The organism is Rhodovulum strictum (genome assembly GCF_009649175.1).
In the GTDB taxonomy this organism is placed as follows: Bacteria; Pseudomonadota; Alphaproteobacteria; order Rhodobacterales; family Rhodobacteraceae; genus Rhodovulum; species Rhodovulum strictum.
Window position 1 is genome coordinate 1 of sequence record NZ_WJPO01000027.1, and the last position, 52,746, is coordinate 52,746.

General features: G+C 67.6%; 46 protein-coding genes, 2 tRNA genes, 2 pseudogenes and 1 riboswitch. Of the genes and pseudogenes, 25 read left to right on the forward strand and 25 right to left on the reverse strand.

Features of this window, described 5'->3' with window-relative positions; all coding sequences use genetic code 11:
* Window positions 1–98: 98 nt before the first annotated feature.
* Window positions 99–185, reverse strand: a tRNA-Leu gene (locus GH815_RS14760).
* A 137-nt stretch (window positions 186–322) separates the two neighbouring features.
* On the opposite strand from GH815_RS14760, the gene GH815_RS14765 reads away from it, so the two are divergent.
* Window positions 323–1,309, forward strand: a complete 987-nt coding sequence (locus tag GH815_RS14765; protein WP_153749534.1) for a complex I NDUFA9 subunit family protein — start codon at window positions 323–325, stop codon at window positions 1,307–1,309.
* Here the strand turns inward: GH815_RS14765 and GH815_RS14770 are convergent.
* Window positions 1,306–2,109: an undecaprenyl-diphosphate phosphatase gene (locus GH815_RS14770; protein WP_153749535.1), complete on the reverse strand. Its 804-nt coding sequence runs from the start codon at window positions 2,107–2,109 to the stop codon at window positions 1,306–1,308. The two genes, GH815_RS14765 and GH815_RS14770, sit on opposite strands and share 4 nt — an antisense overlap.
* 225 nt (window positions 2,110–2,334) lie before the next feature.
* Here GH815_RS14770 and GH815_RS14775 point away from each other — a divergent pair, with 225 nt between their 5' ends.
* The 5 genes from GH815_RS14775 (at window position 2,335) to queG (ending at window position 11,036) form a co-directional block, all read left to right on the forward strand.
* The gene (locus tag GH815_RS14775; RefSeq protein WP_153749536.1) at window positions 2,335–3,768 is read left to right on the forward strand and encodes an NAD(P)-dependent oxidoreductase; all 1,434 of its coding nucleotides are present in this window, start codon (window positions 2,335–2,337) and stop codon (window positions 3,766–3,768) included.
* Between the two features lie 136 nt (window positions 3,769–3,904).
* Window positions 3,905–8,443, forward strand: a complete 4,539-nt coding sequence (gltB, locus tag GH815_RS14780) for a glutamate synthase large subunit (protein ID WP_153749537.1) — start codon at window positions 3,905–3,907, stop codon at window positions 8,441–8,443.
* 98 nt (window positions 8,444–8,541) lie between these two features.
* Complete coding sequence (gene mtgA / locus GH815_RS14785; protein WP_153749538.1) at window positions 8,542–9,276, forward strand: monofunctional biosynthetic peptidoglycan transglycosylase; 735 nt, start codon at window positions 8,542–8,544, stop codon at window positions 9,274–9,276.
* Window positions 9,277–9,330: 54 nt separating this feature from the next.
* The gene (fzlA, locus tag GH815_RS14790) at window positions 9,331–9,996 is read left to right on the forward strand and encodes an FtsZ-binding protein FzlA (protein WP_153749539.1); all 666 of its coding nucleotides are present in this window, start codon (window positions 9,331–9,333) and stop codon (window positions 9,994–9,996) included.
* Window positions 9,993–11,036: a tRNA epoxyqueuosine(34) reductase QueG gene (gene queG, locus GH815_RS14795; protein WP_153749540.1), complete on the forward strand. Its 1,044-nt coding sequence runs from the start codon at window positions 9,993–9,995 to the stop codon at window positions 11,034–11,036. The genes fzlA and queG overlap by 4 nt, the downstream gene beginning before the upstream one ends.
* On the opposite strand, the gene qhpG is transcribed toward queG, so the two are convergent.
* A complete protein-coding gene (gene qhpG / locus GH815_RS14800) occupies window positions 11,030–12,322 on the reverse strand; it encodes a flavin-dependent monooxygenase QhpG (protein WP_246176469.1) in 1,293 nt (430 codons plus the stop codon). The genes queG and qhpG overlap by 7 nt on opposite strands.
* Window positions 12,323–12,543: 221 nt before the next feature.
* Here qhpG and peaA point away from each other — a divergent pair, with 221 nt between their 5' ends.
* The 6 genes from peaA to GH815_RS14830 are packed head-to-tail and all read left to right on the forward strand — an operon-like array spanning window position 12,544 to window position 19,370.
* A complete protein-coding gene (gene peaA, locus GH815_RS14805; protein ID WP_153749541.1) occupies window positions 12,544–14,094 on the forward strand; it encodes a quinohemoprotein amine dehydrogenase subunit alpha in 1,551 nt (516 codons plus the stop codon).
* A 5-nt stretch (window positions 14,095–14,099) separates the two neighbouring features.
* Complete coding sequence (peaB, locus tag GH815_RS14810) at window positions 14,100–15,530, forward strand: quinohemoprotein amine dehydrogenase maturation protein (RefSeq protein WP_153749542.1); 1,431 nt, start codon at window positions 14,100–14,102, stop codon at window positions 15,528–15,530.
* Window positions 15,527–15,874, forward strand: a complete 348-nt coding sequence (gene qhpC / locus GH815_RS14815; protein WP_153749543.1) for a quinohemoprotein amine dehydrogenase subunit gamma — start codon at window positions 15,527–15,529, stop codon at window positions 15,872–15,874. Before peaB ends, qhpC begins: the two co-directional genes overlap by 4 nt.
* Before the next feature lie 5 nt (window positions 15,875–15,879).
* On the forward strand, window positions 15,880–16,956 hold the full coding sequence (peaD, locus tag GH815_RS14820) for a quinohemoprotein amine dehydrogenase subunit beta (RefSeq protein ID WP_153749544.1): 1,077 nt from the start codon (window positions 15,880–15,882) through the stop codon (window positions 16,954–16,956).
* 3 nt (window positions 16,957–16,959) lie between these two features.
* On the forward strand, window positions 16,960–17,628 hold the full coding sequence (gene qhpE / locus GH815_RS14825) for a subtilisin-like serine protease QhpE (protein ID WP_343030898.1): 669 nt from the start codon (window positions 16,960–16,962) through the stop codon (window positions 17,626–17,628).
* Complete coding sequence (locus tag GH815_RS14830; RefSeq protein WP_153749545.1) at window positions 17,625–19,370, forward strand: ABC transporter ATP-binding protein; 1,746 nt, start codon at window positions 17,625–17,627, stop codon at window positions 19,368–19,370. Before qhpE ends, GH815_RS14830 begins: the two co-directional genes overlap by 4 nt.
* On the opposite strand, the gene qhpR is transcribed toward GH815_RS14830, so the two are convergent.
* From qhpR to GH815_RS14855, 5 genes are all read right to left on the reverse strand, one after another.
* The gene (gene qhpR / locus GH815_RS14835) at window positions 19,265–20,230 is read right to left on the reverse strand and encodes an AraC-like transcriptional regulator QhpR (RefSeq protein WP_153749546.1); all 966 of its coding nucleotides are present in this window, start codon (window positions 20,228–20,230) and stop codon (window positions 19,265–19,267) included. The two genes, GH815_RS14830 and qhpR, sit on opposite strands and share 106 nt — an antisense overlap.
* Window positions 20,231–20,380: 150 nt before the next feature.
* Entirely contained in the window at window positions 20,381–21,469 is a 1,089-nt protein-coding gene (gene dctP / locus GH815_RS14840; protein ID WP_153749547.1) for a TRAP transporter substrate-binding protein DctP, read from the reverse strand.
* A gap of 27 nt (window positions 21,470–21,496) precedes the next feature.
* Window positions 21,497–22,819: a TRAP transporter large permease gene (locus GH815_RS14845; protein WP_211365097.1), complete on the reverse strand. Its 1,323-nt coding sequence runs from the start codon at window positions 22,817–22,819 to the stop codon at window positions 21,497–21,499.
* Window positions 22,809–23,309 (reverse strand): TRAP transporter small permease subunit, encoded by a 501-nt coding sequence (locus GH815_RS14850; RefSeq protein ID WP_153749548.1) that lies wholly within the window; start codon window positions 23,307–23,309, stop codon window positions 22,809–22,811. The genes GH815_RS14845 and GH815_RS14850 overlap by 11 nt, the downstream gene beginning before the upstream one ends.
* A gap of 301 nt (window positions 23,310–23,610) precedes the next feature.
* Window positions 23,611–24,477, reverse strand: a complete 867-nt coding sequence (locus GH815_RS14855; RefSeq protein WP_153749549.1) for a branched-chain amino acid aminotransferase — start codon at window positions 24,475–24,477, stop codon at window positions 23,611–23,613.
* A 182-nt stretch (window positions 24,478–24,659) separates the two neighbouring features.
* Here GH815_RS14855 and GH815_RS14860 point away from each other — a divergent pair, with 182 nt between their 5' ends.
* From GH815_RS14860 to dxs, 6 genes and pseudogenes are all read left to right on the forward strand, one after another.
* Window positions 24,660–25,175 (forward strand): MarR family winged helix-turn-helix transcriptional regulator, encoded by a 516-nt coding sequence (locus GH815_RS14860; RefSeq protein WP_153749550.1) that lies wholly within the window; start codon window positions 24,660–24,662, stop codon window positions 25,173–25,175.
* Window positions 25,172–25,879, forward strand: a complete 708-nt coding sequence (locus tag GH815_RS14865; protein WP_153749551.1) for a response regulator — start codon at window positions 25,172–25,174, stop codon at window positions 25,877–25,879. The genes GH815_RS14860 and GH815_RS14865 overlap by 4 nt, the downstream gene beginning before the upstream one ends.
* A 39-nt stretch (window positions 25,880–25,918) precedes the next feature.
* Window positions 25,919–26,854: a histone deacetylase family protein gene (locus GH815_RS14870; protein WP_153749552.1), complete on the forward strand. Its 936-nt coding sequence runs from the start codon at window positions 25,919–25,921 to the stop codon at window positions 26,852–26,854.
* Complete coding sequence (locus GH815_RS14875) at window positions 26,851–27,093, forward strand: exodeoxyribonuclease VII small subunit (RefSeq protein ID WP_153749553.1); 243 nt, start codon at window positions 26,851–26,853, stop codon at window positions 27,091–27,093. Before GH815_RS14870 ends, GH815_RS14875 begins: the two co-directional genes overlap by 4 nt.
* A 1-nt stretch (window position 27,094) precedes the next feature.
* On the forward strand, window positions 27,095–27,964 hold the full coding sequence (locus GH815_RS14880; protein ID WP_153749554.1) for a polyprenyl synthetase family protein: 870 nt from the start codon (window positions 27,095–27,097) through the stop codon (window positions 27,962–27,964).
* A gap of 32 nt (window positions 27,965–27,996) precedes the next feature.
* Window positions 27,997–29,931, forward strand: a pseudogene (dxs, locus tag GH815_RS14885) (1-deoxy-D-xylulose-5-phosphate synthase).
* Here dxs and aroC read toward each other — a convergent pair.
* Window positions 29,928–31,031 carry a chorismate synthase gene (gene aroC, locus GH815_RS14890; protein ID WP_153749555.1) on the reverse strand — a complete coding sequence of 368 codons (1,104 nt, stop codon included), beginning with the start codon at window positions 31,029–31,031 and terminating at the stop codon, window positions 29,928–29,930. The pseudogene dxs and the gene aroC sit on opposite strands and share 4 nt — an antisense overlap.
* A 93-nt stretch (window positions 31,032–31,124) precedes the next feature.
* A riboswitch (TPP riboswitch) is annotated at window positions 31,125–31,232 on the forward strand.
* Window positions 31,233–31,270: 38 nt separating this feature from the next.
* On the opposite strand from aroC, the gene thiB reads away from it, so the two are divergent.
* Genes thiB through GH815_RS14905 form a run of 3 tightly spaced genes read left to right on the forward strand, consistent with a single transcriptional unit; the run spans window position 31,271 to window position 34,486 of the window.
* The gene (gene thiB / locus GH815_RS14895) at window positions 31,271–32,260 is read left to right on the forward strand and encodes a thiamine ABC transporter substrate binding subunit (RefSeq protein ID WP_153749556.1); all 990 of its coding nucleotides are present in this window, start codon (window positions 31,271–31,273) and stop codon (window positions 32,258–32,260) included.
* Complete coding sequence (locus tag GH815_RS14900) at window positions 32,236–33,807, forward strand: ABC transporter permease family protein (protein WP_153749557.1); 1,572 nt, start codon at window positions 32,236–32,238, stop codon at window positions 33,805–33,807. The genes thiB and GH815_RS14900 overlap by 25 nt, the downstream gene beginning before the upstream one ends.
* Window positions 33,794–34,486 (forward strand): thiamine ABC transporter ATP-binding protein, encoded by a 693-nt coding sequence (locus tag GH815_RS14905; RefSeq protein ID WP_153749558.1) that lies wholly within the window; start codon window positions 33,794–33,796, stop codon window positions 34,484–34,486. The genes GH815_RS14900 and GH815_RS14905 overlap by 14 nt, the downstream gene beginning before the upstream one ends.
* Before the next feature lie 127 nt (window positions 34,487–34,613).
* On the opposite strand, the gene GH815_RS14910 is transcribed toward GH815_RS14905, so the two are convergent.
* The 7 genes from GH815_RS14910 to dapF form a co-directional block, all read right to left on the reverse strand.
* Complete coding sequence (locus GH815_RS14910) at window positions 34,614–35,402, reverse strand: cytochrome c1 (protein ID WP_153749559.1); 789 nt, start codon at window positions 35,400–35,402, stop codon at window positions 34,614–34,616.
* A gap of 17 nt (window positions 35,403–35,419) precedes the next feature.
* A complete protein-coding gene (locus GH815_RS14915; protein ID WP_153749560.1) occupies window positions 35,420–36,763 on the reverse strand; it encodes a cytochrome b in 1,344 nt (447 codons plus the stop codon).
* Between the two features lie 11 nt (window positions 36,764–36,774).
* Window positions 36,775–37,332, reverse strand: a complete 558-nt coding sequence (gene petA / locus GH815_RS14920; RefSeq protein ID WP_343030900.1) for a ubiquinol-cytochrome c reductase iron-sulfur subunit — start codon at window positions 37,330–37,332, stop codon at window positions 36,775–36,777.
* A gap of 302 nt (window positions 37,333–37,634) precedes the next feature.
* Entirely contained in the window at window positions 37,635–38,240 is a 606-nt protein-coding gene (locus tag GH815_RS14925; RefSeq protein ID WP_153749576.1) for a glutathione S-transferase, read from the reverse strand.
* The gene (locus GH815_RS14930; RefSeq protein ID WP_153749562.1) at window positions 38,240–38,518 is read right to left on the reverse strand and encodes a hypothetical protein; all 279 of its coding nucleotides are present in this window, start codon (window positions 38,516–38,518) and stop codon (window positions 38,240–38,242) included. Before GH815_RS14930 ends, GH815_RS14925 begins: the two co-directional genes overlap by 1 nt.
* Window positions 38,519–38,603: 85 nt before the next feature.
* Window positions 38,604–39,872 (reverse strand): tRNA (N(6)-L-threonylcarbamoyladenosine(37)-C(2))-methylthiotransferase MtaB, encoded by a 1,269-nt coding sequence (mtaB, locus tag GH815_RS14935; RefSeq protein ID WP_153749563.1) that lies wholly within the window; start codon window positions 39,870–39,872, stop codon window positions 38,604–38,606.
* The gene (dapF, locus tag GH815_RS14940) at window positions 39,873–40,709 is read right to left on the reverse strand and encodes a diaminopimelate epimerase (protein WP_153749564.1); all 837 of its coding nucleotides are present in this window, start codon (window positions 40,707–40,709) and stop codon (window positions 39,873–39,875) included.
* Window positions 40,710–40,819: 110 nt separating this feature from the next.
* Here dapF and GH815_RS14945 point away from each other — a divergent pair.
* Window positions 40,820–40,895: transfer RNA gene (locus tag GH815_RS14945), tRNA-Lys, on the forward strand.
* 158 nt (window positions 40,896–41,053) lie between these two features.
* On the opposite strand, the gene GH815_RS19050 is transcribed toward GH815_RS14945, so the two are convergent.
* Complete coding sequence (locus GH815_RS19050; protein WP_211365098.1) at window positions 41,054–41,320, reverse strand: metallophosphoesterase family protein; 267 nt, start codon at window positions 41,318–41,320, stop codon at window positions 41,054–41,056.
* 239 nt (window positions 41,321–41,559) lie between these two features.
* Between GH815_RS19050 and GH815_RS14955 the strand changes: the two genes are divergently transcribed.
* Both GH815_RS14955 and GH815_RS14960 read left to right on the forward strand, forming a co-directional pair.
* On the forward strand, window positions 41,560–44,958 hold the full coding sequence (locus GH815_RS14955; RefSeq protein ID WP_153749565.1) for an AAA domain-containing protein: 3,399 nt from the start codon (window positions 41,560–41,562) through the stop codon (window positions 44,956–44,958).
* A gap of 129 nt (window positions 44,959–45,087) precedes the next feature.
* Window positions 45,088–45,246 (forward strand): hypothetical protein, encoded by a 159-nt coding sequence (locus GH815_RS14960; protein ID WP_246176470.1) that lies wholly within the window; start codon window positions 45,088–45,090, stop codon window positions 45,244–45,246.
* A 21-nt stretch (window positions 45,247–45,267) separates the two neighbouring features.
* Here the strand turns inward: GH815_RS14960 and GH815_RS14965 are convergent, their stop codons facing one another.
* The 3 genes from GH815_RS14965 to GH815_RS14975 all read right to left on the reverse strand — a co-directional run bounded on the left by GH815_RS14965 (window position 45,268) and on the right by GH815_RS14975 (window position 48,684).
* Entirely contained in the window at window positions 45,268–45,777 is a 510-nt protein-coding gene (locus GH815_RS14965; protein WP_153749566.1) for an ABC transporter substrate-binding protein, read from the reverse strand.
* 192 nt (window positions 45,778–45,969) lie between these two features.
* Window positions 45,970–46,443: a nickel-responsive transcriptional regulator NikR gene (gene nikR, locus GH815_RS14970; protein ID WP_153749567.1), complete on the reverse strand. Its 474-nt coding sequence runs from the start codon at window positions 46,441–46,443 to the stop codon at window positions 45,970–45,972.
* Between the two features lie 150 nt (window positions 46,444–46,593).
* On the reverse strand, window positions 46,594–48,684 hold the full coding sequence (locus GH815_RS14975) for a heavy metal translocating P-type ATPase (RefSeq protein WP_153749568.1): 2,091 nt from the start codon (window positions 48,682–48,684) through the stop codon (window positions 46,594–46,596).
* A 90-nt stretch (window positions 48,685–48,774) separates the two neighbouring features.
* Here GH815_RS14975 and GH815_RS14980 point away from each other — a divergent pair, with 90 nt between their 5' ends.
* The gene (locus GH815_RS14980) at window positions 48,775–49,269 is read left to right on the forward strand and encodes a MerR family transcriptional regulator (RefSeq protein ID WP_153749569.1); all 495 of its coding nucleotides are present in this window, start codon (window positions 48,775–48,777) and stop codon (window positions 49,267–49,269) included.
* Here the strand turns inward: GH815_RS14980 and GH815_RS14985 are convergent.
* The 5 genes and pseudogenes from GH815_RS14985 to GH815_RS15005 form a co-directional block, all read right to left on the reverse strand.
* Window positions 49,211–49,489 carry an SH3 domain-containing protein gene (locus tag GH815_RS14985; RefSeq protein ID WP_153749570.1) on the reverse strand — a complete coding sequence of 93 codons (279 nt, stop codon included), beginning with the start codon at window positions 49,487–49,489 and terminating at the stop codon, window positions 49,211–49,213. The genes GH815_RS14980 and GH815_RS14985 overlap by 59 nt on opposite strands.
* A 476-nt stretch (window positions 49,490–49,965) precedes the next feature.
* Window positions 49,966–50,268, reverse strand: a pseudogene (locus GH815_RS14990) (transposase); the annotation flags it as partial.
* A 19-nt stretch (window positions 50,269–50,287) separates the two neighbouring features.
* The gene (locus GH815_RS14995) at window positions 50,288–51,640 is read right to left on the reverse strand and encodes a sensor histidine kinase (protein ID WP_153749571.1); all 1,353 of its coding nucleotides are present in this window, start codon (window positions 51,638–51,640) and stop codon (window positions 50,288–50,290) included.
* Window positions 51,637–52,308 (reverse strand): response regulator transcription factor, encoded by a 672-nt coding sequence (locus tag GH815_RS15000; RefSeq protein ID WP_153749572.1) that lies wholly within the window; start codon window positions 52,306–52,308, stop codon window positions 51,637–51,639. The genes GH815_RS14995 and GH815_RS15000 overlap by 4 nt, the downstream gene beginning before the upstream one ends.
* Window positions 52,308–52,631 carry a PepSY domain-containing protein gene (locus GH815_RS15005; RefSeq protein WP_246176471.1) on the reverse strand — a complete coding sequence of 108 codons (324 nt, stop codon included), beginning with the start codon at window positions 52,629–52,631 and terminating at the stop codon, window positions 52,308–52,310. The genes GH815_RS15000 and GH815_RS15005 overlap by 1 nt, the downstream gene beginning before the upstream one ends.
* Window positions 52,632–52,746 lie beyond the last annotated feature (115 nt).

The window sequence follows — 52,746 nt, forward strand, 5'->3', positions numbered from 1 at the left end:
AATGCCCAATGTGGACCTCCCGTGGACCCGAATGTGGACCCGAGGAGGCAGCTATCGGCCTGTTTGCCTTGAGAAATAGGGGGATGACAAGGGTGTAGTGGTGCCCAGGAGAGGACTCGAACCTCCACGGCCGTTAAGCCACTGGTACCTGAAACCAGCGCGTCTACCAATTCCGCCACCTGGGCAGGTGTCGTGAGGCGGTCAATTACAGAGCGTCGCGGGTGGTGTCAACGGCGATTCTTGCATCTTCTGCACCGCGCCTTGCGGGACCGGGTTCGGCCCTATATTCGGGGCAGGGCCACAATCTGCGAGGAGGCATGCGATGGCGCGGCTGGTGACCGTTTTCGGGGGCTCGGGCTTTGTCGGGCGCTATGTCGCACGGCGCATGGCGGAACAGGGCTGGCGGGTCCGCGTGGCGGTGCGCCGCCCGAACGAGGCGCTGTTCGTGCGCACCTATGGCGCGGTGGGCCAGGTAGAGCCGGTGCTGTGCAATATCCGCGAGCCCGCCTCGGTCGCCAGCGCCTTGCAGGGGGCGGACGCGGCAGTGAACTGCGTCGGCATCCTGAACGAGGTCGGACGCAACACCTTCGGGCTGGTGCAGCATCACGGTGCGCGCCATATCGCCGAGGAGGCCGCGAAGGCATGGGTCGGGCGTCTGGTGCATGTCTCGGCGATCGGGGCCGATCCGGCGGCGCAAAGCGCCTATGCCCAGACCAAGGGCGAAGGCGAAGGGGCGGTGCGCGCGGCCTTTCCGGCGGCGGTGATCCTGCGCCCCTCGGTCGTGTTCGGACCGGAGGATCAGTTCTTCAACCGCTTCGCCTCGATGGCGCGGTTCGCGCCGGTGCTGCCGGTGACGGGCGGCAACACGCGGTTCCAGCCGGTCTACGTGGACGATGTGGCGCAGGCCGTGGCGCTGGGTGTCACCGGCAAGGCCGCGCCCGGCATCTACGAGTTGGGCGGCCCCGAGGCGCGGACCTTTGCCGAACTGATGGAAAGCATGCTGGACATCATCGGTCGGCCGAACCGCCTCGTGCTGAACCTGCCGCTCTTTGCCTCGGCCGCGATGGGCACGGCCTTCGATCTGTTGCAGCGGCTGTCGCTGGGGGTCTTCACCAATTCGATCCTGACCCGCGATCAGGTGGTCAATCTCGCGCTTGACAATGTGGTGCGCGAGGGCGCGGCGGGCTTTGCCGAGCTGGGCATCGCGCCGGTCGCGATGGAGGCGGTGCTGCCGGAATACCTGTGGCGTTACCGGCCCGCGGGGCAGTTCTATGGCATCCGCGAGGCGGCAAAGGGGATGCGCCCCTAGCTGTAGGCGACGCCCAGCAGCACGAGGCCAAGCACCACCCGGTAGATCACATAGGGCGTGAAGCTGATCGACCGGGCCAGCCGCATCATCACCGCCAGCGCCGCCAGCGCCGAGACAAAGGCAAGCCCCGCAGCCAAGGCACCGTCGCGCGCCATGGCAAGGTCGGCCTCGACGATCACCTTGCCGCCCATCAGCACGCCCGAGGCCGCGATGGTCGGGATCGACATAAGCATCGACAGCCGGGCCGCGTCGGGCCGGTCATAGCCCAGCGCCCGCGCCCCGGTGATCGTGATGCCCGAACGCGAGGTGCCCGGCAGCAGCGCGATCACCTGCCACAGGCCCATGATCGCGGCATGTTTCAGCGTCCATTGCGGTGCCTTGCGGATGCGCGGCGCGCGGGTGTCGACCCACCACAGCAGGATGCCGAAGACCAGCATCGTCCAGCCGATCAGGACGATACTGCGCAGCATTTCCTCGGCGCCTGCCAGCTTGATGATCGTGCCCGCGATCACGACAGGGATGGTGGCAACGATCAGGCAGAGTGCAAGAAAGGCGCCGGGCGTGTCGATCCGCCCGCGCACGAGCCGCCCGAACCCGGCAAGGGCCAGCGCCACATCCTTGCGGAAATAGAGGATCACCGCGCCCAGCGTGCCGACATGCACCGCGACGTCGATCACGAGGCCCTGGTCGGGCTGGCCGGTCAGATAGGGCAGCAGGATCAGGTGGCCCGAGGACGAGATCGGCAGGAACTCGGTGATGCCCTGGATCACGGCGATAAGGAATAGGTTGAAAAGTTCCATGGCACCCCGCCCGGTTCGGAATCGGCGCCAGCATACGGGCTGGGACTCGAATGGGAAGCGGCGCCATAGGTCATAATGAATGACCTTAAATTGCGGCCATAGGGGCATTCCGCGGCCACTTGCCGGAAGATAATTCCGAATGGGTCATAATTTCTGACTTTTAATTGCGACGGAACGCCCGTATAGAGGCGTCCGAAACCGGATCCGTGCCGCAGGGAGCCAGCCATGTCGAAGCGCCAGATGCTTCAATTCGTCAGCACCGCCAAGGAGATGCCCCAGAAGCGGGACGCAGACTCGCGCGCGCATGATTTCGACGAAATCTATGCCGAGTTCGCCGCCGAGAAGGCCGCAGAACAGGCCAGCCGGTGCAGCCAATGCGGCGTGCCCTACTGCCAGACCCATTGCCCGCTGCACAACAACATCCCCGACTGGCTGCGCCTGACCGCCGAGGGGCGGTTGCAGGAAGCCTATGAACTGAGCCAGGCAACCAACACCTTCCCCGAGATCTGCGGCCGCATCTGCCCGCAGGACCGGCTGTGCGAAGGCAATTGCGTGATCGAGCAGTCGGGCCACGGCACCGTGACCATCGGCGCGGTCGAGAAATACATCACCGATACCGCCTGGGAAAACGGCTGGGTTCCGGCCATCGCGCCCGCGGCGGAACGGCCCGAAAGCGTCGGCATCATCGGCGCGGGGCCGGGCGGGCTGGCGGCGGCGGATGTGCTGCGCCGCGCTGGGGTGCAGGTCACGGTCTATGACCGCCATGACCGCGCGGGCGGGCTGCTGACCTATGGCATTCCTGGCTTCAAGCTGGAAAAGGACGTGGTGATGCGCCGCGTCGCGCAACTGGAACAGGGCGGGGTCGAGTTCGTCCTGAACTGCAATGTGGGCGTGGATATCAGTTTCGACGCGATCCGCGGCAAGCATGACGCGGTGCTGATCGCCACCGGCGTCTACCGCTCGCGCGGGATGCAGGCGCCGGGCGTTGGGGCGGCGGGGATCGTGCGCGCCATCGACTATCTGACCGCCTCGAACCGGGTGGGGTTCGGCGACAGCGTGGCCGAATACGACTCGGGCGAGTTGAACGCGAACGGCAAGCGCGTGGTGGTGATCGGCGGCGGCGACACGGCGATGGATTGCGTGCGCACGGCGATCCGGCAGGGCGCGCAATCGGTGAAATGCCTCTATCGCCGCGACCGCGCGAACATGCCGGGCAGCCAGCGCGAAGTGCAGAATGCCGAGGAAGAAGGCGTCGAATTCGTCTGGCTGACCGCGCCCAGGGGCTTTGCCGGCGAGCCGGTCGAGGGCGTGATGGTGCAGCGGATGCGCCTGGGCCAGCCCGATGCCACCGGCCGCCAGAGCCCCGAGGTGATCGAGGGTGCGGATTATGTCGAACCGGCCGATCTGGTGGTGATGGCGCTGGGCTTCGAGCCCGAGGATCTGCCGACGCTCTGGGGCGAGGCGGCGCTGGAAGTGACCCGCTGGGGCACGATCAAGGCCGATTTCCGCAGCCACGAAACCAGCCTGCCGGGCGTGTTCGCGGTGGGCGACATCGTGCGCGGGGCCAGTCTGGTCGTGTGGGCGATCCGCGACGGGCGCGAGGCGGCGGACAGCATTCTGACCTATCTGAACCAGCCCGCGCAGGTCGCGGCGGAGTAACGGCGCAGGGGGCGTTTGCGCAGCAGACGGACAGATCGGGACGCGACCGCAGTTCCCCCGGCCCGTTCGCCGACGCCCCGACCAGTGACACAGGAATAGGGCATATGCCCTGACCCATCAGAGAAGGGTTCCGACCATGACGAAATTCGATGCCGAATGGGTGGCCCGCGAGGAAGCCCGGCGCGCCTTTGTCGCCGAGCACGGGCTTTACCGCCTCGATGACGAGCACGCCTCTTGCGGGGTCGGGCTGGTCGTTGCCATCGACGGCAAGCCCTCGCGCAAGGTCGTGGAAAACGGGATCGACGCGCTCAAGGCGGTCTGGCACCGCGGCGCGGTCGATGCCGATGGCAAGACCGGCGACGGCGCGGGCATCCATGTGCAGATCCCGGTGCCCTTCTTCTATGACCAGATCCGGCGCACCGGGCACGAACCGCATCCCGACCGGCTGATCGCGGTCGGTCAGGTCTTTCTGCCGCGAACCGATTTCTCGGCGCAGGAGGTCTGCCGGACCATCGTCGAGACCGAAGTCCTGCGGATGGGCTATCACATCTATGGCTGGCGCCATGTCCCGGTGAATACCGAGGTTCTGGGCGAAAAGGCCAATGCCACAAGGCCCGAGATCGAACAGATCCTGATCTCGAACGCAAAGGGCGTGGACGAGGAGACGTTCGAGCGCGAGCTTTACGTCATCCGCCGCCGGATCGAAAAGGCCGCCGCCGCGGCGCAGGTGCCGGGGCTTTACCTGTGCTCGCTGTCCTGCCGGTCCGTGATCTACAAGGGCATGATGCTGGCCGAACAGGTGGCCGAGTTCTATCCCGACCTGCTGGATCCGCGTTTCGAAAGCGCCTTTGCGATCTATCACCAGCGCTATTCGACCAACACCTTCCCGCAATGGTGGCTGGCCCAGCCGTTCCGCATGCTGGCCCATAACGGCGAGATCAACACGCTGAAGGGCAACCTGAACTGGCTGAAAAGCCACGAGATCCGGATGGCGTCGTCCGCCTTTGGCGATCTGGCCGAGGACATCAAGCCGATCGTGGCGCTGGGGTCTTCGGATTCGGCGGCGCTGGATTCCGTGTTCGAGGTGCTGGTCCGCGCCGGGCGCAACGCCCCGATGGCCAAGACCATGCTGGTGCCCGAAGCCTGGTCGCAGGCGGCGGTCGAACTGCCCAAGCCCTGGCGCGACATGTATGCCTATGTGAACTCGGTGATGGAGCCCTGGGACGGCCCCGCGGCGCTGGCCATGACCGATGGCCGCTGGGTCTGCGGCGGGCTGGATCGCAACGGGCTGCGGCCGATGCGCTATGTCGTCACCGGCGACGGGCTTCTGATCGCGGGCTCGGAAATCGGGATGGTGCCGACCGACGAGTCCAGCGTGCGCGAAAAGGGCGCGCTGGGTCCGGGCCAGATGATCGCAGTCGACATGCGCGAGGGGCGGCTGTTCCATGACAGCGAACTGAAGGATCTGCTGGCCGCCAGCCAGCCCTTCGGCGACTGGCTGGAAAAGGTGCACGAGCTGGACGATACGCTGTCGGGCCTGGAGGAAGCGCCGCTGTTCGAGGGGGGCGAGCTGCGCAAGCGCCAGATCGCGGCCGGCTTCACCATCGAGGAGATCGAGACGATCCTTGCGCCGATGGCCGAGGACGGCAAGGAAGCCGTGGCCTCGATGGGCGACGACACGCCGTCGGCGGTGCTGTCCGAGAAGTACCGCCCACTCAGCCATTTCTTCCGCCAGAACTTCAGCCAGGTGACGAACCCGCCGATCGACAGCCTGCGGGAATACCGGGTGATGAGCCTGAAGACGCGGTTCGGCAATCTCAAGAACGTGCTGGACGAGGATGGCAGCCAGACCCGGATCATCGTTCTGGAAAGCCCGTTCCTGGGCAATGCCCAGTTCGCGGCGATCGCGGCGCAGTTCACCTCGCCCATGACCGAGATCGACTGCACCTTCCCGGCGGGCGCGGGGCCCGATGCGCTGCGCGAGGCGCTGGTGCGGATCCGGGCCGAGGCGGAGGACGCGGTGCGCTCGGGCGCTGGCCATCTGGTGCTGACCGACCAGCACCAGAACGAGGACCGGGTGCCGATGCCGATGATCCTGGCCACCAGCGCGGTGCATAGCTGGCTGACGCGTAAGGGGCTGCGGACTTTTACCTCGGTCAATGTGCGTTCGGCCGAATGCATCGACCCGCATTATTTCGCGGTGCTGATCGGCTGCGGCGCGACCACGGTCAACGCCTATCTGGCCGAGGACACGCTGGCCGACCGGATCCGGCGGGGCCTGCTGGATTGCACGCTAAGCGAAGCGGTGGCGCATTATCGCAAGGCCATCGACCTTGGCCTGCTCAAGATCATGTCCAAGATGGGCATTTCGGTGATCTCGTCCTATCGCGGCGGGCTGAACTTCGAGGCGGTGGGGCTGTCGCGCGCGATGTGCGCCGAATATTTCCCCGGCATGCACAGCCGGATCTCGGGGATCGGGGTTTCGGGCATCCAGCGCAAGCTGGAAGAGGTGCACCGCCAAGGCTGGCGCGGGGGCAGCGACGTGCTGCCCGTGGGCGGGTTCTACAAGGCGCGGCGCTCGGGCGAGAAACACGCCTGGGAGGCCAAGACCATGGCCCTGTTGCAGAAAGCCTGCGACAGCGCATCCTTCGAGATCTGGAAGCAGTTCTCGGCCGCGATGCGGGCCAATCCGCCGATCCATCTGCGCGACCTGCTGGACATCAAGCCGCTGGGCAAGCCGGTGCCGATCGAGGAGGTGGAATCGATCACCTCGATCCGCAAGCGGTTCGTGACGCCGGGCATGTCGCTGGGCGCGCTGTCGCCCGAGGCGCACAAGACGCTGAACGTCGCGATGAACCGGATCGGAGCCAAGTCCGACAGTGGCGAGGGCGGCGAGGATCCGGCGCATTTCCACCCCGAACCGAACGGGGACAACCCGTCGGCCAAGATCAAGCAGGTGGCTTCCGGCCGCTTCGGGGTGACGGCGGAATACCTGAACCATTGCGAGGAACTGGAAATCAAGGTCGCGCAGGGCGCCAAGCCCGGCGAGGGCGGCCAGTTGCCGGGCATGAAGGTCACCGAACTGATCGCGCGGCTGCGCCATTCGACCAAGGGCGTCACGCTCATCAGCCCGCCGCCGCATCACGACATCTATTCCATCGAGGATCTGGCGCAGCTCATCTATGATCTGAAACAGATCAACCCGCGCGCCAAGGTCTGCGTCAAGCTGGTGGCGTCTTCGGGTGTGGGCACCATCGCGGCGGGCGTGGCCAAGGCCAAGGCCGATGTTATCCTGATCTCGGGCCATAATGGCGGCACCGGGGCCAGCCCGGCGACCAGCATCAAATATGCGGGCCTGCCCTGGGAAATGGGCCTGACCGAGGCGCATCAGGTTCTGACCATGAACAACCTGCGCGAGCGGGTGACGCTGCGCACCGATGGCGGGCTGCGCACCGGGCGCGATATCGTGATGGCGGCGATGATGGGGGCCGAGGAATACGGCATCGGCACCGCGGCGCTGATCGCGATGGGCTGCATCATGGTGCGGCAATGCCAGTCGAACACCTGCCCGGTGGGGGTCTGCACGCAGGATCCCAAGCTGCGGGCCAAGTTCACCGGCAATGCCGACAAGGTGGTGAACCTGATCACCTTCTACGCCCAGGAAGTGCGCGAGATCCTGGCCCAGATCGGCGCGCGGTCTCTGGAGGACGTGATCGGGCGGGCGGATCTGCTGACCCAGATCAGCCGCGGTTCGGCGCATCTGGACGATCTGGACCTGAACCCGCTCTTGATCCAGGTCGATCCCTCGGACCGGCCGCAGCTTGACCGGTCGCGGCCGCGCAATGCGGTGCCCGACACGCTGGACGCCGAGATCCTGCGCGATGCGCATCGCTTCTTCGAGGATGGCGAGAAGATGCAGGTGAGCTATGCGGTGCGAAACACGCATCGCAGCATCGGCACGCGGGTATCGAGCCATATCGTCACGAAATTCGGGATGCGCAACAAGCTGCAACCCGATCACCTGACGGTGAAGCTGGCGGGCAGCGCGGGCCAGTCGCTGGGCGCGTTCGGTGCGCCGGGGCTCAAGATCATCGTGGCGGGCGATGCCAACGATTATGTCGGCAAGGGGCTGTCGGGGGCGACCATCGTCGTGCGCCCGCCGCATTACACCCCGCTGGACGCATCCGAGAACACGATCATCGGCAACACGGTGCTTTACGGGGCGACGGACGGCTATCTGTTCGCGCTGGGCCGGGCCGGTGAACGGTTCGCGGTGCGCAACTCGGGCGCCAAGGTCGTGGTCGAGGGCTGCGGCTCGAACGGTTGCGAATACATGACCGGCGGCGTCGCGGTGATCCTGGGCCGGATCGGGGCCAATTTCGGCGCCGGGATGACCGGCGGCATGGCCTATCTCTACGATCCCGAAGGGACGGCCGGCGACCTGATGAACATGGAGACGCTGGTCACCTGCGGCGTCACCGTCCAGCATTGGGAAACCCAGTTGAAGGGCCTGATCACCCGCCATGCCGAGGAAACCGGCAGCCGCAAGGCGCGCGAGATCCTCGACAACTGGGATCTGGAAAAGGGCAACTTCCTGCAAGTCTGCCCGCGCGAGATGCTGCCGCACCTCACCCACCCGCTGGGCATCGAGGAACGCGCGGTTCCGGCGGAATAGGGTCTGATCCGGCCTGAAACCGGCCCCCGCGGCAGCGCCCGCGGGGGTCTTGCTTTTCCGGCGATGGTCAAGCGGGCCGCACTGGGCTATCAGGCGCCATGGCACGGCGAAGGACGTCGAAGAAGGTAAACCGCAAGGCGGGCGGCGGGCGGCGCTGGCTGCCTGCGCTGCCGCGCGTGCGCCTGTCGGCGGGCCGGGTGCTGGGCGGCCTTGTCCTGCTGATCGCGCTGGCGGTGGTTGCACCGGCCTGGCTGAACCCGCCGACCACCTGGACCATGTGGTCCGAAACGCGGCGGCTGGGCAAGATCGAGCATCGCTGGGTCCCGATTTCGCAGGTGGCACCGGCGGCGCGCCGGGCCATCGTGGCGGCGGAGGATGCGAATTTCTGCCTGCATTGGGGGTTCGACATGCGCGCGATCCGCGGCGCGCTGGAGGCGGGCGGGCGCTATGGCGGCTCGACGATCAGCCAGCAGACGGTCAAGAATGTCTATCTTTGGCAGGGCCGAAGCTGGCCGCGCAAGGCGCTGGAGGCGGTGCTGACCCCGATGGTGGAACTGACCTGGTCCAAGCGCCGCATCCTCGAAGTCTATCTGAACGTGGCCGAGTTCGGCGAAGGCATCTTCGGCATCGACGCCGCCGCGCGCCATTATTTCGGGGTCGCACCGGCCAGGCTGACCCCGGCCCAGTCTGCCGCGCTCGCCGTGATGCTGCCCGCCCCCAGGGCGCGCAACGCCACGAAACTGACGCCGACGCAGCAACGCCGTGCCGCGCGCATCTCGGACGGGGCGGCAACGATCCGCGTCGATGGTCGGGCGGCGTGCTTCCAGAGTTGAAAATCCGGGCCTGACGGGGCAAGAGGGGCGGCAGGTCAACTTCCGGTCGTGCCCATGAACCGTCTCTATCACGTGCCCCTGTCGCCCTTTTGCCGCAAGGTCCGCCTGGTGCTGGCCGAAAAGCGGATCGAGGTCGAACTGATCGAGGAACGCTATTGGGAGCGCGAGGCCGATTTCATGCGCCGCAACCCGGCGGGCAAGGTGCCGGTGCTGCGGATGGACGGGCGCGTGATGTCCGAAAGCCAGGCGATCTGCGAGTATCTGGACGAGGTCTATCCCGAACCCCGTCTGCTGCCCGGCACCCCCGCCGAGCGCTGCGAGGCGCGACGGCTGTGCTTCTGGTTCGACGACAAGTTCCATGCCGAGGTGACCTCGAAGCTCCTGTACGAGCGGGTCAACAAGAAGGTGATGGGCCAAGGCTATCCCGAAAGCCGCGCGGTCAAGGCGGGCTCGCAGGCGATCAAGTTCCATCTCGACTACATGGGCTGGCTGCTGGATCAGCGGCGCTGGCTGGCGGGCGACGTGATGACGCTGGCCGATTTCGCGGCTGCCGCGCATCTGTCGAGCCTCGACTACATCTCGGATGTGGACTGGAACCGGAACGCGGTGGTCAAGGACTGGTATGCCAAGATCAAGTCGCGCCCTGCCTTCCGCAATATCCTGGCGGATCAGGTGCCGGGCTTTCCGCCGCCCCGGCACTACGCCAATCTCGACTTTTGAGCGGGGCGCTCAAGGACCGGCTGGCAGCGCAGGCCCGCGCCGAGGGCTTTGCCGCAATGGGGGTCTGCCGCCCCGATGCGATCCCGCAGGCCCCCGCTCGGCTGGCCGCCTTCGTCGAACGGGGCTGGCACGGTCAGATGGCGTGGATGGCCGAGCGGATGGGCTGGCGCGGCAACCCCGCGGCGCTGTGGCCCGAGGCGCGGTCGGTGGTGATGCTGGCCGAGCCCTATACGCCCGCCCATGACCCGCTGGCGGTGCTGGCGCGGCCCGATCGCGGCGCGATCTCGGTCTATGCGCAGAACCGCGATTACCATGACGTGCTGAAGGCGCGGCTGAAGCGGCTGGGACGCTGGCTGCTGGATCAGGTGCCGGGCGAGGCGATCAAGGTCTTTGTCGATACCGCGCCGGTGATGGAAAAGCCGCTGGCGCAGGCGGCGGGGCTGGGCTGGCAGGGCAAGCATACGAACCTCTTGGGCCAGGGTCTGGGCAACTGGTTCTTTCTGGGCGCGATCTTCACCACGGTCGAGTTGCCGCCCGACGCGCCGGGGGCCGAGCATTGCGGGTCTTGCACCGCCTGTCTGGACGCCTGCCCCACGGGCGCCTTTCCAGCGCCCTTTCAACTGGATGCGCGGCGCTGCATTTCCTATCTGACCATCGAGCACAAGGGACCGGTGGACGAGGGCCTGCGGCCGCTGATGGGCAACCGGATCTATGGCTGCGACGATTGTCTGGGGGTGTGCCCCTGGAACAAGTTCGCGGTGGCCGCGCGCGAGGTGAAATATGCCGCGCGCCCCGACCTGATCGCACCGAAGCTGGCCGATCTGGCGGGGCTGAACGATGCGGGGTTCCGGGCGCTGTTCTCGGGCTCGCCGATCAAGCGGATCGGGCGGGATCGCTTCGTGCGCAATGTCTGCTATGCCATCGGCAATTCGGGTGACAAGACACTGATCGGGCCGGTGCAGAGACTGGTTTCCGACCCCGACCCCACTGTGGCCGAGGCTGCGCGCTGGGCTGTGGCGCGGCTGTCGCGGGCTCAGTAGGGCGGCGACGCCTCTTGCCGCAGGAGGTCGGGCAGATGTTCGGCCATCTGGCCCCAGCGGGCAACAAGATCGGTCAGCGGAACGCGATCCTCAAGCGCCCGCCAGGCATCCGCCGCGGGGATCGTGCCGAACCAGGCGATGCCGCCGGGCGTGGCAGGGGTACGCAGGATCTCGCGTTCCTCAAGCAGGTTGTCCGCCACCACCACGGCACGGTCGATGCGAAAGCCCGCGCCGGGCGGGTGCAACGGCAGATCGTCGGGAAAATCGCGGCGGCGCGCCCAGAAGGGCGCTGTGGCATGCTCTGCGATCTGGCGGGCGAATTCGCGGCCGACCCGGGCCTGATGAAAGAAGGTCTCGCTTTGCCGGTCCGACAGGAAACGCCGCGCCAGCGCCTCGGTCTCGGGGCCGGGACGGGCGGCCAGACTGCGGCGCACCGCAGTCGCGGCCAGCGCACCCGAAACCGCCCAGAACTGGCCATGCCCGGACAGGGGATCGCCCGCGGCGGCCGCGTCGCCGATGGGCAGAACGCTGAGATCGTCGGTAAAGGGCGGCAGCGCAGGGGCGCAATCGCGGATCACCAATGGCCCTTCGGGGGTCAGGGTCGGCAGCGGTGTCGCCTTTGCGGCGGCAGCAATGGCAGCGGCAAAGCGGTCGTCGGGCGAGCCGTCGGATTGCGCATCGGTGACGAACTGCACCCAGGCGCGATCCGGCCAGCCCTGCGCAATCCAGAGCCAGCCTTGCGCGACGGGCACCACCGTGACGGTACGCGCAGCCCTCCCCTCGGCTGTCACCCAGCCCGAGATCGACAGCGTGGCGGGCGCGCGGCGCATGTCGCGAACGCCTGCATGGGCCTTGCGCCCGCGCGCGTCGAAAACCCGCGTTGCGGCAAGCAGTTCGCCCCCGGTCAGCAGCACGGTCGCGCCCTCGGGGCCAACCGCCTCGACCCGCCCCGTGGACGGGATCAGCCGCGCGCCTGCGGTCACGGCCGCCTGCCGCAGATGGTCGTCCAGCGCGGGACGGTGGACGATCCATTCGGCATTGCCGGTCGCGGGCAACCCGGCCCAATGGCTGACGCGCGACAGCGGGCCGACCAGCCCGGCAAACCCAGCCAGCAGCCCCTGCCCCTCCAGCCAGCGATAAAGCCGCGGGCTCATCCCCTCGATCCGGTCTTCGGCGGCACAGGGGTCGATCAGCACCACGTCCAGCCCGTCACGCGCGGCCAGCCAGGCGGCAACCGCACCGGCTGGCCCGCCGCCCAGCACGATCAGGTCATGGGGCTTCGTCATCCTGTTCCCTCGCTGCCCGTTTTCCCATCACAGGCGCCGGCAGCCTGGGCAGAGCATAGCCCAAATGCGGCCTCTTGGCGCTCCCGGCCTGCATCGGGAGCGAGGTTGTCCGGAAATGTCAAGAAATACAGGCGTGTTTGGCAAAGACTTGACCGACGCGGCAAAGCGCCGCGCGACGCAACGTGCGCGATACCGAACACCGCAACAGGGAAACGCCACCGATGAGCCGAATCGCCCCCGCCCTCTGGACCACCTGCGCCGCGCTGGCACTCGCGCTGCCTGCCCATGCGATGGAGCCGCAGGACATTCTGGACCGCGTCTGCACCACCTGTCACGCGCCGCGCGCCGATGGCAGCCTGCCGCGCATCGACGATGGCCGCCGCACGCCCGAAGGCTGGGACATGACGCTGGTGCGGATGATGCGCAATCACGGGGTCCGGATGACCGGCGAGGAACGCGCGACGATGGTGCGCCATCTGGCCGACACGCGCGGGCTGTCGGTCGCGGAAACCGAGGGCTGGCGCTACATCCTGGAACAGGAGCCGGTGGCGGTGGACGAGGCGCCGAACCAGGACATGGCCGAGATGTGCGCACGCTGCCATTCCTTTGCCCGGGTCGCGGTGCAGCGGCGCACGCGCGAGGATTGGGCGCACATGATCCATTTCCATCTGGGCCAGTTCCCGACGCTGGAATACCAGGCACTGGCGCGGGACCGCGACTGGTGGGGCATCGCGATGGGCGATGTGCTGGATTTCCTGGCCGAGAACTATGGCTATGGCGAGCGCGTGGCGTCATTGGCCGCCGATCTGTCGGGCGCCTGGACCGTGGCCGGGCGGATGCCGGGGCGGGGCGATTATGCCGGGACCATGCATGTGATGGCCGAGGGCACGGACTATGAGGTGCATCTGGATCTGGGCTTTGCCGATGGCAGCCACGCGCATTTCGACGGGCGGGGGCTGGTCTATGGCGCGGGCGAGTGGCGCGCGACGCTGTCCGATGGCGAGACCGAGATCCGGCAGGTGATGGCGCTGGGCGCGGATGGGGCGCTGTCGGGGCGCTGGTTCGATGCCGAAAGCGACGTGATCGGGGCGCGGATGCTGGCCGCGCGCGAGGATGGGACGCCGCGCATCCTGGGCGTGAGTCCGGGCCATCTGCGGCTGGGCGAGGCGGCCGAGATCACGCTGACCGGCGTGGGGCTGTCGGGCGCGCCGGTGCTGCCCGAAGGCGTCAGCGCCGAGCTGGTTTCGGAAAGCGCAACGCAGGTCGTGCTGCGCGTGACGGCGGCGGCGGAGGCGGCGGTGGGGCCTGTCACGCTTGGGCTGGGGGATCTGGCCGCGCCGCTGGTTCTGTATGACCGGCTGGACCGGATCGCGGTGGTGCCCGAGGTCACGATCTCGCGCGTGGGCGGCAATGACGGGCCGATTGCCAAGGTGCCCGCGCAGTTCGAGGTGGTGGGCTATCTGAACGGTCCCGATGGCGCGCCGGGCACCGAGGATGACATCCTCGTGGGCCATTTCCCCGCCGACTGGAGCACCGAGGATTTCGACGAGGTGGCCGCGGCGATGGAGGATGCGCGCTTTGCGGGCGTGATCGACGGCGCGGGGCGGTTCACGCCGGGCGATGCGGGGCCGAACCCGGAACGGCCGATGACGACGAACAATGCGGGGAATCTGTGGGTGGTGGCCCGGCTTGAACAGGCGGGCGAGGTGCTGGAAGGGCGCGCGCAACTCTTTGCGACGGTCCAGCGTTTCGTCGATCCGCCGATAAGGTGAGCGCGATGGGAATGCTGGCCTTCATCCCCGAGAATGCCCACCGGGTCGAGGTAGACGGGCGCGCGATGCTGATGCATGTGCCCTCGACCGGGCTGTATGAAATGGACGCGGTGGCGCGGGACGTGTTCGACCTGTTCGCGCGGGCGGGCGTGGCGGATGCCGCGGCGCTGCGTGCGGAACTGGGCGGGCGGCATGCACCGGGCGCGCTGGCCGATTGCGTGGCAAGTTTCGTGGCCCTCGACATCCTGCGCGATGCCGCAAGCCCCGCCGCCCCGATCCGGATTGCCCGGGTCGAGGATGTGCCGCTCTCGACGATCGTGCTGAACGTCAACACGGGCTGCAACCTCTCCTGCACCTATTGCTACAAGGAGGATCTGACGACCCCCGCCAAGGGCGAGAAGATGACCCTGGAAACCGCGGTGGCGGCCTTCGAATTGCTGCTGCGGCAGGCATCGGGGCGGGATCGGGTCAATGTCGTCTTTTTCGGGGGCGAGCCGCTGACCAATATCGCGCTGATCCGGCAGGTGGTCGAGTACGCCGAGGCGCGGGTGGCCGAACTGGGCAAGAGCGTCGATTTCTCGCTGACCACCAACGGGATGCTGTTGTCAGAGTCGCTGGTCGACTGGCTGGATGCGCATCGCTTCGGGCTGACGGTGTCGATGGATGGCCCCAAGGCGCTGCATGACGTGAACCGGCGGACCGTGGGCGGGCGGGGAAGCTATGACACGGTGGCGCGGAATGTGCGGATGCTGCTGTCGCGCAATCGGTCGCGGCCCGTGGGTGCGCGCGTGACGCTGACCCGCGGCGTGACCGATGTGCTGGCGATCCATGACCATCTGCGACACGATCTGGGCTTTGCCGAGGTGGGATTTGGGCCTGCAACCTCCGGCCCGGTGTCGGTCTTCAACCTGGAAGGCGCGGCGCTGGGGCGGGTGTTCGAGGACATGAAGACGCTTGGGCAACGCTATGTCGAGGCCGCGATACGGGGCGAGAATATCGGGTTCTCGAACATGCACCAGTTGCTGACCGACATCGCGCAGGGCACGAAAAAGGCGGTGCCCTGCGGCGCCGGGCTGGGGATGCTGGCGGTCGACAAGGCGGGCGATCTGCATCTGTGCCACCGCTTTGTCGGGTCGGACCAGCCGACCTATGGCAATGTCGAGACCGGCATCGACGTGCCGCGCCTGGCGGGCTTCATCGAGGGGGCGCAGGATCGCAGCGGCTATGGCTGCCGGACCTGCCGGATCCGGTCGATCTGTGCGGGCGGGTGCTATCACGAGGCTTACGCGCGGCAGGGCGATCCGTTCGCGCCGGTCTATCATTATTGCGACCTGATGCGGGACTGGGTCGATTTCGGGATCATTGCCTATACCCGCATCATGCAGGCCAATCCCGATTTCTTCCGCCGCCATCTTCAGCCGAGGAGAGCCCAATGAAACACCTGACCCCCGCCAATACCCGGGCCAAGGCGATGGACGAGGCCCTTGCGGCCGATCCCGCCGGTCCCGCAGAGGGCAGCGCCGAGGAAGTGCTGGCCATGAACGCGCTGGTAGGTTGCACCACCTCGTTCGATCCGGGCTGGGAAATCGACGCCTTTGGCGGTGTCGCCAACCTGTGCCAGCCGATGGAGGCCGATCTTTACGGCTGCGCCGATCCCTGCTGGTGGCCCGCGCAGGTGCCCGACACGATGACCACCTATCCGAACTGGACCGAGAACGCGCCCGCATCGGAAGCGGACTGGCGCCAGTTGCAATCGGTCTTTCCCCGGCTGAAAGGGTGACGAGGATGAGAACGCTGACCGCCCTGCTGGCCCCTGCCCTGCTGGCCGCCGCCGCGCCCGCGCAGGCCCGGGACTACCTGATCGCACCGACCCGGCCCGACCGGCTGGTGATCGTCGATACCGAGGCGATGGCGGTGGACAAGGTCATCACCATCGACATGGCCGCGCCGCTGCCCAGCCTGCCGGTGGTCAGCGCGGATGGCCGCCGCGCCTTTGTCATCGTCGCGCAGAACGAGGAAATCGTCGAGATCGACCTGGAAAGCGGCGAGGAAGTGCAGCGCCTGATCCTGGGCACCGAACAGGAACGGGTGAAGGCGCTGTTCGGGATGGACCTGTCGCCCGATGGCACGACGCTGGCGGTCTATGAAAGCCCGGTGGGGCTTTTCAAGAACCATTTCGAGGTGCGGCCCACGCGGCTGTCGCTGTATGATACGGCGACGGGCGCGCTGAAGGCCCGGGCCGAGGCGCCGCGGCAGGTCACCGTGATCGCCTATTCGAAGGATGGCAGCCGGATCTACGGCATGGGCCGCGAGATGCATGTCTTCGACGCCGCGACCGGGCAGAAGGTGGATGAATTGCCGATCCATGGCTGGGGCAAGGGCGAATATGTCCAGCCCGACGTTCTGGACGCCTGGTCGCAATTCGAGGTGGCGGGGATGGTCACGACGCCCTTCTACACCTTCCGCGAGGATGGCGATCCCGAAGACCCGGAGGCCTATCGCACCGGGCTGCTGACGCTGGATCTGGAGACCGGCGAGATGGTGATGAAGGACGCGGAGGCGACCGACATCTTCTATTTCTCGACCGTGGCCGATCCGGCGAAGCAGCGGATCTTCGGCGTCTACAACCAGTTGGCCAGTTTCGATCTGGAGACGCGGGCGCCGATCAAGCGGGTGAACCTGCCGCACAGCTATTACTCGGTGAATGTCTCCAGCGATGGCAGCACGGTCTATATCGGCGGCACGCTGGGCAATATCGGGGTCTATGATGCCGACACGCTGGAGAAGAAGGGCCAGATCGACCTGCCGGACGGGCATTCGATGTCGCTGGCCTCGGTTCGGCTGTTCACGCGCGACGAGTAGGCGGTGGCGGGCCGCCCCCCGATCGTCGGCGTGATCGACAGCGGCGGTGCTGTCGACGATCTGGCGGGTGGGCGGCTGTTTCTGCCCGACGGCACATGGGTCGCGGCGCGGCCTGACCTTCTGGGGCATGGAACGGCGGTGGCCGGGGTGATCCGGCGCGGGGTGCCGGGCGTGCAGATCGTTCATGCGCAGGTGTTTCAGGATCGCCCGGTGACGACGGCAATCCAGGTCGCGGGCGCGCTGGACTGGCTGGCGGGGCGGAAGGCGGATGTGATCTGCCTGAGCCTGGGGCTGGCGGCGGATCGCGCGCCGCTGCGCCGCGCGGCGCTGGCCGCGGTGGCGGCGGGGCGGATCGTGGTCGCGGCGGCGCCTGCCCGCGGGGGGCCGTGCTATCCGGCGGCCTATCCCGGCGTGATCGCGGCGACGGGAGATGCGCGCTGCGGCTGGGACGGGCTGTCGGTGCTGGCGGGCGGCGTGATCGGGGCCTGGTGCGGCTCGCCCGAACAGGGCGGGGCGGGTCAGGGCGGCGCGAGTCTCGCGGCGGCGCGGGTGGCGGGGCATCTGGCGGCGCGGATCGCTTCGGGGGCGGGCTTTGCCGATGGGGCGGCGGCGCGGGACGCGCTGGCGGGCGCGGCGCGGTTTCACGGGCCCGAATGCCGGGGCTGCGCATGAGCGGGGCGGCACGCTTCGGCCGGGGGGCGGCGCGGGTCTTCTTCGGGTCCTGCGCGGCGGGCTGGCTGGGGCCGGTGATCGCGCGGGCCTCGGGCGGCATCGCGGTCGTGCTGGCGGTGTCGCTGCTGGCGGTGGTGCTGGGGCTGGCCACACCGTGGCTGACCAAGCAGTTCATCGACGAGGGGCTGGTGGCGCGGGATGCGCAGGCGGTCTGGACCTGGGCCTTGGCGGCGTTCGGCGTGGGGCTGGCGGCGCTGGGGATGGGCGTGGTCAATGCGCTGCTGCATCTGCGGTTTTCGGCGCGGATGCTGGCCGATCTGCGCGGGCGGGCGATGCGGGCCAGCCTGCTGCGCGATCCGCTGGCGCCGCCCAAGCCCGTGGGCGAGATGGCGGCACGGATCGACGGGGATACGGCAGAGATCCAGCGCTTTGCCTTTGACGGGCTGCTGGCGGCCTTCGGGTCGATCCTGCGGCTGATGGGCGGCGGGGCGATGCTGATGGTGCTGGACTGGCGGCTGGCGCTGATCCCGATTCTGGCGGCGCCGCTGGAACTGGGCTTTCTGGTCTGGGCACGCGGGCGCACCACGGCGCGGGCCGAGGATGTGCGCGAGATGCGCGGCGCGGTGTCGAGTTTCGTGATCGAAAGCCTGTCGAGCCTGCCGACGCTGCGCGCGCTGGGCGCGGGCGGTGCGCGGGCCGGGGCGCTGGAGCCGTTGCAGACAAGCCAGATCGCGGCGCTGGAGCGGCAGCGGCGCTGGCTGGAACTGGTGGGCGCGGTGCCGCAGGTAATCGCGGCGGCGGTGCGGCTGTCGGTGCTGCTGATCGGCGGACTGTGGGTGGTGCAGGGCGACTGGCAGATCGGCGCGCTGATCGCCTTTCTGGCCTATATCGGGATGCTGACGGGGCCGCTGCGCAATCTGCTGGGGCTGTATCATGCGCAGGCGCAGGCGCTTGTCTCGGCGGGGCGGCTGGCCGATCTGATGGAGGACGGGGCCGAGGAGGCATCGGGCCGGGCGCTGCCGCAGGGGGCGGCGCTGGGGTTCGAGGCGGCGCGGGCGGCAATGGCGGATCACGCGCCGGTTACGACGACGATCCCGGCGGGGGCAAGGGTGCTGATCGACGGGGCCTCGGGCGCGGGGAAATCGAGCCTGATGCATCTGGCGCTGCGGCTGGCAGCCCCGGCGCCGGGGGGCAGGGTCACGCTGGACGGGTTGGATGTGCGCGCGCTTGACCCCGTGGCGCTGCGCCGGGCGGTGGCGCTGGTGCCGCAGCGCGGAACGCTGCTGGCGATGAGCCTGGCCGACAATCTGCGGCTGGCCGATCCGGGGGCGTTGGACGCACGGTTGTGGGATGTGCTGGAGCAGGCCGATCTGGCCGATTGGGTGCGGGCGCAGGGCGCGGGGCTCGATCTGATGCTGACCGAGACGGGGGCGAACCTGTCGGGGGGCGAGCGGCAGCGGATCGCCTTGGCCCGCGCGCTGTTGCTGCCGTTCCGGGTGCTGATCCTGGATGAAAGCCTGTCGGAGGTCGATGCGGCCTCGGCGGGGCGGATTCTGGCGACGCTGGACGCGCGTTACGCCGACCGAACGCGGATTTTCATTGCCCATGCGGGACCGGCGCGCGAGGGGCGGTTCGATCAGCGGATCACGCTTTCCTCGCGCCCGCCCGAGCGGCGCAATTCGCGGGGCGATTCGCCGAACCAGCGCGAAAACGCGCGGGAAAACGCGGTCTGGTCGGAATAGCCCAGCGCCAGCGCGATCTCGCTGAGGGGCAGCGCGGTGCGGGTCAGCATCGCGTGGCCGCAGGCACGGCGGCATTCGGCCAGCAATTCGGCGAAGCTGGTGCCCTCGGCATCGAGATGGCGGCGCAGGCTGCGGCGCGACAGGCCCAGTTGGCGGGCGATGGCGTCCTGATCGACGGGGGCGTGGCCGATCCGCTCGAAGATGGCGAAGCGCACGCGCGAGGACAGCCGTTCGGACCGGCGATGCTCGGCGATCGTGCGGTCGAGCATCCGCAAGGCTTCGGGGAAGGAACCGTCGCTGGCCGGGGCGCGGCGGTCGAGCATCTGGACGGGAAAGGCGATGGCATTCTCGGGCGCCCCCATCCGCGGCGGGCGGCGCAGGGCGGCGGCAAGGGGGGCGCTGCGCGCGCAGGGGGCATGTTCAAAGGCGATGTCGCGGATGGCGGAGGTGGGGGTGCCGAACTGCCCGGCGATGCGGGCGATGAAGCCCAGCGTCAGTTCGGAATCGGCCCGGCGCGGCCAGATCCGGCAATCGAGCACGCGATAGGTGAAGCGGGCCTGATCGCCCTCGACCTCGAACCGGGCGCTTGTGCCCGATTGCAGCGCGGGAAAGCCCTGCGCCAGACAGCGCAGCGCCGCGCCAAGCGTGTCGGCGCGGCCGACCGCCTCGCCCAGCGGACCCAGATCGGCAAAGGCAAGGGACCGGCCCTGCGACCAGGAGACCAGCGGATCGGGGTTATCGGCGCGCATCCGTTCCAGCCTGGCGACGAAATCGGCCAGCGCCATGGCGGGCGGGGTGTCGGCGCAGGCGGGGGGCACCAGCGCGGTATAGGGGCGGCTGAGAATCCAGGACGCGTCCATGGGGCTGACCTGTCGAGCGTTCACGAAGACGTTAACAGCAGGTCCGGCGGCGGCCTACGGATTTGTTGGCCTTGCGACAGGTATGCCGGGACAACCGAACGGAAAAGGGGCCCGCATCGCTGCGGACCCCCGTTTCGCGAGTGGTAAGCGTCAGTTGGCGCAGGCGCGGATTGCCTCGATATCGGGGCCGTTCGGCGTGCGGCCGAGGTTGAAGGGCGCCGAGGCGTCGCGCCATTTGGCGTAATCGGCCAGGTATTCGAGCTGGCTGAGATAGACCTTGGCCGAGTTCGGGTTGGCACAGGCGGTTTCGACGATCACCTCGTTGGCGATTTCCTGCACGCGGGCCAGCGTCTCGTCGTCATAGCGGGTGATCTCGACCGCTTCATCGAACTGGGCATAGGCTTCGGTCGCGCGCCGTTCGGTGAAGGCAAGCGACCACAGCAGCGTCGCATTGGCCGCCACGCGCAGCTTTTCCTGCGTCTCGGGGGACAGCGCATCCCAGGCCGATTTGTTGATCATCACGCCGAACAGCGAAGCCGACTGGTGCCAGCCGGGCGTGGCCCAGTATTTCGTCACCTGCTGGAAGCCGCCCGACCAGTCGACATTCGGGGTCGAGAATTCCGCACCGTCGATCACGCCGCGTTCGAGGGCCTGATAGATTTCGCCCCCTGCCATGGATACCTGGCTGCCGCCAAGCCGTTCGAGGATCTTGCCCTGTTCCAGACCCGACAGGCGCAGCCGCTTGCCCTGAAGATCCTCGAGCGAGCGGATCGGAGAGTTGGTGCGGAAGCCGGATTCGTTGTTGGTCACGCCATAGGGCAGGTAGACCATTCCGTAATTGCCGTAGATCTCGTCATAAAGCGCCGCCCCGCCCCATTCGAGGATCCAGTTCACATAGTCGACGGCGTTGAACAGGCTGGCGGTGGTGGCCAGCGGCGAGAAGGCGGCATCGCGCCCGGCCCAATAGCCCGGCCAGTCGCCGCCGGCCTGGATCGTGTTGCTTTCGACCGCGCCGAACACCTCGCCCGCGGGCACCAGCGCGCCGCCCTCGTAGAAGTCGATGGTCAGATCGCCCGCAGTCAGCTTGTTGGCGAGATTGACAAAATGGCGGTCGATCTCGATCAGTTCCAGCGACGAGGGCCAGGTGGTGGTCATGGTCCAGCTATCGGCGGCCAGCGCCGGGACCGACAGGCTTGCCGCCAGCGCGAAGCCTGCGAACAGGGTGGTCTTGGTCGTCATGGTCTTTCTCCTCCGGTTTTGGTCTTGTCAGCGTCCGTAGAACTGCCCGGGCAGCCAGGTCACCAGTTGCGGGAACATGGCCACCGCCAGGCACATCAGCAGGATCAGCCCGATGAAGGGCAGCACCCCCACGATGATCTGCGCGGTCCTGACGCTGGGGGGCGCGATCGCCCTGAGATAGAACAGCGCATAGCCGAATGGCGGCGTCAGGAACGAGGTCTGAAGCACCACGGCCATCAGCACCACGAACCACAGCAGGTCGATGTTCAGTTCCTGCACGATGGGCAGGAAGATCGGGAAGGACAAGAGCACGATCCCGGTCCAGTCGAGGAAGGCGCCCAGCAGGAAGACGATGAACAGCAGCATCGCCATCAGCATCCAGGGTTCCATGTCGAGGGCGCGGATGATCTCCTGCGTGGCCCTGAGCCCGCCGGTGATGTTGAAGACCCCGGTAAAGGCCGTGGCGCCGATCACGATGAACAGGATCATCGCCGAGGTGCGCGCGGTTTCGATCAGCGCGCTGTAGAAGGTCTTCAACTCGAACTTGCGCCGGGCCACGACGATGCCGAGCGCCAGGAACACACCGATGGCCGAGGCTTCGGTTGCCGTCGCGATCCCGGCCAGCAGCGAGCCGAGGATGCCGAGGATCAGCAGCAGGGGCGGCACCGCTTCGAGCAGGAGCATGCGGAACAGCGCGCCGCGGCCGATCTTGTCGTCGGCGGGCACCGGGGGCGCCATGTCGGGGCGCACAAGCGCCACGAGGATGACCCAGACCGCATAGAGCAGGCCCAGCAGCACGCCGGGGATCATCGAGCCCGCGAACAGCTCGCCCACCGACAGCGGCGAATAGCTGGCCATCAGGATCAGCATGATCGAGGGCGGGATCAGGATGCCCAGACAGCCCGAGGCCGCGATCAGGCCCGAGGCCATGGTGGGGCTGTAGCCGTATTGCAGCATCGGGCGCAGCGCCATGAAGCCCATCACCGTGATCGAGGCGCCGATGATGCCGGTGGTCGCCGCCAGCAGGATCGAGATGAACACCACCGCCAGCGCCATCCCGCCCGGCAACCCCGCCAGCAGCAGGCGCAATGTCTCGAACATCTTGTCGGTGACGCCTGAATCCGACAGGAATCGCGCCATCAGGATGAACAGCGGAATGGCGATCAGCGTGTAATTGTCCAGCACGTCGCCGAAGACGCGGTTGACCACGATCCCCAGCACCATCGGCTTGCCCGCCGCAAAGGCCCCGATCACCGCAGCGCCACCCAGAACGAAGGCCAGCGGGTGCCCCATGAACAGGCCCAGCAGCAGCAGGCCGAACATCAGAAGGGCGATCAGTTCAGGTCCCATGGGGCGCTTCCGTCCGGTTGAACAGCAGTTTCAGCACTTCGCAGACGCCTTGCAGCAGCAAGAGCCCCGCCGCCACGCACATCGCCGCCTTGAGCGGATAGACCGGCAGTTGCACCGCGCCATAGGTCGTTTCGCCCTGCGCCCAGGACCGCGCGGCGAATTCCCAGCTGCGGCGGAAGAAGATCCAGGCAAACGGGAAGAAGAAGACCAGATAGCCCGCGACATCGACCCAGCGCCGCATGCCGGGGCGCATGTGTTCGGTCAGCAGATCGACGCGCACATGGCTTTGATGGCGCAGCGCATAGCCGCCCAGCAGGATGAAGTAGAAGCCGAACATCTGCTTGGTGACGTCGAACGCCCAGCGCGTGGGGCTGTTCAGCACATAGCGCATGAAGACATCGTAGACGATGACCGTGGCGAAGCCGAGGGCCAGAACCGCGACGGTGCGGCCCACGATTTCGTTCAGCCCGTCGATGGCGCGGATCAGCATGCGCGCCCTCCCCCGCAGCCCTGTCTGGCGCCGGGATTGGCCGAAAGTCGGATACCCGGCGCAGACCGCCGGTTCGCGGCCCCATGGGGCCTGTCGGTGTTCCTGCCGAGCATTCCCCCTCCCCGGAGTCCGCCACGTGGAAATGAACGTACGTTCAGAAAGAACCGTTTCGCAGGCCGCTGTCAACCGCCACCCGGCGCGCCGCAGCCTGCCCGGGTTTTATGGCCTGCCACCGGTGCCCGGGTCAATGGCGGCCAGCCGCCCCGCCAAGGGCAGCCGGCCGGATCGCCGCAGGTCGTGCTCAGGCGCGGACGAGTTTCTCGTAGGCGTCGACCATCTCGCGGGCCATCGTTCCGACCTCGAAATTGTAGTCGCCGATCTGGCCCACCGGCGTCACCTCGGCCGCGGTGCCGGTCAGCCAGCATTGCTGGAAGCCCTCCAGTTCATCGGGCATGATGTGGCGTTCATGGACCTTGATCTGGCGGTCCTTCAGCATGCCGATCACGGTCTGGCGGGTGATGCCGTTCAGGAAGCAGTCCGGTTTCGGGGTGTGCACCTGGCCATCCTTGACGAAGAAGATGTTGGCCCCGGTCGCCTCGGCCACATAGCCGCGATAGTCGAACATCATCGCATCCGAACAGCCCTTGGCCTCGGCCGCGTGCTTGGACATGGTGCAGATCATGTAAAGTCCGGCGGCCTTGGCCTGGCTGGGCGCGGTGGCCGGGTCCGGGCGGCGCCATTTCGAGATGTCGAGCTTCGCACCCTTGAGCTTGGCATCGCCATAATAGGCGCCCCATTCCCAGGCCGCGACCGCCACACGCACCGGGTTGCGGCGCGAGGCGACGCCCATATCCTCACCGGCGCCACGCCAGGCAAGTGCGCGGACATAGGCATCGGTCATGCCGTTGGCCTGCATCACCTGCGCCTTGGCCGCCTCGATCTCGTCGACCGAATAGGGGATCTCGAAGTCGATCAGGTTGGCCGAGGTCTTCAGCCGCTCGGAATGCTCGCGCGACTTGAAGATCCTGCCGCCATAGGCACGCTCGCCCTCGAAGACCGACGAGGCATAGTGCAGCGCATGGGTCAGCAGATGCACATTGGCCTCGCGCCATGGCACCAGTTTGCCATCCATCCAGATAAAGCCGTCGCGGTCGTCATAGCCAGTCATGGCGCGTCCTCTTCGCTTGCCCCTCGGGGCGGTCCATTTCCGAATGTTGCGCGCTTTAGGTCCGGTTCGGACATAATATTGCGCCAAATTCACGGCTCGCTACCAGTTGAGTCTTGGAAAGTCAACAAGGCTGACATAAGATCACCCAAGGAGTGGACAAAGCTGACAGGGATGGGGGCGACATGGCGCAGGGCGCATCCGCGGTCGCGCAGAAAGGCGGCGAAAGCCTGCTTTTCCTGACCGACGAACAGCTTCGCAAGGGGATCGAGGCGATGTTCTTCGCCTATCGCGGCTTCACCGCCGATCCCGACCGCATTCTGGAAGAACACGGCTATGGCCGGGCGCATCACCGGGCGATCCATTTCATCCACCGCGCGCCCGGAACGACGGTCAACAACCTGCTGTCGATCCTTGGCGTCACCAAGCAGTCGCTGAACCGGGTGCTGCGCGCGCTGGTCGAGGATGGGCTGGTCGAGGCGCGCGTGGGCCATCGCGACAAGCGCGAGCGGCATCTCTACCTGACCGAGTCCGGCGCCGCGCTGGAACAGCAGCTTTCGGATGCCCAGCGCGAACGGATGCGCGCGGCCTATCGCGCGGCGGGGCCGGTGGCGGTGGCGGGCTTCCGGCAGGTGCTGGAGGCGATGATGGATCCCGAGATCCGGCGCCATTTCGACAGGCTGACGGAAAGCGGCCGATGACCGTCGAGACAGGGATTCACCTGTTGATCGTCGACGACGACGCCCGGATCCGCGATTTGCTGCGCAAGTTCCTGTTGCGAAACGGCTTTCTGGTCAGCACCGCGCGCGATGCCGGGCATGCGCGGCGGCTGCTGGGGGGGCTCGATTTCGACCTGATCGTGATGGACGTGATGATGCCGGGCGAGGACGGGGTGTCCTTTACCCGGTCGATCCGGCACGAGATCGCGACGCCGATCCTGTTGCTGACGGCGCGGGGCGAAACCTCGGACCGGATCGCGGGGCTGGAGGCGGGGGCCGACGACTACCTGCCCAAGCCCTTCGAGCCCAAGGAATTGCTGCTGCGGATCAACGCCATCCTGCGCCGCGCCCCGCCCGCCCGCGCCCCTGCCGAGGATCTGCCCAAGGTGCTGCATCTGGGGCTGGTGCGCTATGATGTGGGCCGGGGTGAGTTGTGGGCGGGCGATGCGCGGGTGCGGCTGACCGCGACCGAGGCGCAATTGATGCGCATCTTTTCGGCCCGGCCCGGCGAGGCGGTCAGCCGCACCCGGCTGGTCGAGGAGCTGGGCCGCGACGGCGATCAGGCGCAGGAACGCGCGGTCGATGTTCAGATCACCCGGCTCAGGCGCAAGATCGAGGCCGACCCGCGCCAGCCGCGCTATCTTCAGACCGTGCGCGGCGAAGGCTACATGCTGGCGCCCGATTGAGCCTTGCCGGGCCGCGCCCTGCCCCCTAGCCTTCGGGCCATGACAACCGCGCTCATCACCCATCCCGACGCCCTGACCCATGTCACGCCCCCCGGCCATCCCGAACGGGTGGCCCGGATCGAGGCCGTGAACGAGGCGCTGACCGCGCCCGAATTCACCTTTCTGATCCGCGAGCCCGCGCCCCTGGCCGACGCATCGCAGGCGCTGCGCGGCCATCCGCAGGGCTATATCGACAAGCTCAGGGCGGCGGTGCCGGTCTCGGGCGAGGTGGCGATCGACCCCGACACATGGTTGTCGCCGGGGTCGTGGCAGGCGGCGCTGCGTGGCTTGGGCGGGTGCCTGCGCGCGGTGGACATGGTGCTGGGCGGCGAGGCGACGAATGCCTTTGTCGCGATGCGCCCGCCCGGCCACCATGCCGAAGCGCGGCGCGCGATGGGGTTCTGCCTGCTTTCGAACGCGGCAATCGCGGCGAAATACGCGCTGGACCATCACGGGCTGGAACGGGTTGCGGTGGTGGATTTCGACGTGCATCACGGCAACGGCACGCAGGACATCCTGTGGGACGAGCCGCGCGCGCTGTTCGTCTCGACCCACCAGATGCCGCTTTACCCCGGCACCGGCGCCCCCGAAGAACGCGGCGCGCATGACAACATCCTGAACCTGCCCCTGCCGCCCTATTCGGACGGCGCGCGTTTTCGGGCCGAGATAGAGACGAAAGCGCTGCCCCGGCTGGACGCCTTTGCGCCGGAACTGGTGATCGTGTCGGCGGGTTTCGATGCGCATCGGGCCGACCCGCTGGCGCAGCTTGATCTTGAAACCGGGGATTTCGCCTGGGTCACGGAACGGCTCTGCGACATCGCGCAGGCCCATTGCAGCGGCAAGGTGGTCTCGACACTGGAGGGCGGCTATGATCTGGATGCGCTGGCCGCGTCCGTCGCGGCGCATGTCAAGGTGCTGATGGAGCGGGGCGCATGACCGGAAAGCCGGTATCCGAGATGAGTTTCGAAGAGGCCATGGCGGCGCTAGAGGCGGCCGTCACGGCGCTGGAGCGGGGCGACGTCCCGCTGGAGGAATCGATCACGCTGTCGGAACAGGCTGCAACGCTGAAGCGGCATTGCGAGAAGAAGCTGAAGGAAGCCGAGGAAAAGGTCGCCCAGATCGTGCTGGACGCGAACGGCAACCCGACCGGCACCACCCCCGTCGAAGGGATGTGACATGCTTCAGACACGGATGAAGGGCGCCGCCGCGCTGATCGAGGCGCGGCTGATCGAGGCCCTGTCGGGCGCCGCCGACCAGCCGGTGACCCATGCGATGCGCTATGCGGTCGCGGGCGGCAAGCGGCTGCGGGGTTTTCTGGTGATCGAGGGGGCGGCGCTTTACGGCGTTCCGGCCGGTCAGGCCGTGCATGCGGCCGCCGCCATCGAGGCGATCCATGCCTATTCGCTTGTCCATGACGACATGCCCTGCATGGATGATGACGATCTGCGCCGGGGCCTGCCCACGGTTCATCTCAAGTGGGACGAGGGCACCGCGCTTCTGGTGGGCGATGCGTTGCAGACGCTGGCCTTCGAGATGCTGGCCGACCCCGCCTGCCATCCCGACCCGGCCGTGCGGATCGACCTTGTGGCCGCGCTGGCGCGGGCCTCGGGCATCGACGGCATGGTGCTGGGGCAGGCGCAGGACATAGCCGCCGAAACCGCCGGACGGGCGCTGAGCCTGGCCGAGATCACCGAGTTGCAGGCCAACAAGACCGGCGCGCTGATCCGCTGGTCGGCCGAGGCCGGGGCGCGCCTGGGCGGCGCCGATATCGCGCCGCTTTCGGCCTATGCAACCGCGCTGGGGCTGGCCTTCCAGATCGCCGACGACATCCTCGATGTCGAGGGCGACGTGGAAAAGACCGGCAAGCGCGTGCAGAAGGATGCCGATGCGGGCAAGGCGACCTTTGTCTCGCTGCTGGGGCTCGACGGCGCCAAGGCACGGGCGCAGGCGCTGGTCGACGAGGCCTGTGCCGCGCTCGATCCCTTCGGCGCGCGGGCAGACCTGTTGCGGGACACCGCCCGCTTCGTCATCTCCCGCGATACCTGAAACGCGCAATCCGCCCCGGGAGGGCAGACCCCTTGACCCACCGTCCGCCTACGCCGCTGCTCGACCGCGTCACCAGCCCGACCGACCTCAAGGGCCTGTCCGATGCCGAACTGATCCGGTTGGCCGACGAATTGCGGCAGGAAACCGTTTCCGCCGTTTCCGTGACCGGCGGGCATCTGGGGGCGGGGCTGGGCGTGGTGGAACTGACCGTGGCGCTGCATGCGGTGTTCGACACGCCGCGCGACCGGCTGATCTGGGATGTCAGCCACCAATGCTATCCGCACAAGATCCTGACCGGACGGCGCGACCGCATCCGCACCCTGCGCCAGAAGGACGGGCTGGCGGGGTTCTGCAAGATGAAGGAAAGCGAATACGACGCCTTCGGCGCGGGCCACTCCTCGACCTCGATTTCCGCCGCGCTGGGCTATGCGGTGGCGCGCGATCTGGGATCCTCGCCCGAGGCGGGCGTGGGCGATGCGATTGCCGTGATCGGCGACGGGTCGCTGTCGGCGGGCATGGCCTATGAGGCGCTGAACCATGCCGGGCATCTGAAGACGCGACTGTTCGTCATCCTGAACGACAACGAGATGTCCATCGCGCCGCCAGTCGGTGCAATGTCGAGCTATCTGAACCGGCTTTACGCGGGTGCGCCGTTCTAGGAATTCAAGTCGCTGGCCAAGGGGGCGGTCGGTTTCCTGCCCCCGGCCTTTCAGGAGGGGGCCAAACGCGCCAAGGATCTGATCAAGCAGGCCGCATTGGGCGGCACGCTGTTCGAGGAACTGGGCTTTTCCTATGTCGGGCCGGTCGATGGGCACGATCTGGAACAGCTCCTGCCGATCCTGCGCACGGTCAAGGCCCGTGCCACCGGGCCGATGCTGATCCATGTCATCACGAAAAAGGGCAAGGGCTATGCCCCCGCGGAAAACGCACCCGATTGCGGGCATGGGGTCAGCCCCTTCGACGTTGCGACCGGCGAACAGAAAAAGGCGGTGGCCAATGCGCCCAGCTATACCAAGGTGTTCGCAAATGCCCTGATCGCCGAGGCGCGGACGGATCGCAAGGTGGTCGCGGTGACCGCGGCCATGCCGGACGGCACCGGGCTGAACCTGTTTGCCGAACGCTTTCCCGAACGCACCTTCGATGTGGGCATCGCCGAACAGCATGCCGTGACCTTCTGCGCCGGGCTGGCGGCGGGCGGGCAGAAGCCCTTCTGCGCGATCTATTCGACCTTCCTGCAACGCGGCTATGACCAGATCGTGCATGACGTCGCGATCCAGCGGCTACCCGTGCGCTTTGCCATCGACCGGGCCGGGCTGGTTGGGGCCGACGGGCCGACGCACGCGGGCGCCTATGACACCGCGTTTCTGGCGAACCTGCCCGGTTTCGTGGTGATGGCCGCCGCGGACGAGGCCGAGCTGGTGCATATGGTGGCAACCGCCGTGGCGCATGACGAGGGGCCGATCTCGTTCCGCTTCCCGCGCGGCGAAGGCGTGGGGATCGAACTGCCCGAAAAGGGCACCCCGCTGGAAATCGGCAAGGGCCGCATCATCGCCGAGGGCGAGCGCGTGGCGCTTCTGAATTTCGGCGCGCGGCTGAAGGAGGTGCGCGAGGCGGCACAGGCGCTGGCCGCCCATGGCATCCGGCCCACCATCGCGGATGCCCGCTTCGCCAAGCCGCTGGACGAGGACATGATCCTGCGCCTTGCCCGCACGCATGAGGCGGTGATCACCATCGAGGAAGGCGCGGTGGGCGGCTTCGGCAGCCATGTGGCACAGCTTTACGCAGACCGGGGGGTGTTCGATCGCGGGCTGAAATTCCGTTCGATGGTGCTGCCCGACATCTTCATCGACCAGGCGAGCCCGGCAGACATGTACGCGGTCGCCCGGATGAACGCGCGTGACATCGAGGCCAGGGTGATCGAGGTTCTGGGCGCCTCGGGGCTGGCGATGCGGCAGGCCGGGGCCTAACCGATCCGGCCCCGCACCCCGCCGGTCTGACCGCGATCAAGCAGCAGGTGGTCGAGGATCACGCAGGCCATCATCGCCTCGCCCACCGGCACGGCGCGGATGCCGACACAGGGATCGTGACGCCCCTTGGTGACGATCTCGGTTTCCTCGCCCGCGCGGGTGATGGTGCGCCGCGGCGTCAGGATCGACGAGGTCGGTTTCACGGCAAAACGCACCACCACATCCTGCCCGGTCGAGATGCCCCCCAGAATCCCGCCCGCATGGTTCGTCGAGTAGACCGGCTGGCCATCCGCGCCCAGCGTGATCTCGTCGGCATTCTCGACACCGGTCAGCGCGGCGGCGGCCATGCCCTCGCCGATCTCGACCGCCTTGACGGCGTTGATGCTCATCATCGCGGCGGCCAGATCGGCGTCGAGCTTGCCATAGACCGGCGCCCCCAGACCCGCGGGCACGCCCTGCGCGACCACCTCGACCACGGCGCCGACGGAATTGCCCGACTTGCGCATCTCGTCCAGATAAACGGCCCAGTCCTCGGCGGTGCGGGCATCGGGGCACCAGAACGGATTCGTCTCTATCTCGGCCCAATCGAAGCGTTCGCGGTCGATCAGATGCGGCCCGATCTGCACCATGTAGCCAGTGATCCGGATATCGGGCGCCAGCATCGCCAGCGCGGCGCGCGCAATACCGCCCGCCGCAACCCGCGCCGCGGTTTCGCGCGCCGAGGACCGGCCGCCGCCACGATGATCGCGGATGCCGTATTTCTGCCAATAGGTGATGTCGGCGTGCCCCGGCCGGAAAGCCTGGGCGATCTCGCCATAATCCTTCGACCGCTGGTCGGTATTGCGGATCATCAACTGGATCGGCGTGCCGGTGGTCCGCCCCTCGAACATGCCCGACAGGATTTCCACCGCATCGGGTTCCTGGCGCTGGGTGGTAAAGCGGTTCTGCCCCGGCCTGCGCCGGTCCAGCCAGTGCTGGATCATCCCCTCGTCCAGCGCCACGCCCGGCGGGCAGCCATCGACGGTCGCCCCCAGCGCGGGCCCGTGGCTTTCGCCCCAGGTGGTGACGCGGAACAGGTGGCCGAAACTGTTCAGGCTCATGCGGGCTCTCCTCGTGGCGCGTTTGGCATAGCGGGCGGGCGCCGCCCCCTCAAGAGCTTTGCCTTGCGGGCGGGGCTATGGGGCGTTAGCGTTGGTTCTACCTCGGGGTGCCCCGTCATGGGGCTGAGATGCGGAAAGGCCCGCGAACCCGTCGAACCTGACCCGGTTAGAACCGGCGGAGGGAAGGTGACTGGACAACCTCCACCCTTGCCCGACCGCCCCGCAAACGGAGGATGACCATGCGACTGCCGATCATCGCCGCGGGGATCCTGTGTGCCACGACTGCCGTGGCCGAGACCCCCGTGCTGACCGTCTATACCTATGACAGCTTCGTCTCGGACTGGGGTCCGGGGCCGAAGATCGAGGCCGCGTTCGAGGCCGTCTGCGGCTGCGACCTGCGCCTTGTGGCGGCGGGTGATGGCGCGGCGCTGCTGGCGCGGCTGCGGCTGGAAGGCGCGCGGACCGAGGCCGATGTGGTGCTGGGGCTCGACACCAACCTGACGGCGGCAGCGGCCGAAACGGGGCTCTTCGCACCGCATGGAATCGAACCGCCCGCGCTGGATCTGCCGGTTGCGTGGGACGACACCACCTTCCTGCCCTATGATTGGGGCCACTTCGCCTTTGTCTACGACAAGACCCGCCTGCCCGAACCGCCCGACAGTTTCGAGGCACTGATCGCCGCCGAGGGGCTCAAGATCGTCATCCAGGATCCGCGCAGTTCGACGCCGGGGCTGGGCCTGCTGATGTGGGTCAAGGCCGCCCATGGCGACCGCGCGCCCGAGATCTGGGCAGGGCTTGCCCCGCGCATCCTGACCGTGACCAAGGGCTGGTCCGAAGCCTATGGCATGTTCCTGCAAGGCGAGGCCGACATGGTGCTGAGCTATACCACCTCGCCCGCCTATCACCTGATCGCCGAGGGCGACGACAGCAAGGCCGCCGCCGGGTTCGCCGAAGGCCATTACCTTCAGGTCGAAGTCGCCGGCCGCGTCGCCTCCTCGGACCAGCCGGAACTGGCACAGGATTTCCTGCGCTTCATGCTGTCGGATGCGTTCCAGTCGGTGATCCCGACGACCAACTGGATGTATCCCGCCGTAACGCCCGAAGCCGGGCTGCCCGAGGGGTTTCAGACCCTGTTCCGGCCCGAAACCTCGCTTCTGCTGCCGGCGGACAGGGCCGCGGCGGTCCGTGACGCGGCACTGGCCGAATGGCGCGACGCGCTCAGCCGCTAGGGCTTGCGCTGCCCGCGGGGCTGGCCGCGGCGGGCGCGATGCTGGGGCTGAGCCTTGGCACGCTTGCCGCGGTCGCCTGGCGGGCCGAGGGCGCATCGACGCTTGGCCCAGCCGATTGGGCGGCGGTGCGCTTCACGCTGACCCAGGCGCTGCTGTCGGCGGCGCTGAGCGTCACGCTGGCGGTGCCGGTGGCCCGGGCGCTGGCCCGGCGCCGGTTTCCGGGCCGCGGGCTTCTGATCACGCTGCTCGGCGCGCCCTTCCTGCTGCCGGTGATCGTCGCGGTGCTGGGGCTTCTGGCGGTGTTCGGGCGTAGCGGGCTGATCTCGCAGGCGCTGGCGCCGCTGGGGCTGGGGCCCATCGACATCTACGGGCTCCGAGGCGTGGTGCTGGCGCATGTGTTCTTCAACCTGCCGCTGGCAACGCGGCTGATCCTGCAAGGCTGGCTTGCAATCCCGGCCGAACGGTTCCGGCTGGCGGCCTCGCTTGGCTTTACTGCGCACGATGTGGCGCGGCGGCTGGAATGGCCGATGCTGCGCAGCGTGCTGCCCGGCGCATTCCTCGTGATCTTCCTCATCTGCATGACCAGCTTCGCGGTGGCGCTGACGCTCGGCGGCGGGCCGCGGGCGACGACCGTGGAACTGGCGATCTACCAGGCTTTCCGGTTCGAATTCGATCTGGGCCGCGCCGCCCTTCTGGCCCTGATCCAGTTCGCGCTTTGTGCCGGGGCCGCGGCGCTGGCCTTTGCGGTGGCGGTGCCGGGCGGCTTCGGCGCGGGGCTCGACCGGCCGCTCGCGCGCTGGGATGCGGGCGGGGTCTGGCTGCGGGTACTGGACGGGATGTGGATCGCGCTGGCGGCGCTGTTCCTGCTGGTGCCGCTTGCGATGATCGTGGCGCGCGGGCTGGCGGGGGTCACCGACCTGCCGCCCTCCGTCTGGCAGGCTGCAGGGCGCTCGCTGGCCGTGGCGCTGGGCTCGGCGGCGCTGACGCTGGCGCTGGCCTTGCCGATTGCGTTGGCGGCGGTGCGGCTGGGCGGGCCGCGCGGGGCAGCCTTGCAGGCGGCGGGGCTGATGGCGATTGCCGCCTCGCCGCTGGTGATGGGCACCGGGCTTTTCATCCTGCTCTTTCCGCTGGCCGATCCGGTCGCGCTGGCGCTGCCGCTGACCGCGTTGGTGAATGCGGCGATGAGCCTGCCCTTCGCCCTGCGCGCCCTGACCCCCGCCATGGCCGAGGCCGAAGCGGGGTTTGGACGGCTCGCCGACAGCCTGGGGCTGCGCGGCGCCGTCCGGCTGCGGCTGGTGCTGCTGCCCCGGCTGCGGCGGCCCATCGGGTTCACGCTGGGGCTCTCCGCTGCGCTCTCGATGGGCGATCTGGGCGTCATCGCCCTGTTTGCCGATCCGGGCCAGGCCACGCTGCCCTTGCAGCTTTACCGGCTGATGGCCGCCTACCGGATGGAGGCAGCGGCAGGCGCGGCACTTCTGCTGCTGGCGCTCAGCCTGGGGCTGTTCTGGATCTTCGACCGCGGAGGGCGCGTCAATGCTCAGGCTTGAGCGGCTGGAAATCGTTCAGGGCGCGTTCCGCCTCTCGGCCGACCTCGCCATCGAGACCGGCAGGATCATCGCGCTGCTCGGCCCTTCGGGCGCCGGGAAATCCACGCTTCTCGACGTGATTGCGGGCTTCCTGCCGCCGACATCGGGCCGGGTGCTGTGGAATGATGCCGATCTCGCCCCGCTGGCGCCGGGCGCGCGGCCGCTCTCGATGCTGTTCCAGGACAACAACCTCTTTCCGCATCTGAGCGCGGCGCAGAATGTCGGCCTTGGCCTGCGCCCCGACCTGCGACTGTCCGCCGATCAACGCCGCGCGGTCGATCTGGCATTGGCCCGGGTCGGGCTGGAGGGTCTCGGCGCACGCAAGCCTGCGGAACTGTCGGGCGGCCAGCGCAGCCGGGTGGCGCTCGCGCGGATGTTGCTGCGCGGCCGCCCGCTGATGCTGCTGGACGAGCCCTTCGCCGCCCTTGGCCCCGCGCTCAAGGCCGAGATGCTGGGGCTGGTCGCGGACCTGGCCCGGGAAACCGGCGCAACGGTCCTGCTGGTGACGCATGACCCGGCCGATGCAGGCGCCATTGCAGACGAGACCGTTCTGGTTGCCGACGGGATCGCCCATCCCCCGCGCCCGACCCGCGCGCTTCTGGCCGACCCGCCCGCGGCGCTGAGCGCCTATCTGGGCTGATCCGCATCCTTCTTCTGGCCGGAAATATCCTCGGGGGGTCCGGGGGGCAGACGGCCCCCCCGGCGCCGACACCTGCAAAAGGAAAAACGCGCCCCGAAGGGCGCGTTTCCCGTCGATCCCGATGGGATCAGACCTGTTTCTTGGGCTTGTAGGGCGCCCAGAGCCGCTTGTTCGTCAGGTAAAGCAGAACCGTCAGCACGGTCAGGAACATCACCGAAACAAAGCCCGCCTGCTTGCGCGCCATCATCCCCGGCTCGGCCGCCCACATCAGGAAGGCCGCAACGTCCTTGGCCTCCTGCTGCATGGTGGCCTCGGTGCCGTCGGCATAGGTCACGTCATCGCCGTAAAGAACCGGGGCCATCTGCACCCAGTTGGTCGGGAAGACGTGGTTGTAGTAGAAGAACGACCCTGCCTCTTCCTTCACGTCATCCGTGAAACCGGTCAGGTAGGAGGCGATGTATTCCGCCCCGCCCATGCCCTTGAAGAGCTGGTTGAGACCGGTGCCGTTCGGCCCGTGGAACCCGGCCCGCGCCTTGGCCATCAGGCTGAGGTCGGGTGCGTTCGGGTCCATCGACTCGGGGAAGTGGTCGGTCGGCCCGGCCGGACGCCAGTCTTCCAGCTCTGCGTCGAACACCTCGAAGGTGGCGGCGTATTCGCGCATCGCATCCGGGCTCAGGCTGGGGCCGCCCGGATCGGCAAGCGTCCGGAAGGCCACCAGTTCCAGCCCGTGGCAGGCCGAACAGAGCTCGGTATAGACCTGAAGACCACGTTGCAGCTGGGCCTGATCGTAGCGGCCGAAGGGCCCCTCGAACGAGAACTTGTAGTCGGTCACATGCCCCGAGCCGCCGGCGGCGAGGGCGCCGCCCGCCCCGAGGGTCAGGGCGGTCAGCGCGGTGATCGTGAGTTTCTTGAACATTCTTCCGATCCCTTCTCTCACTCGGCGGGGCTGGTGGCGGCTTTGCCGCTGGCTGCACCGTCGCCGTAGTGGGCGTTGAAGTCTTCCTCGATCGTGTCCGGCTGCGGCAGCGGCTTCTCGATCACACCGAGCACTGGCAGGATCACCAGGAAATAGGCGAACCAGTAGGTCGACCCGATCAGCGCGACCGTGGTGTAGATGCCCTCGGCCGGCATGGCCCCCGCCCACATCAGGACGAAGAAGTCGATCACGAGCAGCCAGAACGCCACCTTGAACATCGGACGGTAGCGGCCCGAGCGGACATTCGAGGTGTCGAGCCAGGGCAGCAGCGCCATCACCAGGATCGAGCCGAACATGGCCAGCACCCCGAAGAACTTGGCATCGACAATACCCAGCGTCAGCCAGTCGGTCAGCGCGACCGCCCAGACTTCGGCATCGAAGGCCCGCAGGATCGCGTAGAAGGGCAGGAAATACCATTCGGGCACGATATGCGCCGGGGTCGCCAGCGGATCGGCGGGGATGTAGTTGTCGGGATGGCCGAAATAGTTCGGCATGAAGCCGACGATGGCAAAGAACACCACCAGAACCACGCCCAGCGCGAACAGATCCTTGATCACGAAATAGGGCCAGAACGGCAGGGTGTCGCGGTCGGCTTCGTCACGCGAGGTACGGCGCACCTCGACCCCGGTGGGGTTGTTGTTGCCGGTCGTGTGGAAGGCCCAGACATGGACGATGGACAGGCCAAGGATCACGAAGGGCAGCAGGTAGTGCAGCGAGAAGAAGCGCGTCAGCGTCGGGCTGTCCACGGCCGGGCCGCCCTGCAACCAGGTCAGAAGGTCGCTGCCGATGAACGGAATGGCACCGAAAAGCCCGGTGATCACGGTCGCGCCCCAGAACGACATCTGTCCCCAGGGCAGCACGTAGCCCATGAACGCGGTCGCCATCATCGCGAGGTAGATCAGGATGCCGATGATCCAGGTCAGTTCACGCGGCGTCTTGTACGAGCCGTAATACATGCCGCGGAAGATGTGCAGGTAGACCGCGACGAAGAACAGCGAGGCGCCGTTCATGTGCAGGTAGCGGATGAAGTCGCCGCCATTGACGTTGCGCATGATGTGCTCGATCGAGGCAAAGGCCATGTCGGCATGCGGAACGTAGTGCATCGCCAGCACGATGCCGGTGACGATTTGCAGCACCAGCGTAAAGAACAGCACGACGCCCCAGATCCACATCCAGTTGAGGTTCTTGGGGGTCGGAATCATCAGGGTGTCGTAGACAAGGCCGACGATCGGCAGGCGCCGATGCAGCCACATCTCGGAGCCCGATTTCGGCTCGTAGTGATCGTGAGGAATACCGGACATCGGGTGCTCCCTTAACCGAGTTGGATGGTCGTCTCGTCCACGAAGGACGCGACCGGGATGTGGAGGTTCTGGGGAGCCGGCCCCCGGCGGATACGGCCAGCGGCATCATAGTGCGAGCCGTGGCAGGGGCAGAACCAGCCGCCGTAATCGCCCGACTGGTTGCCGATGGGCACGCAGCCCAGATGGGTGCAGACGCCGGTCATCACCAGCCACCGCCCCTCGTCGTCCATGGTGCGGTTCTGGTCGGTCGCCTGGCCCGGCTTGTTGGGGTTGCGCGAGTCGGTATCGACCAGATCGCTCAGCGCCACGGAACGAGCGTTGTCGATATCCTCCTGCGTGCGCAGGCGGATGAAAACCGGCTTGCCCAGGAACTTGACCGTCAGCTGCTGGCCTTCGACGACCGACGAAACATCGATCCGGATCGAGCTGAGCGCCTGCACGTCGGCAGAGGGGTTCATCTGATTGATCAGCGGCCAGATCGCCGCCCCGGCGGTCACGACACCAGCGCCCGCCGTCGCGTAGTAAAGGAAATCGCGGCGGGTACCGTCGTGATCTTCTGCGTGCGACACGAGAAATTCTCCTTTCCATGACCGGATGTCCGGTCGGTTCGAAATCGGGCCGCGGGGCAAACCCCGGCCTTTTCCCGGACTTACCTAGCCCCCGTTAACTCTTGCGTCCAGCGGACATAGTCGCGCAGCAAGGGGGATGGGCCCGGTCGAACTCCGGTCGACTGTCGTATACCCGGCACATCCTGCGTCAGCCAGCGGAATCTGGGTACTTAGAGCAATTCTGAGACGTTCGACCGCAGCCCCAAGGTACGAATCGGTCTTTTTCAAGGCACGCCTGAACTTGCTGGCTGTTTCGCGGGATCTCAGCCCGTCGGGGCGGTCTGCGCCATGGACGCACGGCGGGCGAATCCGGCCTCCCATGCGGCAAGCGAGTCGCGGCCCTGCCGCCAGTTGCGCGCGCCATGGCGTAAATCGAGATAGCCCAGCGCACATCCCAGCGCGATCTGCGCCATGTCCAGCGGCCCGGCAAGCTGGCTGATCCAGCGCGCCTCGATCGCGTCAAGCGCGCGGACGACCTTGTTCCATTGCCCCTCGACCCAGGGCGCGCTGCGCTCGGCCTCGGGACGGCAGCGGGTTTCATAGACCATCAGGATCGCGGCATCCATGATGCCGTCGGCGGTGGCCTCCAGCGTCAGCACTTCCCAAAGTCGGCTGGGGGGATAAAGCCCTGCCCCCGCCCGCGCATCAAGATAGCGGCAGATCACCCGGCTGTCGTACAGCGCAGGCCCCTCGGGGCGGACCAGCACAGGGATCTTGCCCAGTGGATTCTCGGCCAGCGGCATCTGGCCGGGGTCAAGTGCCGTGCCCGCGGCGGGCAGAATCTCGACGGCGTCGATCTGGCCGGTCTCGATCAGAAGCACGCGCACCTTGCGGCAGAAGGGCGAAACCGGGTTGTCGAAAAGCTGCATCATACCCGGCGAAAGCGGATCCGGCCCAGCGCGCTTGCGTCGATCTCGATGCCGGGACCGGCCGGGCCGACGCGGAACGTGCGCTTCATCCGCGCGGCGCCGTTGACCTGATCCTCGGCCCGGCGGAACTGCACGCCCTCGTGCAACTCGTCCATCGCATCCTCGCTGCGCTGGTCGCGGCGCAGCGGCGCGCTGTAGCGCGTGATGGCATAGGCGGCCAGCGCCAGCGCGCCATAGCGCAGCGCCACACCGGCAATCGGGGCAATCGGCAGAGGCATCGCTGTTCCTCTCACATTTTGCACGAAGGATAGGCCAAGGCAGGGCGGCTGTCCATTCACGCGTCACGGCGCGCCGATTCAGACCCTATTCCGCCTGAAGTCGCCCGTTTTCATACCCGGTGACGGTCGCGGTCACGATCCGGCCCTCGGAGCGGTCGCTGGCCAGATCGACCTCGGCGAATTGTTCGGTCCGGCCCATCCGCGGGCTTTCCATCAGGATGCGGTGGCGGCGGCCGACCTGCGCGGCCAGATGCGCGGCAACGGCCGCCTCGCCCGCCGCGCGCAGCCGGGCGGCACGGTCACGGATCGCGGCGCCGTCAACCTGGGGCATCCGGGCGGCGGGCGTGCCGGGCCGCGGCGAATAGGGGAAGACATGCAGCCAGGTCAGGCCGCATTCCTCGACCAGCCGCAGGCTGTTCTCGAACATCGCCTCGGTCTCGGTCGGGAAACCGGCGATGATGTCGGCGCCAAAGGTCATGTCCGGACGCAGCGCGCGCGCCTGCTGACAGAAGCGGATCGCGTCCGCGCGGGAATGGCGCCGCTTCATCCGCTTGAGGATCAGATCGTCGCCCGCCTGCAAGGACAGGTGCAGATGCGGCATCAGCCGCGATTCCTCGGCGATGGCCCGCATCAGCGCCGGATCGGCCTCGATGGAATCGATGGACGAGATGCGCAGCCGCGCGAGCCCCGGCACCAGTCGCAGGATTCGCGCCACCAGATCGCCCAGCCGCGGCGTCCCCGGCAGATCGGCGCCCCAGCTTGTCAGGTCCACCCCGGTCAGCACCACTTCGTTATAGCCGCGATCCACCAGCCGGCCGATCTGGTCCACCACCACGCCCGCGGGCACCGACCGGGAATTGCCCCGGCCGAAGGGGATGATGCAGAAGGTGCAGCGGTGATCGCACCCGTTCTGCACCTGGACATAGGCGCGCGACCGCGTGCCGAAACCGTCGATCAGGTGGCCCGCGGTTTCCCGCACCGACATGATGTCGTCGACCATCACGCGCTCGGTTTCGCCGATGAAATCGGGGCCGCCAGCCAGCCGCGCCCAGGTTTCGGCGCGCATCTTCTCGGCATTGCCGATCACCAGGTCGACCTCGTCCATCGCGGCAAAGGTCTCGGGCTCGGTCTGGGCAGCGCAGCCCGTCACCACGATCTTCGCCAGCGGGTTCTCGCGTCGCAGACGGCGGATCTCCTGGCGGGCCTTGCGCACGGCCTCCGATGTCACCGCGCAGGTGTTCACGATCACCGCATCATCCAGCCCCGCGCGCGCGGCCAGTTCCTTCATCGCCTCGGTCTCATAGGCGTTCAGGCGGCAGCCAAGCGTAGTGAATCGGGGCGCGGCGCGATCCATCTAGAGCGTCCCCAGAAAGGCAGGGGTCAGCTCCCCGTCAAAGACATGCGCAGTCGGCCCGGTCATCCAGACGCCATCCGCGCGCCAGTCGATCATCAGCGTGCCGCCATCCAGATCGACGGTCACGCGTCGCCCGGTCAGCCCCCGCCGGGCCGCCGCGACCGCGACCGCACAAGAGGACGAGCCCGACGCCAGCGTGATCCCCGTGCCGCGTTCCCACACCCGCATCCGCAGCCGGTCGGGGCCCGTCACCTGCACGACCTGAACATTGGTGCGCTGCGGAAAAAGCGGGTGATGTTCATGGGCGGGACCGAAAACGGTCAGGTCGATCGCGTCCACATCCGGCACGAAAAAGGTGCAATGCGGGTTGCCCATCCCCGTCGCCACTGGATCGCCCGGAATCGGCAGGTGCAGGCTGTCCATCGGTTCGGCAAGCGGAATATCGGCCCAGTCCAGCAAGGGCGGCCCCATATTGACCGAGGTAAGCCCGTTCCCCGCATCGCTTGCCGCAAGCACGCCCCGCTCGGTGACCAGCGTCAGCGCGGTTCTGCCCGACTCGTCCATCAACCGGCGCGCGATGCAGCGGGTTGCGTTACCGCAGGTGGCCGAGGGCGAGCCATCGGCATTGAAGAACACCAGCCGCGCATCGGCCCCGTCCGCGGGTTCGATCACCGCCAACTGGTCGAACCCCACGCCCCGGTGCCGGTCGGCGATGGCCGCGACAAGGCCGGGCGTCAGCGGCACCCCGCCCGCCCGCGCGTCGATCACGACGAAATCATTGCCCAGCCCGTGCATCTTGGCGAAGGGCAGGCCCTGGGTGCTGTGTTTCCTGACCATGGGGCCGCCCTATACTCCCGCCGCCGCAACGAATCCAGCACCACCGTACAACAGCGCCGTTTTTGCCCTTGACCGCCTGCTGCGCATTTCCTACAGAGCGGGCCTCAAGTGGGCCGTTAGCTCAGTTGGTAGAGCAACTGACTTTTAATCAGTGGGTCGCAGGTTCGAATCCTGCACGGCTCACCACTTGCCAGATGTGTGAAACGTCAGATGGTTGTTCCATTTGCGTCACGCTTTTTTCCAATTATGGTCACGAAGTCTTTCCATCGGGCGCGGGAAGCCGCGCGCGGGCTCGGAAAGCGCCCCGACTGACGGCCGAGGGCGTCGCGGCGCCTGAGCCGCGCTCAGCGGCCTTTCGCCCGCGGCTCGGAGTCCTGCCAGTGCCCGTTGACCGGCAGGCCGCGCGCCCGGCCAGCAGCGTCGCGGAAGGCCGCCGGCGCATGGTCCCACACATCCACGCCCAGGTTCACCGCGTTCGCGCTGCCCCGCCAGTTGCCGTGGACATGGCCGAAAAGGTGCAGCGCCCCCTTCCGGGCGTGGTTCCAGGTGATCATCGGGTAATGGCAGAGCGTCACCGGCCGCTCGGCCTCCCCGTCCGCCACCTCGGCCATCGGCGCGACGCTGTCCCCGGACAGCGCCAGCTCATCCTTTGAGCGTTCTACTCTCCGGTCAACCCGGGGCGGTTCAGCTCGAGCCGATCGGGAACATCCCGCCCGCAGAAGCCGAAGCCAACTTCTACGCCGCTCTGGAAACTGAACCCATGGCCGCGTAACTAAACGAAATAAGCCCCCGGTAAACCCGGCGCGGTTCAGAAAGTGGGTAGGTCGAGCAGGAAAGTGATGCGCGTCTGATGGCAGTTGGTTCGGAAAATGTGCTCCGTTACTGGCGCACGTCGCTTGCTGACGGTGCGCTGGGCGAGGGGAAGTTCACGCAAGCCGACCGGAAGCGGTTCGTCGACGTGCCGGGCGAGTCGCTAAAGACCGGCGTATTGCCGGGTGAGGCCGTGGAGCGCGTGTTTCGCGGTCAAGCATCGGCCAAGGCGATGGGCATTCGGTTTCGGCCCTTGGTGATGGCGCGGAAGTCCTCGCATGGGGCAGCACGCGCAGGCGGCCTGCCAGAAATCGTCGCGCCCGTGGTGACAGAGGCGACAGTTGATCGGGCCGGGCGGATCACCCCCACCCGAAACGCCCTGGCGCGCGATCTCCTGACCCCATTGCCCTCGGGCGAGTTTGCCATTGGATCGGTTGACGGGTTGGACTCGTTTCTGACCGAAAGCCCTCTGCCCGAAATGACAGGCGAAGGCGCCTGGCAGGACTATCTCGGCCATTGCCGCAAGATGGTCGATGCGGTTTCGCAGGGCTGGCCGCGTGGTGATGCGGATTACCAGCCGATCGGGGCAGGGTTTCTTGAACTCGCCGAAGATGCCAACGCCACGGTGCGCGGCATCCTTGATCTCTACGACAAGCTCCTTGCTGAAAAACCCAGTGCGCCGCTGCTTGGGCAGATCGCGCAGCCCCGAAAGGTCACGGGTAACCTGGACCATCGGATCGAGCGGGAATTCGCGCGGCGTCTTGGTCATTCGAACGCGACCTTCTCGCTTGCAGAGCATCAGAGGCAGGTCTTGGCTTGGCTGGACGCGTCCTCGCCTGGCGAGGTCATTGCCGTCAACGGCCCGCCGGGTACTGGCAAGACGACGATGCTGCTGTCGGCTGTTGCCGGGCTCTGGGTGCGTGCTGCTTTGCGTGGCGACGATCCGCCGGTGATTGTGGCCGCCTCGTCGAACAACCAGGCCGTGACGAACATTATCGACGCCTTCGGGAAGGACTTCGGCAAAGGGAAGGGGCCGTTCGCCGGGCGGTGGCTTCCCGAAGTGGAGAGCTTTGGGATGTTCCTCGCGTCGCATTCACGGCGCCTCGAAGCGGCACGTCGCTACCAGACCGAAGAGTTCCAGACCGAGCGAGAAACGGTTGCCTACGTCCAGCGCGCGAAGGAAGCCTACCTGCTGGCCGCCAAGGAAGCCTTTCCTGAAATGCCGAACCCAGATTTGGCGTCGGTAGTCTCTGCCCTGCAAAAGCGGATGATATCCGAGGTTGAGAAGCTATTGCGCATCGATCGGGCAACCAACGCACGCCACGCCGCAACTGAAGCCCTCCAAGCGCAACTTGGCCCAGACCCGGAAGCAATGGAGGCACGACGGACAGAAGAGGTCGTCGAGCGTACCGCCGCGCTCGAGAAGCTGCGAGCGGCCAGGGCGGCGCTCGACCTGCATCTGGCTTCGGAGTCCTCGCTCACCGCGGTCGTGGGATTTCTTTCGTCGGTCAAGGAGAAGCGCGCGTTGCGGGCCCGGCTGGCGATTGGCGACCTGTTACCCGGCTTGGATACTGCAACGCGTGTCAGTGAAATCGAGGACCGTGTCAGGACCGAACTGGGATCAGCAGAGGACGCGCTAAAGGCGGCTGAACAGGCACTGGCAAAGACGAGGGCCCTGCGCTGCGATTTCCTTGAGGCGGAAAGAAACTGGGTAGCCGCTGCATCAGCCGTTGGCGGTGGCGACGATCTTGCCGAACTGGAACGCCGCGCAGACCTAGAAACCCGCTTCCCGCTGTTTCTTCTGGCGACGCACTACTGGGAAGGGCGCTGGCTTCTGGCGATGGAGGCCGACCTCGCCGGGATCGTCGCTGCGAAAGGGAAGAACGGCAAGGCGACCGTCATACCTCGGTGGCACCGGCGGATGATGTTGACGCCTTGCGCCGTGGCCACCTTCGCCAGCTTGCCCGGAAAGATGACATACACTCGGCGCGATGGCGGGAAGTGGGCGACCGAATACCTCTTCGACTTCATTGACCTGCTAATTGTCGACGAAGCCGGTCAGGTTCTGCCCGAAGTCGCAGGGGCATCGTTCGCCCTCGCGAAACGCGCCCTTGTCATCGGTGATGCGCAGCAGATCGAACCGATCTCGTCAGTGCCGCGCCCCGTTGACGTCGGCAACCTGCGAAGCTGCGGGCTTCTGGGCGGCGAGGCTGACATCGATGCGCTTGCCGCTCGCGGAATTTGCAGCACCAGCGGCAGTGCCATGCGCCTCGCGCAGGAGGCTTGCCGTGTGTCGCCCTATCCTGATCTTGAGAAGGGGCTTTACCTCTTCGAGCATCGACGGTGCTACGACGAGATCATCAGCTTCAGCAACGCCTTGTGCTACAAGGGAAAGCTCCGGCCACTGAGGGGAAAGGCGCCTTCGGATGCAGGGCTTCCTGCGCTTGGGTATCTTCATGTCGATGGCCGGGCGGTGACCTCGGGCGGCAGTCGTGCCAATTTGCTGGAGGCCCAGACAATCGCCGCCTGGCTCGATGCCAGCCGCGCCGGGCTGGAAGCCCGTTACCGCACCCCTCTCGAACAGATCGTCGGGATCGTCACGCCCTTTGGCCGACAGGTGCGCGAAATCCGCGATGCCTGTGCCGACCGGGGGATTTCCGTCGATGGCCGCAACGGCATGACCATCGGCACGGTCCACGCCCTTCAGGGTGCCGAGCGGCCGGTGGTGATCTTTTCCCCCGTCTATTCCAAGCATGCCGACGGTAGCTTCATCGATGCATCGCCCAGCATGCTTAATGTCACGGTCTCTCGGGCCAAGGATAGCTGCCTCGTCTTCGGCGACATGGATGTCATGGCCGCGGCCAAGACCGGATCGCCCCGTTCGATCTTGGCTGAATTTCTCTTTGCTTCAGAGACCAACGCGCTTGCGTTCGCAGCCGAGCCCCGGACGGACCTGAAGCAAGGAAGTGGCCAGATCCAGATGCTAAGGGATGCGGCCGGGCACGATGCCTTCTTGCTGGACGCACTTTCTGCGGGTGGGCGGCGCTACACGATCGTCAGCCCCTGGGTGATCGCGGGCACGATGGAGCGCGTCGGGCTGATCGCCGCCTTCGAAGGGGCTATCCGCCGAGGGGCGGAGATCGACGTCTTCGCCGACCCATTGCTTAACGAGGGCCCGGCCGCCGGTGGTCTGACCCAAATGGAAGCGGTCGAGAAGCTCTTTGCCAAGATCGGGATCCGTCTCCACAAGCTTCCGAAGTTGCACAGCAAGATCGTGGCGATCGACAACGACCAACTGTGCATCGGATCCTACAACTGGCTTAGCGCCGATCGGCAGGGTCAGTACGCGCGGCATGAGACGTCATTCGTCTACCGCGGCCAGCACCTCGAGGACGAGATACGCACGATAGTCGACAGCTTGAAGCGCAGGGAGAAATAGGGACCGGGCGGCCAGGGCGGAGTTTGCGGGTCAACAATAGGTCAACCGGGCGACCGACCTCGTTCACCGTTTGGGCCAGCTGTTTGATCCCGGATGATCGCATAGACCCTCGCCGATCTGACGAAAGCCGTGGGGCTTGCCGAACGCCATGTCAGCCGACAACTGCGGCTCGCCTACCTCGCGCCGGGGGTTCTCAAGCGCCTGGTCCACAAGCGCGAGGCGCCCGCCGTGACCCTGTTGAAACTGGCGAAGATCTTTGCCGCGCCGCAGCAACCACAAAAAGCCTGACAAGAAAGGCACCTGCGCCAATCACGAGCGCCAAGATCCTGCGCTCGCGAACGGGTGTTTTGCAACAGAATCGGCTTGCAGCCCCGCGATCTCGTCGCGCAGCAAGGCCTCGTCCCATTCGCCCATGGCATCGACCACCGCCACACTGTCGATGGCGTCGATCAGCCCCAGCCAGGCATGACGCTGGGCATTGGCCAGCACGGCATCGAAGTTCTTCTTGACCACGGCGGCATCGAACGGCTCGCCATTCGAAAAGGTCACCCCCGGCCGCAGCGCGAAGGTAAAGGTCCGCCCGTCCTCGGACACCGTCCAGCTTTCGGCCAGCCAGGGGGCGACGCTGCCATCGGCCTGATATTTCACCAGGGGCTCATAGACCATCGACTGCGCGAACATCTGGTTCGGCGAATAGAGATGCGGGTTCAGCGGTCCGACATTCAGCGGCCACGAGAAATCCAGCGTCTGGGCCGGAGCCGCAAGCGGGGCGGCCAGCCCAAGCGCAAGCGCCAGCATGGCAAGAAGGCGAGTGGTCATGCAGTCCCTCGATTGTTATAGTATAACATTTATTGGCTGGACGATCCGCATCACCTTGGCAAGCCGCCAGAGGAGCATCGTGGCGCGATTCGTATGAATCTTGAGAAAGATTTTCATACGTTCGCCCCGCGAGCAACGACATTCATCGCCCCGCCCGGCAAGGGCGGCGCGCATCAACGGGGCTGGTGCTGGCTAGAACCCCTGCCGCACCCGCAGATGGGCATGGCTGTGCGGTTCCTCGTCCTCGTGGGCGTGGGTCTCGTGATGCTCGTCGATCGGGATCAGCCCGGCCGTGCCGTGCCGGATGCCGCGCTCCAGGAACAGCCGGGCGGCATAGTCCGACACCCGCGCAAAATTGTCCTTCATCACCACGATGTCGATGGTTTCCTGATGGTTGATCGGAATGCTGGTGTGGAACAGCATCCCGTCATGGCGCGTCTGACGGCCTTCGCGCAGGCGCCGGGCCAGCCCCGGCATGGTCTGGTCCACCGCGCAGGAAACCACGCCGAAACAGCCCTGATCGGGCTGCGCCTCGGGCTCGACCGCCAGCCCGCGCCGGATCAGGTCGCGGATCGCCTCGGACCGGTTGCCCCCCGGCGAGCGGGCGATGTAGGCGTCGAGCTGCGCGGCCAGTTCGTCGTCAAGCGTGATGGTGGTGCGGATCATGCCGGGCCCTTGGCTTGGGGGCGCCGCCCGTTCTGGCGAATCCCTGTCAGGTTCGGGGCGGGATCGCAAACCCCGCTTGCACCCCGGCCCTGCGACTCGCGTGGCGGCCTTTGCGCCAGCCTGCCCGAGTGCTGCGGCCCGGCGCAAGGCTCATGCCTTCCGACGCGGGTCCATCGCCAGCAGGCGCATGGCGTTGGCGGTGACCAGCACGGTTGCCCCGGTATCGGCCAGCACCGCCATCCACAGCCCGGTCAGCCCGGTGACCGAGGTCACCAGGAACACCGCCTTGAGCCCCAGCGCGATCGCGACGTTCTGGCGGATGTTGCGCATGGCCGCGCGCGACAGCCGGATCATGGCGGGCAGGTCGGTCAGGCGGTCGCGCAGGATCGCGGCATCGGCCGTTTCCAGCGCGACATCGGTGCCGCCGCCCATCGCCACGCCCACGCTCGCCGCCTTGAGCGCGGGGGCGTCGTTGATCCCGTCGCCCAGCATCACCACCCCGCCCGCTCCGGCCAGCGCGCGGATCTCGGCCAGCTTGTCCGCGGGTTTCAGCCCGGCGCGCGCCGCGATGCCCAGCCCGGCCGCGATGGCCCCGGCCGCGCGCGGGTTGTCGCCGGTCAGCATCACCGGGCGCAGGCCGAGCGCCGCGATCTGGCGCAGCGCCTCGGCGGCTTCGGGGCGGGGCTCGTCGCGCAGCGCGATCAGGCCCAGGCTCTGGCCCGCGCGGGTCAGTTCGACCACGGTCTTGCCCTCTTCCTCCAGCGTTCCGGCCGCGGCCGAGTGGGTGGGCTGGCCCAGCCGGATCAGCGCGCCGCCGATCCGCGCCTCGACCCCGGCGCCGGGCCGCACCCGGGCGTCGCGCGCCGCGGGCAGGGCAAGGCCGCGGGCCGATGCCTCGGCCCGGATGGCGCGGGCTAGCGGGTGGCTCGACCCGGTTTCGGCGGCCGCGGCCAGGGCCAGCAGGCTGTCGGCCTCGACCCCCGGGGCGGGGCGGAGATCGGTGATCTGCGCGCGACCCGGCGTCAGCGTGCCGGTCTTGTCCAGCGCCACATGGGTCACGCCCGCCAGCGCCTCGACCACCGCGCCGCCCTTGAGAAGAAGCCCCCGCCGCGCGCCGCTGGACAGCGCCGCCGCGATCGCCGCCGGGACCGAGATCACCAGCGCGCAGGGGCAGCCGATCAGCAGAAGTGCCAGCGCGCGATAGACCCACTCGCCCCACACCCCGCCCATGGCCAGCGGCGGCACGATGGCCACCAGCACCGCCGCCGCGACGATGGCGGGCATGTACCAGCGGGCGAAACGGTCGATGAACCGCTCGGTGGGCGCGCGCGCGGCCTCGGCCTCGGCGATCATGCGGGCGATGCGGGCCAGCGTGCTGTCAGCGGCCGCGCGAGTGACGCGGATGCGCAACAGCGCCTCGGTATTGATGCTGCCCGCGATCACCACCGCCCCCGGCCCCCGCGTCACCGGCAGGCTTTCGCCCGTCACCGCGCTTTCGTCGAGACCCGAGACCCCCTCGACGATCTCGCCATCCACGGCCAGCCGGTCGCCGGGGCGCAGCCGCAGGATCTGGCCCGGGCGCAGGCTGTCGGCGCCGACCTCGTGGACGTGATCGCCATGTTCCAGCAGCGCGGTCGCGGGCGTCAGCCGGGCCAGCGCGCGGATGCCGTCGCGGGCGCGGTTGGCGGCGATCCCCTCCAGCAACTCGCCCACGGCGAACAGGAAGACCACCACCGCCGCCTCGGCGGTTTCGCCGATCACCAGCGCGCCGGTCGCGGCCAGCGTCATCAGCATCTCGATGGTAAAGGGCAAGCCCGCGCGCAGCGCCGCAACGGCCCGGCGTGCCACCGGCAGCAGCGCGATCAGGCAGGCCAGCGCAAAGACCCAGGGCACCAGAGGGCCGGGCGCGGCAAGGGCAAAGACCCAGCCCGCCGCCAGCACCGCGCCCGAAACCAGCACCAGCCGCCCCCTGGGGCCGAGCGCCCGGCGCGGGGCCGCTTGCGGGGCGGGGCCCGTGCGCGCGATGCCGAACCCCAGTGCGCGCACCGCCTCCTCGATCCTTGCGGGCGGGGTCAGGTCGGGCGCCAGATGCAGCCGCAGCCGTTCGTCCATCAGCGCGATTTCGATGCCGCCGGTGCCCGGCAGCCGTTCCAGCGCGGTGCGAATCCGGGCGGCGCAGGACGCGCAATCCAGCCCGGTGACATGCCATTCCATCGTTTCGGAACGGGAAAACTCTTTCATGCCAGCCTCTTGCCTGTTCCTGACGGGGCCTTGCGGCGATCCATGACAGGACGCTAATCTCTCTAGCGGCTAGAGGTTCAAGGGGGTTTCATGCTGAGCATCGGGAAACTTGCCGAGGTGACCGGCGTCAAGGTGCCGACCATCCGCTATTACGAACAGATCGGCCTGATGCCCTGCCCCGGCCGCAGTTCCGGCAACCAGCGGCTTTACGGCCCGGCCGAGCGGCAGCGGCTGGCCTTTATCCGCCATGCCCGCGATCTGGGCTTTCCGTTGCAGGCGATCCGCGAATTGCTGGCGCTGACCGACCGGCCGGAAACCTCGTGCGAGGCCGCCGACCGCATCGCCCGCGCGCAACTGGCCGAGGTCAATTCGCGCATCAGCCGGCTGATGGCACTGCGCGCCGAACTCGAACGCATGCTTGAGCGCCATTGCGCGGGGCGCGTGGCAGACTGCCGGGTGATCGAGGTACTGGGCGATCACGGGCTTTGCCTGCATCACGACCGACCGGTTATGGGCGATATCGCTGTCAGCGATGCGCCAGATAATCCGCCGAAACGTAACCCGAGATACCGGGCTTGTCGGTGAGGAAGACCCTGCACCAGACCTTGCCATTGTTTGTCACGCAGTTCTGACGGGTGAGGCGCGTTCCGTCAGGCAGCCCGATTATGATTCTGTGGTTGAGACCCGGGCCTTCGCGAAGCTTCAGGAGATCATCTGGCCCGGCACCTTTTACGACGGCACCAGTACCGGCCGTGCATCCGGTAGCGATCAAGAGGGCGAGGAGAGCCGCAAGATGAGTACGCATTATCCGTCCTGAATCGTTTCGCCCTCCATAAGACATCATCACGCCAAATGACAGCCGGCAGAAAACGGACGCGGATAGTCAGCGCGGCAAAGCCAGCTCCGCGGAAATGGCACCCCCAACCTCTCGCGGCAGCCTGCTTGAGCGGCAGCTTCGGAAAAGCCGCATCAACGGTCGAACGACAGCCTCGGCCGACCTTGCTGGTTCGCCCTGCTCGGTGGCGCCCAAGTGCGCCGGTCGGTCCCTGCTCGGTGCTGTCGCTCGGGCCGTCGCGGCCATGGCTCAGGCCTTGTGTCGCGACATGAAAACCAGTGCTCCGATGTCTCGGAAATGTCGGCCTTTCGCGGTCTCGCTGAACGCGGCTCGCATACGCGGCGAAGGTCCAGAGTCCGCCGATCCTGTTGAAAACACCCGTTCGCGAGCGCAGGATCTTGGCGCTGGTGATTGGCGCAGGTGCCGTTCTTGTCAGGTTTTTGCGGTTGCTGCGGTGTGGTAAAGATCTTCGCCGGCTTCCGGAGGTTCCGGGCGGTGGCGGCGAGCAAGAATTCGTCATTTGCGCCACATGGGCCACATAGTCGGAGCCTTCCGAGGCCGAGGATGCGCTTGAGGTGCACTAAGAGCATCTCGACTTTCTTCCTCAGCTTCATCGAGACCCCGTATTGTCTGGTCTTCGCGATGTCCCGGGCGACTTGACGAGCGTCTTCGTGTTCCTCGCGGGTGATGGATCGGAAGTCCATGTTCGGGCAGCAGCGCGACTTCGAGCGGCAGGCTTGGCAGGTGACCGTGCCTGTCGGCGAGGTGTCAGAGTGCCGGGTCTTCGGCCCTGGGGACCGACAGGCGTGCCTCGAGACCCGGGTCGGCGGGGTGCAGCGTCAGGCTGCCGTCCAGTGCCTCGGCGATGTCGCGGGCGATGGCCAGGCCAAGGCCGCTGCCGGATGTGTCGGCGCGTGCGCCACGGGCCATCAGCGCGTCGATCCGGTCGGGCGCAATCCCCGGCCCGTCATCGCGAATGGCGATCTCGACCCGCGCGCCCGCCCGACGGGCCGCCACTGTCACGCGCGCGTCGGCGAAGTGCGCCGCGTTCTCGATCAGCGCCCCCAGCGCCTCGGCCAGATCGTCGGGGTCGGCCGCGGCGATCAGTCCTTCGGGCACCTCTTGCCGCCAGTCGAGCGCGGCGCCCGCCCGGGTGCGGCCGATCACCCGGATCAGTCCCGCGACCACCTGCCCGACATCTGCGCGCGCGGCCCGGCCCTGCATCGCGACGCGGCTGCGCGCAAGTTCGCGCTCGACATGGGCGCGCATGGCCCCGGCGATCTCCTCGATGGCATCGGCGGCTTCGGTGCGGCCGCCAGCGCGCAGCCGCCCGGCCTCGCCCATCAGCGCCTGAAGCGGCGTCTTGAGTCCGTGCGCCAGATCGCCCGCCCGCGTCCGCGCCCGGGCCAGTTCCGCCTCGCGCGCTGCGAGCAGCGCATCGACCTCGGCAGCCAGCGGGCGTACTTCGGCCGGGAATTCCTCGCCCAGCCGCGCTGCCCGGCCGGTGCGGACGGCCGTCACCCGGTCGCGGATTGCGTGCAGCGGGCGCAGGCCCACCGCGATCTGCGCCCAGCCAGCGGCCATCAGCGCCAGCGCCAGCACGGCCGAATAGGGGGCCAGATCGCGCAGGAACGCGGTGCGCGCCTCGGCCAGTTCCGCGCGGTCCATGGCCACCGCCGCGCGCAGCGTCACGGCGCCCAGACGGGCGGGCAGGGTGACGCTGCGCTCGACGGCCAGCAGTTCGCCGCCCTCGGGGCCGGGCAGACGGTGGACATGCGCGGCCCCGTCATGCAGCAGATCGGGCGGCAAGGGCAGGTCGTAATCCCACAGCGAGCGCGAGCGCAGCCGTTCCCCCGCAGCGTCGAGTTGCCAGTAGAGCCCGCCATAGGGGTGCTGAAAGCGCGGATCGGCGGGCGCGGTGGCAAGATCCAGCGCCCCCGCGGCATCGCGCTCGATCCCGGCCAGCACCTGGTCAAGCTGTACCGACAGTTCCGCAACCGCGCGCCGCTCGACATGGGCGGCGAACAGGGCGGCCAGCCCCAGCGAGGCCAGCGCGATCGCCAGCGTCACCGCGCCCGCACCGGCCAGCGTCAGACGCAGCCGCAGCGAGAGCCGGTTCATGCCGGTTCGTCCTCCGATTCGAGGAAATAGCCAAAGCCCCGCCGCGTGCCAATCACGCCCGGCCCCAGCTTGCGCCGCAGCCGTGCCACCAGCGCCTCGAGCGCGTTCGCCTCGCGTGCATCGTCGTCGCCATGGAGATGTTCGAGCAGTTCCGTCGGCGGCACCACCCGGTCGCGATTGAGCATCAGATAGGCCAGCATCCGGTATTCCAGCGCCGTCACCGGCACCGGCACGCCGCGCAGCGCGACCGTCATGCGGTTGGCGTCGAGCGACAGCGCGCCCGCGGTCTGGAGCGCGCTGCCCCGTCCCGCCGCGCGGCGCACCAGCGCGCGGGCGCGGGCCACCAGTTCCTCCATCCGGAAGGGTTTGGGCAGGTAGTCGTCGGCGCCCGCGTCGATGCCTTCGACCCGCTCCATCCAGGTGCCGCGCGCGGTCAGCACCAGAACCGGCATCTCGCGCCCGTTCGCCCGCCAGCGTTTCAGCACGCTGAGCCCGTCGAGCCGCGGCAGGCCCAGATCCAGAACGATCAGGTCATAATCCTCGGTATCGCCCAGAAACCACGCCTGTTCGCCATCGCCGCACAGGTCCACGCGAAACCCGGCCGCCCCCAGCGCCGCGGCCAGGTCGGCGGCGATGCGGGGCTCATCCTCGACGGCCAGCGCGCGCATCAGTCGTCCTCGATTTCGGTGTCCAGGATCGCGCCGGTGGCGGCATCGACCTCGATCTCGACGATCCGGCCTTCGGGCGTGATGAGCTTCAGCTCATAGACCAGCCGGCGCTTTTCACGTTCGAGTTCGACCTTGATGACGCGCCCGCCGAACTGCGTTTCCAGATCGGGCAGGATGGCATGCAGCGGCAGGATCTCGCCCCGGATCAGCGCCTCGCGGGCGCGGTCATGGTCGCGGTCGCGGTCGGCCGCGGCGGGCAGGGCCAGCCCGGCCGAAAGCCCCAGACAGACCAGCAGGAAGACAGAGATCGGTTTCATGGCCATTCCCTATCCTGCCGCGCCTGACAGGAGGCTGACAAGCGCGGTCAGGCCAGCGTCAGGGCGGGCGTGCCAGAACGGGGCCACATCGGCCGACAAGGCCCCCAACCAAGGAGACGAC

Bases quoted from the DNA above. Each gene is read 5' to 3' on its own strand.
- GH815_RS14860 (WP_153749550.1), top strand. From the start codon at position 24,660: ATGGCGCAGGGCGCATCCGCGGTCGCGCAGAAAGGCGGCGAAAGCCTG.
- peaA (WP_153749541.1), top strand. From the start codon at position 12,544: ATGAGCCGAATCGCCCCCGCCCTCTGGACCACCTGCGCCGCGCTGGCA.
- qhpC (WP_153749543.1), top strand. From the start codon at position 15,527: ATGAAACACCTGACCCCCGCCAATACCCGGGCCAAGGCGATGGACGAG.
- GH815_RS14865 (WP_153749551.1), top strand. From the start codon at position 25,172: ATGACCGTCGAGACAGGGATTCACCTGTTGATCGTCGACGACGACGCC.
- aroC (WP_153749555.1), bottom strand. From the start codon at position 31,031: ATGAGCCTGAACAGTTTCGGCCACCTGTTCCGCGTCACCACCTGGGGC.
- GH815_RS14955 (WP_153749565.1), top strand. From the start codon at position 41,560: ATGGCAGTTGGTTCGGAAAATGTGCTCCGTTACTGGCGCACGTCGCTT.
- GH815_RS14870 (WP_153749552.1), top strand. From the start codon at position 25,919: ATGACAACCGCGCTCATCACCCATCCCGACGCCCTGACCCATGTCACG.
- GH815_RS14765 (WP_153749534.1), top strand. From the start codon at position 323: ATGGCGCGGCTGGTGACCGTTTTCGGGGGCTCGGGCTTTGTCGGGCGC.
- peaB (WP_153749542.1), top strand. From the start codon at position 14,100: ATGGGAATGCTGGCCTTCATCCCCGAGAATGCCCACCGGGTCGAGGTA.
- GH815_RS15005 (WP_246176471.1), bottom strand. From the start codon at position 52,631: ATGGCCATGAAACCGATCTCTGTCTTCCTGCTGGTCTGTCTGGGGCTT.
- GH815_RS14910 (WP_153749559.1), bottom strand. From the start codon at position 35,402: ATGTTCAAGAAACTCACGATCACCGCGCTGACCGCCCTGACCCTCGGG.
- mtgA (WP_153749538.1), top strand. From the start codon at position 8,542: ATGGCACGGCGAAGGACGTCGAAGAAGGTAAACCGCAAGGCGGGCGGC.
- GH815_RS14830 (WP_153749545.1), top strand. From the start codon at position 17,625: ATGAGCGGGGCGGCACGCTTCGGCCGGGGGGCGGCGCGGGTCTTCTTC.
- peaD (WP_153749544.1), top strand. From the start codon at position 15,880: ATGAGAACGCTGACCGCCCTGCTGGCCCCTGCCCTGCTGGCCGCCGCC.
- fzlA (WP_153749539.1), top strand. From the start codon at position 9,331: ATGAACCGTCTCTATCACGTGCCCCTGTCGCCCTTTTGCCGCAAGGTC.
- GH815_RS14900 (WP_153749557.1), top strand. From the start codon at position 32,236: ATGGCGCGACGCGCTCAGCCGCTAGGGCTTGCGCTGCCCGCGGGGCTG.
- GH815_RS14775 (WP_153749536.1), top strand. From the start codon at position 2,335: ATGTCGAAGCGCCAGATGCTTCAATTCGTCAGCACCGCCAAGGAGATG.
- qhpG (WP_246176469.1), bottom strand. From the start codon at position 12,322: ATGACGAAGCCCCATGACCTGATCGTGCTGGGCGGCGGGCCAGCCGGT.
- GH815_RS14980 (WP_153749569.1), top strand. From the start codon at position 48,775: ATGCTGAGCATCGGGAAACTTGCCGAGGTGACCGGCGTCAAGGTGCCG.
- GH815_RS15000 (WP_153749572.1), bottom strand. From the start codon at position 52,308: ATGCGCGCGCTGGCCGTCGAGGATGAGCCCCGCATCGCCGCCGACCTG.
- GH815_RS14770 (WP_153749535.1), bottom strand. From the start codon at position 2,109: ATGGAACTTTTCAACCTATTCCTTATCGCCGTGATCCAGGGCATCACC.
- GH815_RS14855 (WP_153749549.1), bottom strand. From the start codon at position 24,477: ATGACTGGCTATGACGACCGCGACGGCTTTATCTGGATGGATGGCAAA.
- mtaB (WP_153749563.1), bottom strand. From the start codon at position 39,872: ATGGATCGCGCCGCGCCCCGATTCACTACGCTTGGCTGCCGCCTGAAC.
- GH815_RS14995 (WP_153749571.1), bottom strand. From the start codon at position 51,640: ATGAACCGGCTCTCGCTGCGGCTGCGTCTGACGCTGGCCGGTGCGGGC.
- GH815_RS14845 (WP_211365097.1), bottom strand. From the start codon at position 22,819: ATGGGACCTGAACTGATCGCCCTTCTGATGTTCGGCCTGCTGCTGCTG.
- thiB (WP_153749556.1), top strand. From the start codon at position 31,271: ATGCGACTGCCGATCATCGCCGCGGGGATCCTGTGTGCCACGACTGCC.
- GH815_RS14930 (WP_153749562.1), bottom strand. From the start codon at position 38,518: ATGCCTCTGCCGATTGCCCCGATTGCCGGTGTGGCGCTGCGCTATGGC.
- GH815_RS14880 (WP_153749554.1), top strand. From the start codon at position 27,095: ATGCTTCAGACACGGATGAAGGGCGCCGCCGCGCTGATCGAGGCGCGG.
- qhpR (WP_153749546.1), bottom strand. From the start codon at position 20,230: ATGGACGCGTCCTGGATTCTCAGCCGCCCCTATACCGCGCTGGTGCCC.
- nikR (WP_153749567.1), bottom strand. From the start codon at position 46,443: ATGATCCGCACCACCATCACGCTTGACGACGAACTGGCCGCGCAGCTC.
- GH815_RS14850 (WP_153749548.1), bottom strand. From the start codon at position 23,309: ATGCTGATCCGCGCCATCGACGGGCTGAACGAAATCGTGGGCCGCACC.
- GH815_RS14905 (WP_153749558.1), top strand. From the start codon at position 33,794: ATGCTCAGGCTTGAGCGGCTGGAAATCGTTCAGGGCGCGTTCCGCCTC.
- GH815_RS19050 (WP_211365098.1), bottom strand. From the start codon at position 41,320: ATGGCCGAGGTGGCGGACGGGGAGGCCGAGCGGCCGGTGACGCTCTGC.
- GH815_RS14915 (WP_153749560.1), bottom strand. From the start codon at position 36,763: ATGTCCGGTATTCCTCACGATCACTACGAGCCGAAATCGGGCTCCGAG.
- GH815_RS14925 (WP_153749576.1), bottom strand. From the start codon at position 38,240: ATGCAGCTTTTCGACAACCCGGTTTCGCCCTTCTGCCGCAAGGTGCGC.
- GH815_RS14965 (WP_153749566.1), bottom strand. From the start codon at position 45,777: ATGACCACTCGCCTTCTTGCCATGCTGGCGCTTGCGCTTGGGCTGGCC.
- dapF (WP_153749564.1), bottom strand. From the start codon at position 40,709: ATGGTCAGGAAACACAGCACCCAGGGCCTGCCCTTCGCCAAGATGCAC.
- GH815_RS14985 (WP_153749570.1), bottom strand. From the start codon at position 49,489: ATGCGTACTCATCTTGCGGCTCTCCTCGCCCTCTTGATCGCTACCGGA.
- GH815_RS14975 (WP_153749568.1), bottom strand. From the start codon at position 48,684: ATGAAAGAGTTTTCCCGTTCCGAAACGATGGAATGGCATGTCACCGGG.
- dctP (WP_153749547.1), bottom strand. From the start codon at position 21,469: ATGACGACCAAGACCACCCTGTTCGCAGGCTTCGCGCTGGCGGCAAGC.
- GH815_RS14875 (WP_153749553.1), top strand. From the start codon at position 26,851: ATGACCGGAAAGCCGGTATCCGAGATGAGTTTCGAAGAGGCCATGGCG.
- gltB (WP_153749537.1), top strand. From the start codon at position 3,905: ATGACGAAATTCGATGCCGAATGGGTGGCCCGCGAGGAAGCCCGGCGC.